A 55,660-nucleotide genomic window follows, 5' to 3' on the forward strand; every position below is an offset into this window, starting at 1 on the left:
GTCTGGTCCGGTCCTTGCGGGTCACTCCCCCCCTCCTATATGACGCTCATCGTCGCAATATCGCGAGCATTTGATCTGAGGGGGTTTTGGATGGGGGCGCCGTCAGGGCCCCACCCAACCTGCCGCAAAAAGAAGGATATGAGACCATGGGAAAGGTCATCGGGATCGATCTCGGCACCACGAATTCGTGCGTGGCCGTCATGGACGGCAAGACGTCGAAAGTCATCGAGAATGCCGAGGGCATGCGCACCACGCCGTCGATCGTCGCGTTCAGTGACGATGGCGAACGTCTGGTCGGCCAGCCCGCCAAGCGCCAGGCCGTCACGAACCCCGAGCGCACCTTCTTCGCAGTGAAGCGCCTGATCGGCCGCCGCTACGACGATCCGATGGTCGAGAAGGACAAGAAGCTCGTCCCCTACAAGATCGTCAAGGGCGGCAATGGCGACGCCTGGGTCGAGGCCGACGGCAAGTCCTATTCGCCCTCGCAGGTCTCCGCCTTCATCCTGCAGAAGATGAAGGAGACCGCGGAAGCCCATCTCGGCCAGAAGGTCGACCAGGCCGTCATCACGGTCCCTGCCTATTTTAACGACGCCCAGCGCCAGGCCACCAAGGACGCCGGCAAGATCGCCGGCCTCGAGGTGCTGCGCATCATCAACGAGCCGACCGCGGCGGCGCTCGCCTACGGCCTCGACAAGACCAAGGCCGGCACGATCGCCGTGTATGACCTCGGCGGCGGCACCTTCGACGTCTCGATCCTGGAGATCGGCGACGGCGTGTTCGAGGTGAAGTCGACCAACGGCGACACCTTCCTCGGCGGTGAAGACTTCGACATGCGTCTGGTCAGCTACCTCGCCGACGAATTCCAGAAGGAGCAGGGCATCAACCTGCGCAACGACAAGCTCGCTCTGCAGCGCCTCAAGGAAGCTGCCGAGAAGGCCAAGATCGAGCTGTCGTCAACCACGCAGACCGAAATCAACCTGCCCTTCATCACGGCGGACCAGTCCGGTCCGAAGCATCTGACGATGAAGCTGACCCGCGCCAAGTTCGAGGCGCTGGTGGCCGACCTCGTCGAGAAGACCATCGAGCCGTGCCGCAAGGCGCTGAAGGATGCCGGCCTGACCGCCGGCGAGATCGGCGAAGTGGTGCTGGTCGGCGGCATGACCCGCATGCCGAAGATCCAGGAGATGGTGAAGCAGTTCTTCGGCAAGGAGCCGCACAAGGGCGTCAACCCCGACGAGGTGGTGGCGATCGGTGCGGCGATTCAGGCCGGCGTGCTGCAGGGCGACGTCAAGGACGTGCTGCTGCTCGACGTGACCCCGCTGTCGCTGGGCATCGAGACCCTGGGCGGCGTGTTCACCCGCATCATCGACCGCAACACCACGATCCCGACCAAGAAGAGCCAGGTGTTCTCGACCGCCGAGGACAATCAGAACGCGGTCACCATCCGGGTCTTCCAGGGTGAGCGTGAGATGGCGGCCGACAACAAGATGCTCGGCCAATTCGACCTGATGGGGATTCCGCCGTCGCCGCGCGGCATGCCGCAGATCGAGGTGACGTTCGACATCGACGCCAACGGCATCGTCAACGTGTCCGCCAAGGACAAGGCGACCGGCAAGGAGCAGCAGATCCGCATCCAGGCCTCGGGTGGTCTGTCGGAGGCCGACATCGACAAGATGGTCAAGGACGCCGAGGCCAATGCCGCGGCGGACAAGAAGCGCCGCGAGGCGGTCGATGCCAAGAACCACGGCGATGCGCTGATCCACTCGACCGAGAAGGCGCTGACCGAGCATGGCTCGAAGGTCGCCGAGACCGAGCGCCGTGCCATCGAGGACGCGCTCAGCGACCTCAAGGAAGCTCTGAAGGGCGACGACGCCGAGGCGATCAAGACCAAGACGAATACCTTGGCGCAGGCGTCGATGAAGCTCGGCGAGGCGATGTACAAGCAGCAGGCCGAGAGCGATGCGGCCCGCGATGCAGCCAAGGATGACGTTGTCGACGCGGAGTTCACCGAGGTCGACGACGACAAGAAGAAATCTGCTTAATCGACGGTAGAGGCGACAGCCATGACCCCCATGCCAAAGAGCGCTGACAGCGTCTCGTTGGATGGGGGTCATTTTCATTGAACTGGCGCGCGGCAGTCGCGCGAGCCGTTGAGGTCTGACGATGTTCGGGCGGGTTTGATTGATGTCCACCAAGCGCTGCTACTACGAGACCCTGGAAGTCGAGCGCGACGCCGATGAGGGCAAGCTGAAGTCGGCTTTCCGCAAGCTGGCGATGAAATGGCATCCCGACAAGAATCCCGGCGATGCCTCCAGCGAGGTCAAGTTCAAGGAAATCAACGAGGCCTATGAGGTGCTGCGCGACGCCGACAAGCGCGCCGCCTATGACCGCTACGGCCATGCCGCGTTCGAGCAGGGCGCCGGCGGCGGTCCGCATGGCTTCGGCGCCGGCTTCGCCTCGTCGTTCTCCGACATCTTCGAGGACCTGTTCGGCATGGCCGGACAGCGGCGCGGCGGAACGGGACGCGAGCGAGGCGCCGACCTGCGCTACAACATGGAGATCACCCTGGAGGAAGCCTTCCAGGGCAAGACCGCGCAGATCGAGATTCCGGTCTCGGTGACCTGCGAGCCCTGCTCCGGCACCGGCGCCAAGGCCGGCACCAAGCCGAAGACCTGCGCGATGTGCGGCGGCGCTGGCCGGGTGCGCCAGGCGCAGGGCTTCTTCACCCTGGAGCGCACCTGCCCGGGCTGTCACGGCCGCGGCCAGATGATCGAGGATCCGTGCCCGTCCTGCTCCGGCTCGGGCCGCGTCACGCGCGACCGCACGCTGTCGGTGAACATTCCCCAGGGCGTCGAGGACGGCACCCGCATCCGTCTCGCGGGCGAAGGCGAGGCCGGCCTGCGCGGCGGCCCGCCGGGCGATCTCTACATCTTCCTGTCGTTGACCGCGCACGAGTTCTTCCAGCGCGACGGCGCCGACCTGCATTGCCGCGTGCCAATTTCGATGGTGACGGCCGCACTCGGCGGCGAGTTCGAGGTGCCGACGATCGACAAGGCCAAGACCAAGGTCAAGATTCCCGCCGGCGCGCAATCGGGCCGCAGGTTCAGGATCGCCGCCAAGGGCATGCCGGTGCTGCGCTCGCGCCAGACCGGCGACATGTATGTCCAGGTCGTGGTCGAGACGCCGCAGAACCTCACCAAGAAGCAGCAGGAGCTCTTGGCCGAGTTCGAGAAGCTGTCGTCGGGCGCCACCCAGCCTGAAGCCGCCGGCTTCTTCACCAAGGTCAAGGACTTCTTCGGCAAGGCGGCAAGCTGAACGCCGCTGCGCCCTTCGAAGGGTTTCTTATTGCGACCTGCAGTTGTGCCGAGCACGCGCTTTTGCTGCTCTGCACATGCAAAAAATTATCAAGTTCAACTGTAAGCACGCGGACCCGGCAGCCTTAATCGTGAGTTACGGTTCGGCTTGACCGTCCCGCCTGCGACCTATACGTCTTTGTGACTCTTTTCTGACATCGCCGTGAAAACGGTCCCGTCTGGTACTGAGATGCCCCTGCAAACGTCCGTGCGTGCGTCGAAAAAGCCTCTTCGTCTTGACGACGAGGTGCGCTTCCTCCGCTCATGGATCGAGAAGCCGCTGCATATGGGCGCCGTCATGCCGTCGGGACGGCTGCTGGCGCGCACCATGGCGCAGTATGTCGATCCTCACGGCACCGGCCCGGTGATCGAGCTTGGGCCCGGCACCGGCGCGATCACCGCCGCGCTCGTCGAGCACGGCATCGATCAGAAGCGGCTCGTTCTCGTCGAGTATAATCCGAGCTTCTGCGCGCTGCTGCGCGACCGCTATCCGCAGGCCAAGGTCGTGCAGGGCGATGCCTATCGCCTCCGTGACACGCTGTGGAACGTGCTGGGTGCGCCGGCCTCCGCCGTCGTCTCCGGTCTGCCGCTGGTGACAAAGCCGATGCTGACCCGCATGAAGCTGGTGCGCGATGCGTTCGCCGCCATGGCGCCCAACGCGCCGTTCGTGCAGTTCACCTATTCGGTCGTCCCGCCGATTCCGAAATCGCTACCCGGCGTCAAGACCGAAGCCTCCGAGCGGATCTGGATGAACCTTCCGCCGGCGCGCGTCTGGGTGTATCGCAAGCCCTGACCGGCAGCCGCGGCTCGTCGTGGCGGGTCGTTTCCCGGCCGCACGATGTCCGTCCTGAAGATCCTGATCATCCCCGGCTCGACGCGGGCCGGCTCCCACAACGTCAAGCTCGCCGCCGCCGCTGCCTATCAGTTCGTGCAGGCCGGCGCCGACATCACCCGCATCTCGCTCGCCGACTTCCCGCTGCCGATCTACGACGCCGACCTCGAGGCCCGCTCCGGCGTGCCGCGCGACGCGGTCAACCTGAAGCGGATGATGGCCGCGCATCACGGCGTCCTGCTGGTCACGCCCGAGTACAATGCCGCGGTGCCGCCGCTGCTCGGCAACGCGCTGGCCTGGTTGTCGCGCGTGGACGAGCCGCCGGAGGGGCGCGGCCATGTGTTTCGCAGCCGGCCCTTTGCGATCGCGTCAGCGTCCGAGAACCGCTTCGGCGGCGTCCGCGCGCTCGCCGCGCTGCGGCTGATGCTGACCGCGTGCAACGCCACGGTGATCCCGAGCCAGCTCGCGCTGGCCTTTGCCGACAAGGCGTATAACGACATGGATCGGCTCAGGCTGCCGGCCGACGCCGCCGCGCTCGATGCGCTGGTGCGGCAGCTGATCGATTTTGCGCAACACACAGTGTGAGGTGACATGCCGACCGAGATTGCTCCGCGCGACCGACTGATCGTGGCGCTCGACCTGCCCGGCGTGGCCGAGGCCGAGGCGATGATTGCAAGGCTCGGCGATGCCGTGACGTTCTACAAGATCGGCATGGAGCTGACCTATGCCGGCGGCCTCGGCCTCGCCGAGCGGCTCGCGGCTTCCGGCAAGCACGTGTTCATGGACCTCAAGCTGCACGACATCCCGACCACCGTCGAGCGCGCCACCCGCCAGATCGCCAAGCTCGGCGCCCGTTTCCTCACCGTGCACGGCTTCTCGCAGAGCATGAAAGCCGCGCTCGCCGGCGCCGCCGGCTCCAGCCTCGAGCTGCTCGCCGTCACCGTGATGACCTCCTATGACGACGCCGATCTCGCCGCCGCCGGCTACGCCATGGGCGTGAAGGATCTCGTGGCGAAGCGCGCCGTGCAGGCCAGGGAGATCGGCATCCACGGCCTGATCCTGTCGCCCGAGGAGACCCAGCTGGTCCGCCCGCTGGTCGGCCCTGAGATGCAGCTCGTCACCCCCGGGATCCGTCCGGCGGGATCGGACGTTGCCGACCAGAAGCGCATCATGACCCCGCGGCTGGCGATCGCCGGCGGCGCCGACCGCCTCGTCGTCGGCCGTCCCGTCACCGGCGCCGCGGATCCCGCCGCCGCCGCCGAGAGCATCGTCGCCGACATCGCCAGCGCCGTGGCGCTGGTCGGCAAGACCAACCGAGCTTGAGCAACAGCCACAACAAGGAGACCCCAGGGATGGCCAAGGCCTATTGGATCGCCCGCATCGACGTGCACAACATGGACGGCTACAAGGAATACGTCGCGCAGAACGGCGCCGTGTTCCATCAATACGGCGCCAAATTCCTGGTCCGCGGCGGCCAGTACCAGACCAAGGAAGGCTCATCGCGCTCGCGCAACGTCGTGATCGAGTTCAAGGACTACGAGACCGCGCTCGCCTGCTACAATTCCGCCGAATACCAGCGCCTGGTCGCGATGCGCTCGCCGCACTCGGAAGGCGACCTGGTCATCATCGAGGGCTATGACGGCCCGCAGCCCTGAGCTGGGCGGCGCCTTGCGCCGCAGCGGCCTTGGTTGCCGCCGCCGCCTGCCCCGGCTATAGCCCTTGACGGGGCGGAGGAACGCGACATGTCCAGGATGCGCTTGATCGTTGCAGGAGCCGGCGGCCGCATGGGCCGCGCGCTGGTGCGGGCCATCGCCGAAAGCGAGGGCGCGGTGCTGGCCGGGGCGCTGGAAGCGCCAACCTCGGAGCTGATCGGCAAGGATTCCGGCGTGCTCGCCGGGCTGCCGGCCAACGGCATCAAGCTGTCCGCCGATCTCTGGGCGATGTCGGCCGAGGCCGACGGCATCCTCGATTTCACCGTGCCGGCGGCGACCATCGCCAACGTCGCCATCGCCGCCGAGCGCGGCATCGTGCACGTCGTCGGCACCACCGGCCTGTCGTCGTCGGACGACGCCGTCATCAAGAGCGTCACCAAGCGCGCCATCGTCGTGCAGTCCGGCAACATGAGCCTCGGTGTCAACCTGCTGGCGGCGCTGGTCAGGCAGGTCGCGAAGTCGCTCGATGCGAATTTCGACATCGAGATCCTCGAGCTGCATCACAAGCACAAGGTCGACGCGCCCTCCGGCACCGCCTTGATGCTCGGACGCGCGGCGGCCGACGGCCGTGGCATCTCGCTCGATCAGCATTCCGCGCGCGGCCGCGACGGCATCACCGGCGCGCGCCGCTCCGGCGACATCGGCTTCGCCTCGCTGCGGGGCGGCACCGCGGCCGGCGATCACAGCGTCATCTTCGCCGGACCGTCGGAGCGGCTGGTGCTGTCGCATCAGGCCGAGGACCGCATGATCTTCGCCCATGGCGCGCTCAAGGCGGCGCTGTGGGCCCATGGCAAGCCGCCGGGCCACTACACGATGGACGACGTGCTCGGCCTCAAGGACCTGTTCTAATCAAACCAAGTGGATCAGTTAGCAATGAGCGAACGTCTCCTGGTGCTGGTGCGCCACGGCCAGAGCGAGTGGAACCTGAAGAACCTGTTCACCGGCTGGAAGGATCCTGACCTCACCGAGCAGGGCGTCAGCGAAGCCAAGGACGCCGGCCGCAAGCTGAAGGCGCAGGGCCTGACGTTCGACGTCGCCTTCACCTCGGATCTGACCCGCGCCCAGCACACGCTGAAGCTGATCCTCGACGAGCTCGGCCAGCCCGGCCTGCCGACGTCCAGGAACCTCGCGCTCAACGAGCGCGACTATGGCGACCTCTCCGGCCTCAACAAGGACGACGCCCGCGCCAAATGGGGCGAGGACCAGGTCCACGTCTGGCGCCGCTCCTACGACGTCCCGCCGCCCGGCGGCGAAAGCTTGAAGGATACCCTCGCCCGCGCGCTGCCCTACTACGTCCAAGAGATCCTCCCCGGCGTCCTCCGCGGCCAGCGCACCCTCGTCGCCGCCCACGGCAACTCGCTGCGCGCCCTGATCATGGTGCTGGAAAAGCTGACCCCCGAAGGCATCCTGAAGCGCGAACTCGCCACCGGCGTACCGATCATCTACCGCCTCAACGCGGATTCGACGGTGGAGTCGAAGCTGGATTTGGGTTCGTAGTTACAGGTTTTGAGGGATGCGTGTCCCCCACGCTTTGATCTCAGCTAAACTTGTTCATCGCCAGTCTAGCGAATCGCTTAACAAGAAGTCCGCGGCCTCGGTGTAGGAGAGCCGCGGATAGCTCTCAATCCTGATCGTCGGACTTTCTCAAAAGCCTGTCGAGCGTACCTAATCGGTGTATCGCTGCATTGAACTGGTCCTTTGTAGTCTGCAATCCATGAAAGATTGCGTCAAACAAGAACGTAACGACGCTTTCACGCTCTTCCAGAAGATCAGATTTCCTGGCCATAGCAGCCTCCTGATTCGAGCTAGCTCATCAAATTAGCACGAATCGCCGCACTCCATTGAATTGTCCCCTAGTAAGTTGAGGTAATCGGCTAGTCTCAACTACTTTCAATTCACGGGATTGTGGGTAGCGATTTGGTCGCCGGCTGCTTCTATCCGATTCACATCTCAAACAGCAGTAGACACAGTTCCGCGCGCTCGCGGCGGCACCGCCCGAGTCCTGGATCGATCATGTCCCTCCGAAATCGAGAGGGCGCAGGGAATGCCGGGTGAAGGCCTCACCCATGGCCCGCCTGCGAAAAAAATGCAGGCGGCAGGTACCACAGGTGCTGCCGATCAACCGGCATTCCCTGCGCGACGGTCTTAACGCTTATACGCAGTCTCCCTGGTGCGCCGGGCTTGTTGGCCACCATGCCGCGACAACGCGCTGACGCGCCTTGCGCGGGTGACACCAGCGTCGGGGTGTCAGGACCCTGCGACTTCACGTCCACGCTCCACCGTTCGTCCGCGCGCCCGAAGACACGCTGCGGCAGACCGCGGCCATCGCCTCCCCACCTCGCGTGTCGTGACGATCGCGCGCAACGCCCCTCTCGTCGAGGCGGGATGCCCGGATAAGATCATAAGTTCGGAAAAAACGCAAGTAAAATATCTGTATAGAAGTTATGATAGCGGATGCGCCCCGGGCAGGTATCCAAGAGATTGTGCCCGAGATCAAGCGCCACGGCCAAAGCGATCTGGATCAAGGCGCGAATTCTTGGCGGGTATTCCGGCGTAGCCATCGAATGGCATCGAGACAAGATTGACAGGCTTTTCTACGTGAACGCTAAGTAGCTTCTACTTGCTGTTCTTACATTGAGGAATGGCCTATGCAGCTGTCCAAAATGTGCGGCAATCTGGCTTTGTGCTAGATAAGTCTGAGAAATATGTTGTTGCCCTACTGACAGGGTTTGGTCCCAGATTTTCGATCGCAGGGCGCATGGGTCCAAAAATCGGATCAGGTACGAAAGGTGACTGGGCGTATGGCAAGCAAAGAGGTTGTTCCGGCGCTGGGCCTTAATCGGTTCACATGTCCCTATCCGGATTGCGGTGCAATTGCTCACCAGGACTGGTTCAGAGCCCGGGTTGAGAGTTACGGCGACGATGAAAAGCCTTCGCTAATCACGAAGGTTCAGTTGGACCAAATAAGGCAGGACCCGCATTCAAAAGGCATATTGCCGTTGATCGAAAAAATGTTCGCGAAGAGGATTTTCTTCGAGCCGGCGATCGAGCCGACTTGGCACAGGATAACTGAATTGATTAATTTGCACGTGAGCAGCTGCTTTAGTTGCAATGGCGTCGCTATTTGGCACGCGGACGAGCTAATTTATCCTGTCAGCAAAGTCTCTTTCGCGCCAAACGAAGGAATGCCTGACGACGTTAAGATGGTCTTCCTTGAGGCGAACGAGATCATCGACAAGTCGCCGAAAGGTGCGGCTGCTCTTCTTCGGCTTTGCGTGCAGAAACTTATGCCCCATCTCGGTGAGAAGGGCGATAACATCAACAACGATATTGCAAGTCTTGTAAAGAAGGGTCTCGATACCAGAATACAGAAGGCATTGGATGTAGTTCGCGTTGTAGGAAATAATGCGGTGCATCCGGGACAAATTGATCTTGATGACGACAAGACAATTGCAGCAAATCTATTTGGCTTGGTGAATCTAATCGTCGAGACGCAGATCACACAGAAGAAACACATTGATCAACTGTTCGACGTGGTGGTGCCGGACAGTGTTAAGGCCCAAATTGAGAAGCGCGATGCGCCCAGATAGATCGCTCAATTCAATTAGCCGGCTTGAAATCACTGCTATGCTGGTGCATCCGCGAGGTATGTTATTCCGCTAAAGCGGGCCACGGGAAAGTCGAGAGAGTTGCGAGAATCGAGATTTTGTCGAGGACGATAGCAGTGCTGTTTGTCGACTTCCTCTCACAGTGCGCAGCGGCTCACTCTCCGCACTACCCCATGCCCACCTGCCCAGCCTCCCATCCGATCATCGCCTGCTTGCGCGTCAGCCCCCAGTGATAGCCCGTCAGCGCGCCTGTCTTGCCCAGCGCGCGATGGCACGGGACTACGAACGAGATCGGGTTCTTCCCCACCGCTGCGCCAACCGCGCGCGAGGCCTTCGGCGACTCCAGCCTTGTCGCGATGTCCGAGTAGCAGACCGCTCGCCCCATGGGGATCTTGAGCAGGGTTTCCCAGACGCGGACTTCGAAGTCGGTGCCGATCAGGACGACGCGCAGCGGCTGGTCGGGGCGCCACAGGGTCTTGTCGAAGATGCGCTGGGCGAGGCCGGCGGTGCCGGGGACGTCCTCGACGTAAGTGGCGCGGGGCCAGCGGCTCTTCATGTCTGCCAGCGCGGAGGCCTCTTCGCCGGGGTCGGCGAAGGCGAGGCCGGCGAGGCCGCGCGGGGTGGCCATGACCAGAGCGAGGCCGAACGGGCAGGGGTGGAAGCCGTAGCGGAGCGTGGTGCCGGCGCCGCCGGTCTTCCATTCGCCGGGGGACATGGCCTCGTGGGTGACGAACAGGTCGTGCAGGCGGCCGGGGCCTGATAGCCCCGAGTCGAGCGCGGCGTCGAGCACGCTGGCCGAGCCTTTCAGCAGGCCCTTGGCATGATCGAGCGTCAGCGCCTGCATGAACGCCTTCGGCGTCAGCCCGGCCCAGCGGCGGAACAGATGGTGCAGTTCGTCCGGCGTCAGGCTGGCGGCGTCGGCCATGTCCTCGATGGCCGGCTGCCTGCGCCAGTGCTCCGAAATGAACGCGATCGCGCGGCGCACGGCGTCGTAGTCGCGCAGGTCGGCTGATTGTTGCGGGCCCGGCTTGGCCAGGGCGGAATCGTGAATGGCGAGGGTCATCATGGGTCCGGATGTAGGGCGGCCGGGGAGGGGACTCCACCCGATTTCTGATTGAGGGGCTAGGGGGCGTGCGATCGGTTTGGCCTGAACCGGGACTTTCCCGGCTTGCTCCGTCATTCCGGGGCATCGCGCAGCGATGAGCCCGGAATCCATAACCACGGACAGACGTGCGAGGCGAGATGCCCACGCCTCGCGTGCCGCACACCACGTCCTGCGGGTACGGGTTCCGGGCTCGCGCTACGCGCGCCCCGGAACGACGCTGGAGGTGATGGCGGGGGCTTCCGCCTGGATAACAGCTCGCCGAGCAGTCCAGCCGGCCCGCTGGGCCGCTGGGCCGCTGGGCCGCTACAGCGGATTATACACCGGCCCGCGCTTCGCGGCCTGCAGCCCTGCCGTCAGCGCCCTGGCAAAGCTCGCCTTCTCCTCCGGGCCCAAAAAACTCGCGATCGCCACGCGGTGGCCGCGGGCGACGAGGTAGAGGTTTTCGATGCCGAACTCCTCGTGGCTGACCATGTCGAGCTTCACCCAGAGCGGGTTGAAGCGCCACTCCATGACGTGGCCCTTGTGGCTGACGCGGCGCAGGCGCAGCTCGGTCAGGGTGACCGAGACCTCCTCATAGGCGTTGGCGCGGCGGAAGTTGACCTTGAAGGCCCAGTAGATCGCGAGCGCGTCGAGGCCGAAGAAGCCGAGCACCGGCCAGGCGCCCATCAGCAGCGAGGCGAGGCCGCCGATGAAACTGATGGCGCAGACCACGACCATCAGCACCACGAAGCCGGTGCGGTTCAGCGAGCGGTGCGGCGTCAACCGGGCTGCGAACAGCTCGGGATCAGCGGCGCCGTTGCCGGTCTCCTGATACGCAAAAGCATTGCCTGGCATCATGGGGCCTCAGTATACCCGGATCATGGCCAAAATCACCCGCCCCCAACGCGCCACGCCAATGCCGGTTCGCAAGGTCGCCAAAAAGCCTGCCAAGGCTGCGCCCAGCACGGCATCCAAGATCGCTGCGAAAAAGGCCGTCAAGGCGCCGAAGAAGCCGTCGGGCAAGGTGGCGAAGACCACTCCGGTCCGCCCGGTCAAGGCCGCGTTGAAGGCGACAAAACCCTGGACTCCGGCCGAGATCCGCGAGGCCTTCAGCCGGTTCGCCGCATCGAATCCGGAGCCGAAGGGCGAGCTCGAGCATCTCAACCCCTACACACTGCTGGTCGCCGTGGTGCTATCGGCGCAGGCGACCGACGCCGGCGTCAACAAGGCGACGCGTCCGCTGTTCAAAGTCGCCGACACGCCGCAGAAGATGCTCGCGCTCGGCGAGGACACCGTTCGCGACTACATCAAGACCGTCGGCCTCTACCGCACCAAGGCCAAGAACGTGATCGCGCTGTCGCAGAAGCTAATCGCCGAGTTCGGCGGCGAGGTGCCGCGCACGCGCGCGGAGCTGGAATCGCTGCCGGGCGCGGGACGCAAGACCGCGAATGTCGTGCTCAACATGGCGTTCGGCGAGCACACCATGGCGGTCGACACCCACGTGTTCCGCGTCGGCAACCGCACGGGATTGGCGCCGGGCAAGACGCCGCTTGAGGTCGAGCTCGGGCTCGAGAAGGTGATCCCGGCCGAGTTCATGCTGCACGCCCATCACTGGTTGATCCTGCACGGCCGCTACACCTGTCTCGCGCGCAAGCCACGCTGCGAGCTGTGCCTGATCAAGGATCTCTGCCGCTGGCCCGAGAAGACCGCCTGAGGCGGAGAAGGCCGCCTGAGTACGTTGAGCGCGACGTAAGGTTGCAAATTGAGAACGCGTTTGACAGTCACTTAAGCGTCACGCCGCGACGCCGTCTCACCATCGCCGGGCCACACCGCCGCCCGCTTTGGCCATAAGATGAAACAGGTAATCCGGGCGATGTGAGTGGCGCGTGAAATTTCCGCGTTCTCGGACTGTTTGCGCCGGGACGTGGAAGGATCGATCGCATGGACCATACCGCCGCCCTCGTGTCGCTCGCGACCGCTGTGCCCCCGCATCAGTTTCGCCAGAACGAGGTGATGGAAGCCGCGCGCGTGGTGCTGTCGCCGCGCTTTCCGCAGTTCGACACCATGGCCAGCCTGTTCGCCAACACCGGCATCCGGCAGCGCTACGGCGTCAAGCCAATCGAGTGGTACATGGAGCGCCGCGGCTGGCCCGAGCGCACCGAGGCCTATCTCGAAGGCGCCGAGGCGCTGTTCATCGATGCTGCCAACAAGGCGCTGGCGCAGGCCGATCTCACCGCTGCCGAGATCGACACCATCGTCACCGTGAGCTCGACCGGCATCGCGACGCCGACGCTCGAAGCGCGCGTCGCCGGCCGCATGGGCTTCCGCTCCGACGTCTCGCGCGTGCCGGTGTTCGGGCTCGGCTGCGCCGGTGGCGTCTCCGGGCTCTCGATCGCCGCACGGCTGGCGCAGGCGCGGCCCGGCACCAACGTGCTGATGGTGACATTCGAATTGTGCACGCTCGCCGTTCGCCATGACGAGCTGAGCAAGGCCAACATCGTCGCGCTCAGCCTGTTCGGCGACGGCGCGGCGGCGGCGATCCTGCGCGCCGGCGACGGTGGGACTACGCGCGTCGAGGCGACGGGCGAAAAGCTGTGGCCGGATACGCTCGATATCATGGGCTGGAGCGTCGATCCCGAGGGGTTTGGGGTGATCTTCCAGCGCACCATTCCCGACTTCGTCACCGAGAACATGGGGCCGGCGGTCAACGAGATTCTCGGCAACATGAAGCTGTCGGCCGCCGACGTCGACCGCTTCGTCTGCCATCCCGGCGGCGCCAAGGTGATCACGGCGCTGGAGCGCGCGCTGTCGCTCGGGCAGGGCACGCTCGATCATGAGCGCGAGATCATCGCCGACTACGGCAACATGTCGGCGCCGACCGTGCTGTTCGTGCTGGAGCGCGCCCGCGCGCGCGGCCTGCCGCCGCGCTCGGTGCTGACGGCGCTCGGCCCCGGTTTCACCGCAAGCTGCGTTTCATTGAGGCACGCCGCATGACCTTCGCCGCCTTCGTCCTCGCCCTCGTCACCATGCAACGGCTCGGCGAGCTCGTGCTCGCCCGCCACAACACCAAGCGCCTGCGCGCCATGGGCGCGGTCGAGATCGGGGCGGATCATTACCCCCTGATGATCTCGATGCATGCGGCCTGGCTGGTGTCGCTGTGGCTGCTCGGCACCGACCAGGAGGTCGATCCCTGGCTGCTGAGTGGCTTCGTACTGCTGCAGGGCCTGCGCTGGTGGGTGCTGCAGACGCTCGGGCCGCGCTGGACCACGCGCATCATCATCCTGCCGGGTGCGCCGCTGGTGACCGATGGTCCTTATCGCTACATCTCGCATCCGAACTACCTGGTGGTGACGGCGGAGATCGCGCTGCTGCCGCTGGCGCTGCATCTGCCGCTGATCGCGCTGATCTTCTCCGGCCTCAATGCCGCCGTGCTGTTCATCCGCATCCGCGCGGAATCCGAGGCGCTCTCCGGCATTGCTGGCGGCGGCGTCGGTGGCGGCCAGACGGCATGAGCGCACCCGTCGCGCGGGAGGACCGTCCGAGCATCGCGACCTGGCTCGGATTCATCCTGATGTGCGTCGGCATGTTCATGGCCATCCTGGACATCCAGGTGGTGGCGACGTCGCTGCCGACCATCCAGGAGGCGCTCGGCATCACGCCGGACGCGATGAGCTGGATCCAGACGGCGTATCTGATCGCCGAGATCATCGCGATTCCGCTGACCGGCCTGCTCACCCGCGTGTTCACGCTGCGCTGGCTGTTTGTCGGCGCGGTGAGCGTATTTACGGCAGCCTCGCTCGGCTGCGCGCTGAGCGGCAGCTTTCACATGCTGCTGGCGTTCCGCGTGCTGCAGGGCTTCTTCGGCGGCCTGCTGATCCCCGTGGTGTTCTCGGCCGTGTTCCTGCTGTTTCCGGCGCGGCTGCATGCTGTGGCGACGACGATCGGCGGCGTCGTGGCGGTGCTCGCGCCGACGATCGGCCCCGTGGTCGGCGGCTTCATCACCAACACCTGGTCGTGGCCGTGGCTGTTCCTGATCAACATCGCGCCGGGCATCCTCGCGGCGACGGTGACGCCGGCGCTGCTGCCGGACGAGCGTCCTGAACTCGGCGAGCTCGACAAGCTCGATCTGCTGGCGCTGCTGCTGCTCGCGGTGTCGCTGGCGAGCCTCGAGCTTGGATTGAAGGAAGCGCCGAAGGGCGGCTGGCTGTCGTCGAACTGCATCGCGCTGCTGGTGCTCAGCGCGTCGTGTCTCACGCTGCTGATCCAGCGGCTGCTGGCCGCAGCGCATCCGATCCTCAGGCTCGGCAGCTTTCAGCGCCGCTCGTTCACGCTCGGCTGCATCTCGAGCTTCTGCCTCGGCATCGGCCTGTTCGGCTCGGTCTATCTGATGCCGGTGTTCCTCGCCTTCGTGCGCGGCCACGATGCGTTCGAGATCGGCAAGATCATGCTGGTGACCGGCGTGGCGCAGCTGATCGCCGCCCCCATCGTGACCACGCTCGACGGCAAGGTCGATGCGCGGCTGCTGACCGCGTTCGGCTTCCTGCTGTTCAGCGCCGGCCTTGCCGCCAGCGCCTTCCAGCCGGGAACGGCTGACTACGACGAGATGTTCTGGCCGCAGGTGGTGCGCGGCATAGGCATCATGTTCTGCCTGCTGCCGCCGACGCGGATCGCGCTCGGCGACCTGCCGCAGGCCGAGGTCGCCGATGCCAGCGGACTGTTCAACCTGATGCGCAATCTCGGCGGCGCCATCGGCATCGCGCTGATCGACACCATCATCTACGGCCGCGTCACCCTGCATGCCCAGGCGTTCCGCGATCGCCTGATGGCCGGCGACAGCGCGGCGGCCAAGGCGATCGGGCTTGCGCCTGAGCTGCTGCGCAACCGGCCGCGCGGCGTGTCGGAGGAACAGGCCATCGCCTATGTGCGGCCGCTGGTCGAGAAGGCGTCGTTGGCGCTGTGCGTCAACGAGGCCTGGGCGCTGCTCGCCGCGGTCGCGCTGCTCGGCTTCGTGCTGATCCCGTTTGCGGGCAAGGCGGCGAACGCGTCGCCGCGCGCGATGGCGCTAGAGGCTGCGCAGCCGGCGCTCCGGCGACGGCTCGATCAGCTCGGGCCGCGGTCCGGATAGGCGCTTGTGCAGGTGGACCATGAAGGCCATGCCGAACAGCGGCGTCGCCAGGTTCACGATCGGAATCGTCACGAAGGCGGCGATGAACAGCCCCGCGGTGAACACTGTCACCGCGTTGTCGCGCCGCATCGCCTTGGCCTCCGCAGGCGGGCGGAAGCGCATCGCGGCGAGCTCGAAATATTCGCGGCCGAGCAGCCAGGCGGTGGCGATGAAGAAGATCACGAGGCCGGCGCCGGCCAGGAACACGAAGGGCAGGGCGACCAGATAGACCAGGATGGTGAGCCCGGCGGCCTTGAGGCCTTCGACCATGGCGATGCCGACCGGCAGCGCGGACCCGGGGCGCTCGGCCGGATAATGCTCACGCTCGACCAGATCGGCGACATCGTCGACGAACAGGCTTGCGATCAGCGAGGTGATCGCCGGCATCAGCATGATGCCGCCGAACACGACGCCGAAACCGGCGGCGATCGAGATGATCCAGGTCAGCACCTCCAGGGTGCCGTGCGAGTTCGGCCCGAGCATCGCCTCGGCCCAGCCCTCGCCGGCAGTCGCGAGCCAACTGAGCAGCCGCTGCAGCCCGATCGCCAGCACCGTGATCAGCACCAGCGACAACCCGATCGAGCGCCACAGGATCGAGCGCATCGGTGGCGACAACATCTGCGAAAGCGCCTTGATGGCGGCGTCGATCATGCGTGGGACCTTTCTCTCCTGACCAGCGTGGCAGGTAGCGATCGCCTCGCCCCTCGGCAAGGGGTTGTTCCGGAGCAGCTCGGATCAAGCGGGGACGGCAGGCGTGCGTCCCAGAACGCGCGCAACGAGGCAGGCGATGGCCCAACCCACTCCCGCCGCAAGGATCGGCAGTTTCAGGTGACGATAGGCGAAGAACGCCTCTACCGACCAGTCGATTGCGCTCGGCTCCATGATGAGTTGCGGCAACAATTCGAGCTGGTTTGCCGCAAATGGCATCAGCGCGAGCAGACCCAAGACGAGTCGGCGCTTCGCGAAGAAGCCGAGAACGGCAACGATCGCGGCTATTGCAATCAGCAGACCGTATTGAGTCGTCTGACTGTAGTAGGAGGGTACGTTGAGAAAGCTATACACGGGCAGGCTGCTGATCAGCACGGCCATGCGCAATGGAGCGTCCGGCGATGGTCCGAAGAACGGCACGTATCCGAGGGCGAAAAAGATGATCGCTCCCAGCGTAGGCCAGGCGGCAAAGAGGCTGCCATGGATCAGGCCCCACGAATGGAATGTCGGCAACTCCGCCCAGTCGTAGATGGCGACGAGTGGCCACATCAGCAGGAAGCCGAGCACGATCGAAAGGATGACGCGGAGAACCGTTCGCATGATCGTCAATCATGGAACCACCCTCCGCGAAAGTCTACTCCGGGTTCCGCTTACAGCCTCGTCGCCCGCAGCCGCAAGGCATTGCCGACCACGCTCACCGACGACAGCGACATCGCGGCCGCGGCGATGATCGGCGACAGCAGGATGCCGAACACCGGATAGAGGATGCCCGCCGCGATCGGGATTCCGGCGGCGTTGTAGATGAACGCGAAGAACAGGTTCTGGCGGATGTTGCGCATCACCGCGGCCGAGAGTTTGCGCGCCCGCGCGATGCCGCCGAGATCGCCTTGCAGGAGCGTGACGCCGGCGCTCTCCATCGCCACATCCGTGCCGGTGCCCATGGCGATGCCGACATCGGCGGCCGCCAGCGCCGGCGCGTCGTTGACGCCGTCGCCGGCCATCGCGACCACCTTGCCGCTGGCGCGGAGACGCGCGACGACGGCGCTCTTCTGCTCCGGCAGCACCTCGGCCTCGACCTCGGTGATGCCGATTTTGCGCGCGACCGCGGTCGCCGTGGTGCGGTTGTCGCCGGTCAGCATGATCACCTTGATGCCGTCGGCCGCGAGCGCCTTCAGCGCGTCCGGTGTCGAGGCCTTCACGGGATCGGCAATCGCGAACAGCGCCGCCGGCTTGCCGTCGACCGCCATCGTGATCACGGTCGCGCCTTCGCTGCGCAACCGCTTGCTCTCAACGCCGAGCGTATCGGTGATGATGCCGAGCGAGGCCAGATAGGTGGCATTGCCGAGCACGATCGTCTTGCCGTCGACCTCGCCGCGTGCGCCCTTGCCGGTCGGCGCGTCGAAGCCTTTCACGTCAGCCAGCTTGAGCTTGCGCTCGCTGGCGTGACGGACGATCGCCTCGGCCAGCGGATGCTCGCTGGCGCGCTCGACGCTGGCGGCGAGCCTGAGCGCCTCGGCCTCGTCGAAACCTTGCGCGGTGACGATGTTCGTTATTTTCGGCTTGCCCTCGGTCAGCGTGCCGGTCTTGTCGACCACCAGCGTGTCGACCTTCTCCATGCGCTCCAGCGCCTCGGCGCTCTTGATCAGCACGCCGGCCTGGGCGCCGCGGCCGACGCCGACCATGATCGACATCGGCGTCGCCAGTCCCAGCGCGCACGGGCAGGCGATGATCAGCACGCTCACCGCCGCGACCAGGCCGAAGGCGAAGCGCGGCTCGGGGCCGAAGGCGTACCATGCGACGAACGCGGTGATGGCGGCAGCGATCACCGTCGGCACGAACCAGCCCGCGACTTGGTCGGCGAGGCGCTGGATCGGCGCGCGCGAGCGCTGCGCGTCGGCCACCATCTGCACGATCTGCGACAGCAGCGTCTCGCGCCCGACCTTGTCGGCGCGCATCACGAAGCTGCCGGTCTGGTTCAAGGTGCCGGCGATGACGCGCTCGCCTTCGTCCTTGGTCACCGGCATCGACTCGCCCGTCACCAGCGATTCGTCGAGCGAGGAGCGGCCTTCGAGGATGGTACCGTCGACCGGCACCTTCTCGCCGGGCCGCACGCGCAGCTGATCGCCAACTGCAAGTTCGGCAATCTCCACCTCGTGATCGTTGCCGTCGGCATCGAGCCGGCGCGCCGTCTTCGGCGCCAGCTGCAACAGCGCCTTGATCGCGCCCGAGGTCGCCTCGCGCGCGCGCAGCTCCAGCACCTGGCCAAGCAGCACGAGGATGGTGATGACCGAGGCCGCCTCGAAATACACCGCCACCGCACCGCCGTGGCCGCGGAACGCCGGCGGAAACGCCTGCGGCGCCAGGGTCGCGATCACGCTGTAGACATAGGCGACCGTGGTGCCCATCGCGATCAAGGTGAACATGTTGAGATTGCGGGTCTGCACCGACTGCCAGCCGCGCACGAAGAACGGCCAGCCCGCCCACAGCACCACCGGCGTCGCCAGCGCGAACTGGATCCAGTTCGACAGCACCGGATCGATCAGGCCGTGCCCGCCGACGATGTGTCCGCCCATCTCCAGCACCACCACGGGTGCTGCGAGCACCGCACCGATCCAGAACCGCCGCGTCATGTCGGCGAGCTCGGGATTGGGCGCATCGTCGAGGCTGATGACATCGGGCTCCAGCGCCATGCCGCAGATCGGGCAGGTGCCCGGGCCTTCCTGACGGATCTCCGGATGCATCGGGCAGGTGTAGATCGTGCCGGCCGGCATCTCCGGCGGCGGCTCGCGCTCGCCGAGATATTTGGTGGGATCGGCGGCGAACTTGGTGCGGCAGCCGGCGGAGCAGAAATGGAAGGTCTCGCCTTGGTGCTCGAAGCGGTGCTTCGACGTCGTGGGATCGACGCTCATGCCGCAGACGGGATCGATGACCTTGGCGTGATCGTGCTGATGCGCAGGATGATCATGGCCGCCGCAGCATGAGTCCGCAGCGGCAGGCGCCAGGTACTTCGCGGGATCGGCCGCGAATTTGGTGCGGCACCCGGCGGAGCAGAAGTGGAAGGTCTGGCCGTCATGCTCGAGGCGGTGCTTCGATGTCGCGGGGTCGACCGACATGCCGCAGACGGGATCGATGACCTTGGCGTGATCGTGCTGATGCGCAGGGTGATCATGGCCGCCGCAGCATGAGTCTGCAGCTGCCGGCGCGAGATACTTCGCGGGATCGGCCGCGAATTTGGTGCGGCACCCGGCGGAGCAGAAGTGGAAGGTCTGGCCATTATGCTCGAAGCGGTGCTTCGAGGTCGCGGGGTCGACCGACATGCCGCAGACCGGGTCCTTCACCTTCACGGGCTCGGATGCCGCATGGTCGTGACCGCCGCAGCACGCGCCCGCCGCCGACGTCGCAGCTTCGGCACGATCGCTGCAACAGCTGTCTGACGTCGCTTCCTTGTGTCCGGTTTGCGCCGTATCGACGCGCGATCCGCAGCCACACCCGCCAGCGGTGCCTGCTGCGGCCCCATGCCCGTGTCCGGTTTCCGACATTGCCCAGCCTCGCCTCTTGAAACCTATACCCAGTAGGGGTATATAGGCCGCATGCGCGACGACATCAAGACATCCTGTCAGAAACGTTTGAGCCGGATCGAAGGGCAGGTCAGGGGCCTGTCCAAGATGGTCGAGGACAACCGCTACTGCATCGACATCGTGACCCAGATCTCCGCCGTCAGGGCGGCGCTCCGCCGCGTCGAGGAGGAGATCCTGCGCGACCACGTCGCGCACTGCGTCGAGCACGCGATCGCCGCCGGCGACAAGGCCGATCAGCGGCAGAAGATCGCGGAGTTGATGGATGTGATCAGCCGGTCGGATCGCTAATGTCGTAGTCGGCAAGCGAGCCCAGAGCCACGACCGCCGGGTGAGAGGGATGCTCGGCGGGGCCGGTGCGTACGGATGCCTCTCAGCCCAGCCCTCTCCCCGAGCAGCAGGCGGCGGCTGAACCAGTCACGCACTTAATCAACCCAATCAACCACCCCGCCATTGTGATTCAGCCAATCAATTCGGCGCACCCGCACCACAACAATTCTACTCTGGAGATTCTCTACACGAATAGATTCGTTCGCTCGTACTACCGGTTATCTTGATCGTTTCACTCATAATAAAAACCGTGACTTTTCCATCGCCAATCATTTCGACTTCCAAAGCGGGGGGAATTTCAAAATCCTCGTACTCAAAACGCAACTCCCCCTGAGTAGGCACTATCTCGAAGTCAGCCCACGGTTCGATAACGACGTGGATTTCCTTTTCTGACGAATTCCGCATGACGAGTTTTGGCATACACTTTAGCTCCTTGCTGCTAGGTACGCTGAGAGAACCCGACGCGCCTATGAATACTCCCGCAGACGGAAACCCACTAATTAAAATCTCAATCCTGAGCGTCATGTCCATCACCAGGACGCCGCTCGTCGACGCTCTGAAGCGGGCCGTTGCACCGCCGGTAGGCAACGTCGCGCGCGGCCTCGTCGCGCTTCCTCGGCGCGGTTGAGATGCTTCACGTAATAACGGGAAGAGTGGACGCAGCGTCAACAGCGCGCGGGCTTTGGTTCAACTTTCGTGGTGCCAGTGAGAGCTCAGACTGAAACCTTGTTGCGGCGGCGGGCGGCTGGGCGTGGCGGCAGTTTTCGGACTGGCTCGGCGATGAGGAAATGCTCGCTGACGACGAGCTGCTCGCCGAGCTCGACGACTACTTCCGCAGCCGCAGCCGGCTGCGCCGCTTCTTCGTCAGCCGCTTCAGGAACGAGCGGCGGCGAAACGATAGTCCCTGGAAACACACTGAACTGGCCCGCTACCTCCGCGAGCGGCTTCTGCTTGTCGGCCCAGTGCAGCGTGGTGTAGTCGAAGCCGTTGACGATGGTCGGCTTGACGATCTCGAAATAGGGCGAGATGTCGAAGTCGCGCGGCATGTACAAGGATGAATCGCGGATGTGCAGGATCTCGCGTTTGGCGCGCCGCGACGGTGCCCGCGTTATCTTGGGCAGGATCGGATAGCGCACCGCATCGAACGCCTGCGCGATCAGCGCCGAGCAGATCATCTTGGTCGGGTCGCCGGAGCCGAGCGCGATCATGCGCCGCCGCCAACGCTGCGGGACCGGCAGCGGAACCAGGAAGCGCATCAGGTCGATGATGTTCTTGGTGTCGTAGCCGAAGCCGATGCGGTTGATGGCGTAGCGGCAGACAGTGTGGCGGTCCTCGAAGGTGAGGCCGACGGGACGGCACACGCGTGTGTGATAGGCGAAGTATTTCGACAACGGCGCCGAGATCACGCCATCGCCGACATAGGCCTCGACCAGCACATGCGGCTCGCCGTCGGGCTCGACTGCGCCGTCGATCGGGCCGACATAGAGCGCCGCATGCGACCAGGTCGACTGCGTGAGGTACTTGATGATGCCGGAGATCCGGCTGTTGCCTTCGACCAGCAGGACGTCGCCGGGCTGGATGTCCTTGCGCAGGTAATCGGGATCGCTGGGCGTGAATGGTTCATACCCCGGTATCTCCTTCTGGAGATAGGCGGCAAGCAGCTTGCCGATCTGATCGAGCACGATACCCATAACGCTCCCCGGACGACCTTTGCCGGCCGCCTGCGTGTTCCCTGCTTCCATGATGGTCGATTGCGGTTGCAATTTGGTTCATAGTCGAAGCGTCCCAGATGGTAGCATGTTTACCATCCCGGTTGCCGCAGGGCGGCAGATGCGCCAAAACTTGTCGTGAACGCGTCTCTTTCAAAGCTTTCGGAAACCATGTCATGAGCTTCACGCGCCGCGGCTTCCTCTCCGCGTCAGCGGCGCTGGCCGCACTGCCCGCGCTTAGTCGCACCGCACAAGCGGCCGTTCCACGCGAGGCCGACATCGTCGTGATCGGGGCGGGGGCTGCCGGGATCGCCGCCGCCCGCCGCATCATCGCAGCCAATCGCAAGGTGATCCTGCTCGAGACGGCGCCGCAAATTGGTGGGCGCTGCATTACGGACGCCACCACTTTCGGCGTGCCGTTCGACCGCGGCGCCCGCTGGTTGCTCAATGCCGACAGCAATCCGATCAGCAAACTCGCCCGCGGCGCCGGCCTCGATGTGCTGGCCGCGCCGGTCGGCCAGAAGGTCCGCGTCGGCCGTCGCAATGCACGCCCAGGGGAAACCGAGCAATTCCTGGCCGGGCTCGTCCGTGCCAACCGCGCCATTGACGAGGCGTCGCGCGGCAAGCTCGATACGTCCTGCGCGGCCGCCTTGCCGAAGGATCTCGGCGATTGGACCAGCACGGCCACCTTCGTGCTCGGCGCCAGTGCGACGAGCAAGGATCTCGCCGACCTGTCGGTCATGGACAAGGCACGCGCCCAGGATCGCAGCGCGCCGCTGGCGTGCCGCCAGGGCCTCGGCACGCTCGTCAGCAAGCTCGGCGAGTCGCTGCCGCTCGCGCTGTCGACACCGGCGACACGCATCGTGTGGAGCAACCGCGACGTCGCGGTCGAGACGCCGGCGGGCCGGATCGCGACCCGCGCCGTGATCCTCACGGTGTCCACCAACGTGCTGACCTCGGGCGCCATCAAGTTCACGCCCGAGCTGCCGAAGCGGCAGCTCGACGCCGCGGCCAAGCTGAGCCTCGGCAGCATGGATCGCATCGCGCTGATGTTGACGGGCAATCCGCTCGGCCTGTCACGCGACGAGGTCATCATCGAGCAGAGCAACTCGAACCGGACGGGTCTTCTGCTCGCCAATATCGGCGGATCGTCGCTGTGCACCGTCGACGTGTCAGGCAGCTTCGGGCGCGAATTGTCGGCCCAGGGCGAGGCGGCGATGGCCGCGTTCGCGAAGGAATGGATCGCCAAGCTGTTCGGCAGCGAAGCCGCTGCGGCCATAAAGTCGTCAGCGGCGACGCGCTGGAACCAGGTGCCGGGCGTGCTCGGCGCGATGTCTGCCGCCGCGCCGGGCAACCAGGGCGCCCGGAAGATTCTCGGCGAGCCGCTCGGGCCGTTGTTCCTCGCCGGCGAAGCCACCCATGAAACGCTGTGGGGCACGGTCGACGGCGCCTGGGAGTCCGGCGAGCGCACCGCCGAAGCCGCGCTGCGCCGGATCGGCGCGTTGAAGGATCCCGAGCCGGAGCAGAGCGAAAAGCGTCCGCGGCGTCGGGGCAAGGTGCGGTCGGCCTCGCCGGAGGATTGAGGTCGAGCGGTAGGCAAAAGAGCTGCCGGGCTGTCTCCATAGACCAGACCGTTGTGGCGCCGTGCCCACCACCTTGCTGATGACTTCGCCGATGGACGGTGGGCGCGCCGCCGCGTTGCGGCAGCGGCTTTGCCGATCCTACGGACTGTATGCTCACTGCATTTTGAGGCAGTGAGAACGACTCCGGTGCGCGTGAATGCGCCCTCTCCCCTTGTGGGAGAGGGCATGTAGGACAGTGCGGCAAACTCGGTTGGGTGAGGGGTATCTCTCCACGAGCATGGTATGCGGAGAGATACCCCTCACCCAACCGCATGTGTCGATAAGCCGGCGATGCCCTCTCCCACAAGGGGAGAGGGCGCATTCATGTGCACCGGGCTCGCCTCCGATAGAAGAAAGCGTTTCAACAAATCGCTGCTATGTCGACTACACCGGCAGTTTCAACTCCATCAGATCCTTCGCCACGACGATGCGGCCGGTGTAGTTCTTCTTGACGTCGCGGGTCCAATCCTCGTCGGTCACTTCGGGATCATCGCCCGGCACGAAATGGCTCAGCACCAGCGTCTTGACGCCGGCCGCTGCGGCAATGCGTCCGACATCCTCCGTGGTGGTGTGGCTTTCGAGCAGGTGCTTCTTGAGCGTCGAGCCGTTCTTGGTCTTGATCACCAGACGGTCGACCGCGGGTACATACAGGCATTCGTGCACCAGCACGTCGGCGCCTTTGGCAAACTCGGCGAGCTTTGGATTGTAGGCGGTATCGCTGGAGAACACGATCGTGCCCTCGGCGGTCTCGAACTTGTAGGCGAAATTGTCGGTGATCGGCGGGTGCGGCGTGCGGAACGCGGTGACCGTCACATCGGCGGTCTTCAGCACGACGCCATCGGCGTCGATGTCCTTCGCGATCAGCAGCGGCCGGGGGTCGGGACGGCCCTCGTCCTCGATGCGCGTGTTGACGTCGTACTTGTTGGTGGCCCAGAAGTTGCGGGTCATCTCCTCCAGTCCCCTCGGTCCGAACGACTGGATCGGCGTTGACAACCCTGCCGCCCAGGCATTGTAGACGAGGTTGCCGTATTCGAGATTGTGATCCGAATGGTGATGGCTGATCAGGATGTACTTCACCGACGGGATCGGCACGCCGGCACTGACGAGCTGGCGGCTGACGCCCATGCCGCAATCGATCACGAACGGCGTGCCGTTGACGACGACGAGGTTGGCCGGGTTCGAGGCGCCGACACCGACGCGCGGACCACCCTTGGTGCCGAGAAAGACGATGCGCGTGCCGGTCTTCGCGCCTTGCGCGAACACAGCTGGCGCTGCGATGACTCCGGCCGAGCCCAATGCCAGCGAGAGCATCGTGCGGCGATTGATCATGGTGTCCTCCCGGTCGGTCTCGTTGGCGCGAGGCTAGCCCCGCCCGAGCACCCCGTCGAGAGCCGGCAGACCAGCGATCACGGCAATCGCGATCAGCGCATAGCAGATGGCGCGGAACATCTGCTCGCTGGCGCGGCCGAACAGCGAAGCGCCAAAGGCCACGCCCAGCGCGTAGACCGGGCCGATCAGCAGCGACAGCTTCAGTGAGTCCCAGCTGATCAGGCCGCTCGTCGCATAGCTGACCATCGCGAAAAAATCCGAGGCGCCGAAGAACAGCACGATGTTGGCCCGCGCGATCTTCGATGGGATCGGACGTCCGAGCCAGTAGCCGACGATCGGCGGCCCGCCGGTCTGCGCGAGCCCGCTGCAGAAGCCGGAGACGGCGCCGACCGCAACGGACAGAGCGGTGTACTCCTTGCCGCGATAGCGCCAGCCGGAGACGAGCAATGCGAGCAGCGCGGTCACGAAGCCGGTGATGATCCAGCGCACCGTGATGGGGTCGAGGCGACTGAGAAACCAGGTGCCCACGGGCACGCCGACCAGCGCGCCGGCCACGATCACCGCGGTGGCCTTGCGATCGGCCTCGCGCCAGGCCGGCGCCACCATCGGCGCCATTGATACGAAGTCGATCACCAGCAGCAGGGGCGCCACGAGCTGCGGCGTCGCGAAGCTGCTGGCCAGCGGCATGAAGATCAGTGCCGCGCCGAAGCCGGAGAAGCCGCGCGCGGTCGCCGCGATAAAGGCGACGATTGCCAGTGCAATCGTCGCGAGCAGGCTGAGATCGGCAGGGATGAGCTCTGTTCGGACGAGCTCTTGCAGGCTCATCCGCGCAACGTGCCGCCGGTCTTCTTGGCGACGTCGGCCGTGATCTTCGCCGCGACCGCGTCGATCTCCTCGTCGGTCATCGTCTTGTCGCGCGGCTGCAGGGTCACGGCGATCGCGATCGACTTCTTGCCGTCCTCGATGCCCTTGCCCTCGTAGACGTCGAACACGGTGACGTCGGTGATCAGCTTCTTGTCGACACCCTGCGCCGCCTTGACGATATCGCCAGCCTTGACCTTGCGGTCGACGATGAAGGCGAAGTCGCGCGACACCGGCTGGAAGGCCGAGAGCTCCAGCACCGGTTTGGCACGGGTCGGCTTCGCCTTGGCCGCAGGAATGCGATCGAGGATGACCTCGAAGGCGACCAGCGGGCCGTCCGCCTTCAGCGCTTCCAGCGCGCGCGGATGCAGCTCGCCGAAATGTCCGAGCACGTTCTGCGGTCCCATCTGGATGGTGCCGGAGCGTCCCGGGTGCATCCAGGCCGGACCACCGGGCACGATCTGCAACGACGCCATCGGCGCGCCCGCTGCGGCGAGCACGGCGAACGCATCGGCCTTGGCGTCATACGCGTTGGCCGGCTGCGATCCGGTCCAGTGCCGGCCGAGACCCTTCGACGATGCGATACCGCGCCGGATGCCGCTCGCGGCCATGAACTGGTCCTCAGGACGGTCGCCCTTGAACACCTGCCCGACCTCGAAGATCGCGACATCGCCGAAGCCGCGATCGGCATTGGCCTGTACCGTGGCGATCAGCCCCGGCAGCAGGCTCGGCCGCATGTCGGAGAGATCGGCCGCGATCGGATTGGCGAGTGCCAGTTCGGGCTTGCCGCCGCCGAACTGCTCGGCGGTCGGCTTGGAGATGAACGACCAGGTGACGGCTTCCACCATGCCGCGGGCCGCCAGCGCGCGCTTGGCGCGGCGGGTGCGCAGCTGCAGTGCCGTCAGCACCGGTTTGCGCGGCGCGTCGCCACGCTCGAACGGCGTCATCGGCACCTTGTCGACGCCAACGATGCGGACGATTTCCTCGACGATGTCGGCCTTGCCATGGACATCGCTGCGCCAGGAGGGCACCGCGACTTTCATCACCGGGCCGTTGCCGGCGAGCGTGAAGCCAAGCTGGGTCAGGATCCGCCGCACCTCGGGGAACGGCACTTCGATGCCGGCGAGACGCTTCACTTCGGTGAGCGGGAACTCGATGATGCGGTCATCGCCGAACGACCTGCCGACGACCACATTGTCCGACGCCGTGCCGCCGCACAATTCGAGCACAAGCTTCGTCGCCATCTCCAGGCCCGGCACCATGAACGCCGGATCGACGCCGCGCTCGAAGCGGTAGCGCGCGTCCGAGTTGATGCCGAGCTTGCGGCCGGTCTGGGCGATGTTGATCTCGTTCCACAGCGCCGATTCGATCAGCACGTCGGTGGTGGTCTCGTCGCAGCCCGAGGCCTCGCCGCCCATGATGCCGGCCAGCGATTCGACGCCGGCATCATCGGCGATGATGCACATCGAATTGTCGAGCGTGTAGGTGCGGCCGTCCAGCGCCAGCAAGGTCTCGCCGTCGCGGGCGCGGCGGACGACGAGATTGCCCTTGACCTTCTTGGCGTCGAATACGTGCAGCGGCCGCGCCCGGTCGAAGGTCATGTAGTTGGTGATGTCGACCAGCGCGTTGATCGGGCGCAGGCCGATCGAGGTCAGCCGCTGCTGCAGCCATTTCGGTGACGGGCCGTTCTTGACGCCACGCACCAGCCGCAGCGCGAAGCCGGGACACAGCTTCTCGTCCTCGACCACGACCTTGACGGGGCAGGGGAACTCGCCCTTGACCGGCTTGATGCCGGGCTCCTTGAGCTTACCCATGTCGGCCGCGGCGAGGTCGCGCGCGATGCCGTGCACGCCGGTGCAGTCCTGGCGGTTCGGTGTCAGGTTGATCTCGAACTGCGGATCGCCGAGCCCGGCCCACTCGGCATAGGGCTTGCCGAGCGGCGCATCCGCCGGCAGCTCCATGATGCCGTCGTGGTTCTCTGAGAGTTCGAGCTCCGCCTCCGAGCACAGCATGCCGCGGCTCTCGACGCCTCGGATGGTGCCGACCGACAGCGTGATGTTCTTGCCGGGAATGTAGGTGCCGGGCGGTGAGAACACCGAGACGAGACCCGCGCGGGCATTCGGCGCGCCGCAGACCACCTGCACTGGCGCGCCACCGTCGCCGGTGTCAACCATGCAGACGCGCAGCCGGTCCGCGTTGGGATGCTGCTCGGCGGAAACGACGCGCGCGATCTTGTACGGCGCGAGCAGCTTCGCCTTGTCCTCGAGATGCTCGACCTCGAGACCGATCATGGTGAGCTTCTCGGCGATCTTTTCCACCGACTCGTCGGTGTCGAGATGATCCTTCAGCCAGGACAGTGTGAATTTCATGATGCAACCCTGCGATCGGCAAAGACCTCGACAAGACGGAAGCGCTCACACATCAACGTCATGGTGTCGCTGAACCTGCCCAGTCGGGTGAAATAGGTTCGGTGCGCTTCGCGCCAGTCATTCAAGCTCCGGTCGCCTTCGCCCTCTTCGAAGGCGAAGGCCGCGTCGACTTCGTCGAAGCGGCGATAGCTGACCTCGGTGGTTTCGATCACGCAGCGCGGGCGGCCCTGCCCGTCGAGAACGATCCAGCGCTCGCCGGGTGTCGACGTATTGGGCTCGTCCTCGGTGCTGCAGGTCGCCGTCTTGAGGCCGTTGACGACGAGGTCGAGCAACTTGTCGGCAAGCTCCGGGCCGTCGCCGAACGCGAACGTCCGCAAGCCGCGATAGGCCTCGGGGACCATCTCGAGGGTCACGTGCTCAATCCTCCGGCCAGTGTCGGCAGGTCGAGCGGCTTGAAGCCGTAATGCGACAGCCAGCGCACGTCGCCCTCGAACAGCTGGCGCAGATCGCTCATGCCGTATTTCAGCATCGCGATGCGGTCGATGCCCATGCCCCAGGCGAAGCCTTGATACTCGTCAGGATCGATGCCGCAGGCGCGGAGCACGTTCGGATGCACCATGCCGCAGCCGAGAATCTCCAGCCAGTCCTCGCCTTCGCCGAAGCGGATCTCGCCCTTGTCGCGGCGGCACTGGATGTCGACCTCGAGCGATGGCTCGGTGAACGGGAAGAACGACGGCCGGAATTTCATGTTGATGTGGTCGACCTCGAAGAACGCCTTGCAGAACTCGTGCAGGATCCATTTGAGGTGGCCGAGATGCGAGCCCTTGTCGATGACGAGGCCTTCGACCTGATGGAATTGCGGCGTGTGGGTCGCGTCCGAATCGATGCGGTAGGTGCGGCCCGGGCAGATCACGCGGATCGGCGGCTTCTGGCTCAGCATCGTCCGCACCTGCACCGGCGAGGTGTGGGTCCGCAGCAGCATGCGCGAGCCGTCCGGCTTCGGATTGAAGAAGAACGTGTCGTGCATCTCGCGTGCGGGGTGGCCTTCCGGGAAGTTCAGCTTGGTGAAGTTGTAGTCGTCGGTCTCGACGTCGGGTCCCTCCGCGATCGAGAAGCCCATGTCGGCGAAGATCGTGGTCAGCTCGTCCATCACCTGGCTGAGCGGATGGATGCGCCCGGTCTCGGCCGGCGTGTCCTGCAGCGGCAAGGTGACGTCGATGGTCTCGGCGGCGAGGCGCGCGTCGAGCGCGGCGGCCTTGAGCACGTCGCGGCGCGCGGTCAGCGCCTGCGTGACCTTGTCCTTGGCAAGATTGATCGCCGCTCCTTGAGTCTTGCGCTCGTCCGGCGACATCTTGCCGAGCGTGGCGAGCAGCGCCGAGATCGAGCCCTTCTTGCCGAGCGCGGCGACGCGCACAGCTTCCAGCGCGGCTTCGTCGCCGGCAGCGGCGATCTGGTCGAGGATCGAGGTTTCGAGCGAGGCGAGGTCGGACACGGTTAAAATCTCCGCGGAACAAAGGCGGCTGGGTTGTCGCCGCGCGGGCGACAGGGGTCAAGCGAAAGGATCGGTGGTACCGGACAGCAAAAAGCGGCCGAGAGCGTCGGCCGCTTTTGAAGTCCTCACGATGCGCAAGGCGATCAGGCGGCGAGCGCCGCCTTGGCCTTCTCAACGATCGCCTGGAACGCGGCGGGCTCGTTGATCGCGAGATCCGACAGCACCTTGCGGTCGACGGTGATGCCGGACTTGGACAGGCCGTCGATAAATCGGCTGTAGGTCAGCTCGAACGGACGCACGGCGGCGTTCAGGCGCTGGATCCAGAGCGCGCGGAAGGTGCGCTTCTTGCGCTTGCGATCGCGGAACGCATACTGGCCGGCCTTCTCGACGGCCTGCTTGGCGGTGCGGATCGTGTTCTTGCGGCGGCCGTAATAGCCCTTGGCGGCCTTGAAGACTTTCTTGTGCTTGGCGTGGGCGGTCACACCGCGTTTGACGCGAGACATGACGGAAATCCTTGATCAGAGATGACGGAAAAGCCGCGCCGGGCGCGGCGGGTTTCGGAAGCGAGAGGCCGGTCAGGCGTTCGGCAAGAAGTACTTCTTGACGTTGTCGCCGTCGGTCTTGAACAGCACGCGGGTACCGCGCAGCTGACGGATCTGCTTCTTCGTCCGCTTGATCATGCCGTGGCGCTTGCCGCGCTGGGCGTGCATCACTTTGCCGGTGGCAGTCACCTTGAAGCGCTTTTTGGCGCCGGATTTGGTCTTCAGCTTGGGCATTTGGCTCTCCTTGATGCCAACGGCAAGCCGCCCGCGAAAGCGGCGCCATCCGGCGAAAATGCTCGTTAGAGCGTTGGTTGTGCTCAGGTTTCGGGGCCTAACATGGACCCACCCGCACAGGGTCATCGCCACGGCAGCCCTTGATCAGCCGGGCGACGAAGGCCGCGCTTATGCCAGAGAAGTTCAAACATGGCAATGACTGGAAGCGCTTCTCCGGATTCCGGAGCGAATGCCGCGCATGTGCCCGTCCCGTCCGGTACTGGGGAACCCGCGTTCAGAAGCAATCAAGGACGTTCGTAAGAAAGTTCCCGCGCCCGCGGCTGCTCGTCAATCCAAGCTTTACCCCGCGGACCCTAGCGTCCTTTTCAACTATCGCTAGAATTCCTGAAACCTGCAGCGTCCAAGAGATGAACAGCAGCAGTCCAGCAGTCAACTCCGCCAGCGCAACGCCGCAGCTGGACCCAAGCCATGAGACGGCGGTTGCCAAGTCCGGACCGGCCGGCTCGTCCACCAACCGGCGCATGCTGCTCAATGCGATTGCCCGCGCCACACCGCTGTCGATCGTCAGCAGCCTGATCAACACGACGGTCGTCCTGGCCTCGTTCCACGCGGTGGTCGACTGGAATCTTCTTCTCCTGTGGTCAGCCTTCTCCTATGGGCTCGGCCTGTGGCTGCTCGCCCGCTGGTTCAGCAAGCAGCGTCGTGCGAAGCGCACAGCGGCTGAGCCGAGACGGCCGCGAAAGCCGCAGTCGCTGCACAAGAACATCGTCATGGGGGCCATCATGGCAGCCCCGTGGGGTATCCTCGGCTTCTGGTTGTTCGGGGATCTTCCCCAGGATCAGGAGATGGTGCTAATCGCCCTCGCGGTGGGAATGTCGGCCGGCGGCAGCGTGCTTCTCTCGGCGGCTTACCCCGCCGCCATCACCTACATGGCCGTGGTTCTAGGCCCCATCGTCATCAAATGTTTCACGATCGCCGGCGGCAGCTATGTGATCCTGGGATTCCTGGCGCTGAGCTACGCGTTCTTCCTGCTGGTCAATGTCGGAACCTACGCGAAACTGTTCGCCGAGCGAGGCGAAGCCATGAATCGCCTCGGCAACAGCCTTGCCGCTGCAGAAGAGGCGAGCCGGGCCAAGTCGGACTTTCTGGCGATGATGAGCCACGAGATCCGCACGCCATTGGCCGGCATGATGGGCATGATCGACCTGCTCGTCGGTACCGAACTGAACGAAGAGCAGTGCGGACTGGCCCACGTCGCGCATGAATCGGCGCGCAATCTGCTGACCGTCGTCAACAACATCCTGGATTTCTCGAAGCTCGAGGCCGGGCAGTTCGAGCCGGAGTCGATCCCGTTCAGTGTGCGGCATTCGATCGATGCCGTCCGGCTGCTGCTCGCTCCGAAAGCGCGGAGCAAGGGACTGCAGTTCGAGACCAGCATCAGCAAGGATATTCCGGACCAGTTGGCCGGCGATCCGAGCCGGCTCGGCCAGATCCTGCTCAACCTGGTCGGCAATTCGATCAAGTTCACCGAGACCGGCTCGATCCGGATCACGGCGCAGCCGCGCGTGCTGACGCCCGAATCGATCGAGCTGCGGATCGAGGTCATCGACACTGGAACGGGCATTCCTGCCGATGTGCAGAAGGGCCTGTTCAATGCATTCGTGCAGGCGGATTCGTCGATTTCCCGCAAATATGGCGGCAGCGGGCTCGGCCTCGCCATCTGCAAGCGCCTGTGCCAGGCGATGGGAGGCGACATCGGCGTCGAGAGCGAGCCGGGACAGGGCAGCAAGTTCTGGTTCACGATGGTTTGCCGCCCCTGCGAAACCCCGGTCAAGGTGCAGTCGCCGCCGATTGTCCCGGCGATTCCGCGTGAGACGTCCGACCTGAAAATCCTGGTGGCCGAGGACAACGACATCATCCGGTCGCTGGTGTCGAAGCTGCTGGCCCGGGACGGCTATCGGGCCGACCTCGTCTGCAACGGCAGGGAGGCGGTCGAAGCGGTGCAGCGCAAGGCTTACGATCTCGTCCTGATGGACATGCAGATGCCGGAAATGGACGGCATCACCGCCAGCCGAAACATCCGCGCCCTCGACGGACCTGCCCGCAACGTCCCGATCATCGCACTGACCGCGAACGCGCTGGTCGGACAGCGCGAGATATGTCTCGCCGCAGGCATGAATGATTTCGTCACCAAGCCGATCCGCCCGGAAGCGCTCCAGGCCGCGATCGCCCAACACCGGCCGGCCGCCTCTGGCGGATCTGGCAAGACAGCGGTGGTGGCCGGAGCCTGACCAGGATCGCTGCGGGAAGGCCGGCGGCTTCCTCCGGGAGCCGGGCAGGAAAAAGCCCGCCAATCGCGTGGCGGGCCCGGTTTGGCGCGTCGGTATCCGGCTGCTAGCGCGGCGCCAGCACCATGACCACCTGCCGCCCTTCGAACTTGGCGTCCTGTTCGACCTTGGCGAACGCCGCCACGTCGGACTTGACCTTGTCGAGCAGCTTGGTGCCGATCTCCTGGTGCGCCATCTCGCGGCCGCGGTAGCGGAGCGTGATCTTGACCTTGTCGCCTTCCTCGAAGAAGCGCTGCATGGCGCGCATCTTCACGTCGTAGTCGTGATCATCGATCATCGGACGGAGCTTGATCTCCTTGATCTCGACGACCTTCTGCTTCTTGCGGGCCTCGGCGGCCTTCTTCTGCGCCGAATATTTGTACTTCCCGTAGTCCATGATCTTACAGACGGGAGGCGAGTTGTTCGGCGAAATCTCGACCAGATCCATGCCGGCCTCGGCCGCCATCCTGATGGCGACGACGGTCTCGACGACACCACGGTTGGTGCCTTCGGCGTCGATCAGCTGGATCTGAGCATTGCGAATCTCGTCATTGGTACGCGGCCCGTCTTTGATGGCTGCGGGCGGGGCTCGATTGGGGCGGCGAATGGGTGGTTCTCCAAGGTTGTGGAAGAGGGGCACTAGTGTGAAGGAAGATGCCGTGGCGGGCAAGACAGCCAGCCCCCGGTCCGTCAATTTTCCGACCGGGCCGTGGCGGCGCCTGCGTCGATTGAGCGGGACGGCGGTTGCTGCTGCAATCGTCAGCCCCGGCATCTTCCCCGGATGTCCATGCAGCCGGCCCTCAATGTGGCCGGTCCGTCACGGTCCTGCAGGCGACATAGAGCGGGCGGACCCGTTTCGCAAGCTCCAGCCGCCGGTCGACGCGATTGACGCGCCGCCACGGTTCGCCCACACAACAGCCGATATCGGGTAACGATCCATGAACCAAGCTGCACAATCCGCCGACCAGCCTGCCTTCATCGCCGTCGGCACGGGCGATATGTCGCGCCAGATCGCGGTCCGCGCCCGCCCCGGCGCCGCGCCGGGCCTGTTCTGGCTTGGCGGCTTCAATTCCGACATGAAGGGCACCAAGGCACTGGCGCTCGACGCCTGGGCCGCGGAGCGCGGCCGCGCCTGCGTCCGCTTCGACTATTCCGGCCATGGCGAATCCGGCGGCCGCTTCGCCGACGGCACCATCGGGCGCTGGCTGGAGGAGAGCGTCGCGGTGTTCCGGCAGGTCTGCCGGGGGCCGCAGGTGGTGATCGGCTCCTCGATGGGCGGCTGGATGGCGCTGCTGCTGGCGCGCGAGCTTCTGAACCAGCCCGGCGCGGCCACGCTGGCCGGCCTCGTCCTGATCGCCCCCGCGCCCGATTTCACCGAGGAGCTGATGTGGAAGGGCTTCTCGCCTGAGATCCGGAACGAGATCGAGACCAAGGGCGTCTGGATGCGGCCCTCCGAGTATGGCGAGCCCTATCCGATCACCAGGGCGTTGATCGAGGACGGGCGTAATCACCTGCTGCTCGGCGGCGCGATCAATGTCGGCTGCCCCGTCCGCATCCTGCAGGGCGCGCAGGATCCTGACGTGCCCTGGCAGCATGCCTTCGCTCTGGCGCACCGGCTGCCGGCCGAGGACGTGGTGCTGACCATGATCCAGGATGGCGACCACCGGCTGTCGCGGCCGCAGGACATCGCGCGGATGCTGGCCGCCGTCGGCGAGATCGGCTGATCTGGCCGCGCTCATCGCGCCGTTTGCCACTCCGCGCGGACGCTGTCGTCCGTCTCCGAGATCAGCGCAGCCTCGGCACGTCGCGCGAAGGCGGCCTCGTCGAGCAATTGCCCCAGCGCCCATGCTGCCGCGCCCCGCACCAGCGGATCGGGATCGGCCGCGAGCCGCTCCCCCGCCGGCACCAGTGCCGCATCGCCGGAGTTGCCGATCGCGATCAGCACGTTGCGCAGGAAGCGATTGCGGCCGATGCGCTTGATCGGCGACTTCGTGAACAGCGCGCGGAACGCGGCATCGTCGAGCGCCGCCAGTTCCGCCAGGTCCGGCGCGCGCAGCACCTCGCGCGCGGCCAGCTTCGACTCCCTGCCCGCTTGCGCGAACTTGTTCCACGGGCAGGCGGCGAGGCAGTCGTCGCAGCCATAGATGCGGTTGCCCATGGCCGTGCGGAACTCACGCGGGATCGGGCCCTTGTTCTCGATCGTCAGATACGAGATGCAGCGCCGCGCATCGAGCTGGTACGGGGCCGGGAACGCCGCAGTGGGACAGCTGTCGAGGCACGCCCGGCACGAGCCGCAATGATCCCGCTCCGGCGCATCCGCCGGCAGCTCCAGCGTGGTGTAGATGGCGCCGAGGAACAGCCAGGAGCCGAAGCCGCGGGATACCAGGTTGGTGTGCTTGCCCTGCCAGCCCAATCCTGCCGCCTCGGCCAGCGGCTTCTCCATGACTGCCGCGGTGTCGACGAACACCTTCACGTCGCCGCCGGTGGCCGCGACCAGCCAGCGCGCCAGCGTCTTGAGGTTCTTCTTGATGACGTCGTGATAGTCGTCGCCGCGGGCGTAGACGGATATCGCGGCGCGGCTGCGCTGTGCGAGGATCGCGCGCGGATCGTCGTCGGGGCCATAATTGACGCCGAGCATGATGACGCTGCGGACCTCGTTCCACAGCGTCTGCGGATCGGTGCGCCGCGCGGGTTCGCGGGCGAGCCAGTCCATGTCGCCGTGCTGGCCCGACGCGATGAAGCGCTCGAAGGCCGCGGCGCGCTCGGCATTCACGACCGGCGCTGTGATGCCGACGGCATCGAAGCCCAGCCGTTGCGCCTCGGCGGCCAGTGCGGCCCTCAGGGCCTCTGGCGCGTCAGCGCTCAGAAGTCGAGATCCACATAGGTTCGCGACGCCGGCACGCCCGCGAGCCAGTCGCTGAGCAGCGGGCGGAACGACGGCCGCGACTTGACCCGCGCGTACCACGCCTTCGCGGCGTCGTCCTCGATCCACGGCACGTCGCCGAGATAATCGATCGCCGACAGATGCGCGGCGGCGGCGAGGTCGGCATAGGTCAGGCGATCACCGGCGAGGAAATTGCGCCGCTGCGCCAGCCAGCCGATATAGGCGAGGTGATAGCGCACATTGGTCTTGGCGGCGCGAATCACGTCGGTCGACGGCGGCCCGCCGCCATCCTCCTCGCTCATGAAGCGCTTGTAGATGCGCTCGGTGACCAGCAGGTTCGAGGCCTCCTCGAAGAACTTGTCGTTGAACCACGCCATCAGCCGGCGCACTTCGATGCGCTCCGCCGGCGATGCCGGCATCAGCCGGCGGTCGCCCATAGCGGGCCCGCAGGCCTCGTCGAGATATTCGGCGATGACGCCGACGCCGGGCACCGACGGCAGGCCTTCGACCGACAGCACCGGCGTGGTCGCCGCCGGATTGAGCGCGAGGAACGCCTCGCGGCGCTCCCAGGCGCGTTCCTCCACCAGGCGCAGATCGAGCCCGTATTCGCCGAGCACGAGCCGGACGAAGCGCGAATGCGGGCAGAAGGGATGGTGGAAGAGCGTGTACATGGAGCCTTTCGACGATTCCGCGGCCGCTGCGCCCGACGCTGGATCAACCTTCGCATCGCGCGGGCGGATGGTCTTGATACCGGCGCACCGCGGCGCGGTTGCGATTCGGACCATTAGCGCATGGTCGGCGAAAGTGTAAGCAGTAGGGCGACGGGGCGACAGGCGGAAAACGCCGTTCCCGGATCCGTGACTGGCGACGCGCGATCCGTGCTCCGGCACCGTCAAGTGCCTTTTCATCAAGCGCCTGTTCGTCTCGCCGGTCGCGCTCCGGTTCATTCATTGGATGTGGCTGCGCGCAGCGCTTTTTGCAATTGCGGGCGCGGGCCGAATAGGCGAGAAGGGCGGCGCTTTGCCGGCAATCATGGATCCGATCAATGATGTCAGATACGCTGCGGGCGGTGCTTCTCGGCATTGTCGAGGGCGTCACCGAGTTTCTTCCGGTCTCCTCGACCGGCCATTTGCTGCTGGCGGAGCGCTTCTTCGGCCTCGGTGAGGACGGCTTCTGGAAGAGCTTTGCGATCCTGATCCAGCTCGGCGCCATCCTCGCCATCGTCGCGCTGTACTTCTTCAAGCTGTCGCGCGTCGCGATCGGCGCGCTGTCGAATGCGGAGGACCGGCGCTTCATCATCGGCGTGCTGATCGCCTTCCTGCCCGCCGTGATCATCGGCCTCATCGCCGGCAAATACATCAAGGCGCTCCTGTTCGATCCCTGGGTCGTCTGCTTCTCGCTGATCGTCGGCGGCGCCATCCTGCTGTGGGTCGACCAGATCGATCTCAAGCCCAAAGAGCACGACGCCACGCGCTATCCGCTGATGATGTATCTGTGGATCGGCGTCGCGCAGTGCCTGGCCATGATTCCCGGCGTGTCGCGCTCCGGCTCGACCATCGTGGCGGCGATGCTGCTCGGCGGCGACAAGCGTTCGGCCGCGGAGTTCTCCTTCTTCCTGGCGATCCCGACCATGGTCGGCGCCTTCGTCTACGATTTCTACAAGAGCCGCGCCGAGATGACGGCCGATCACCTCGGCCTGATCGCGATCGGCTTCGTCGTCTCCTTCATCACCGCGATGATCGTGGTGAAGGTCTTTCTCGACTACGTCACCCGCCACGGCTTCATGCTGTTCGCCTGGTGGCGCGTGATCGTCGGCACCCTCGGCCTGATCGCGCTGGCGCTGGGCAGGTAGTTATCGCGTAGGGTGGGCAAAGGCGCGCAGCGCCGTGCCCACCGTCTTCACTCAGAGTGTCGTCGCAGGATGGTGGGCACGCTTCGCTTTGCCCACCCTACGGACCTCTCACGCATTCTTGCGCTGGAACTGCCCGGCGGGGCGGAAGCGCCAGAGATATTGCGGGCCGATCGCCTCGAGCGAATCCGGCGTGATGCCGAGGCCCTGCAAGGTCAGGCCAGCGGCCTTTGCGGCTTCCGACACCACGTTGTCATGACGCAGCAGCTCGACCTGGTCCGGCGTCAGCTTCAGCGGCCCCGGCGCGAACTGCAGCAACGTCGCCTGCAGCTTCGCCAGCCCGAACGGCAGCGGCAGCAGCGCGCGGTTGCGGTCGGTGATGTCGAGGATGATCTTGAGGATCTCGCGGAAGCTCAGCACCTCCGGCCCGCCGAGCTCGTAGGTCGCGCCGGCCTGCGCCTTGCCATCGACGGCATCGGCAACGGCGGTCGCGACATCGCCGACATAGACCGGCTGCATTTTCGTTTCGCCGCCGCCGACCAGCGGCAGGAACGGCGCGATGCGGGCGAGACCGGCGAAGCGGTTGGTGAATTGGTCCTCGGGGCCGAACACGACCGACGGCCGCATGATTACCGCCTCGGGCACCGCGGCCAATACGGCGGCCTCGCCGGCCGCCTTGGCGCGGGCGTAGGACGAAGCCGATTCGGCATCGGCGCCGATCGCCGAGACGTGGACCATCCGCGCGCCGGCGGCCGCTGCGGCCTTGGCGACGGTGGCGGCGCCTTCGCCCTGCACGGCGTCAAACGTCTGCGCGCCGCTCTCGGTCAGGATGCCGACGAGGTTGATCGCGACATGGCTGTCGCGCAGCGCGGCCGCGACCGAATCGGGATAGCGCAGGTTGGCCTGCACGGTGTGGATCTGGCCGACCCGGCCGAGCGGCTGCAGGTGGCCCGCCAGCTCCGGTCGGCGCACCGCGACGCGGATGCGATAATCGCGCTTGGCCAGCGCCCGAACCACGTTGCGTCCGACGAAGCCGGAGCCGCCGAACACGGTGACGAGGGTGTCCAGATTCGATGCCATTGGGATCATTCCTGGGATAGGAGGGCGGTCCGTCCGCCCCGAAGGAGAGGGCTGTTCTCGCGGCGATTCGCACCCGCGGCCGCCATCTTGCGCCGCTGTATAGCCCATCGTCCGCACCGCGGAAAAGGGAGCCGTGTTTTTGCGTATCGGGTGAGAAAAATTGTCATCTTGGGCCTTCAGCGGTTTGACAAGCCGCCGTTCGATCCGTACACACCGCCCCCACATGCCCAGGTGGCGGAATTGGTAGACGCGCTGGCTTCAGGTGCCAGTGGCTTAACGGCCGTGAAGGTTCGAGTCCTTTCCTGGGCACCACGCTATGCCTTTCAGGCTCCGCGTGGCGCCGCCGAGCTGAGACTCGGTTTTCATTTTTCCTGACATCCCTGTCACTGCTGAAGACGCCGGACACACGTTTCGTGTGTCGCGGACGATGGTCTTGCATTGGCGGCTCCCGCAGCGAGCTCCGTTGCGAGCCATGACGACACCTCGTGGAATTCTCGATCGCGCCGCGCTGACGGTCGGCTCCCCTCCCCCTTGCGGGGAGGGGTCGGGGGTGGGGGTCCACGAGTCCCGCTGCAAGTGATACGCCCTCGCTTTGCCTTCCTTAAAGGTGACGGCGCTCGCCATCGGCGTCGGCGCCCGGAGACCCCACCCCCGACCCCTCCCCGCAAGGGGGAGGGGAGCGCACCGTCACCTGCGCGAGAGCATGGCTCAATTGCGTAGAGACCGAGCGCCACGCGTCTGTGGTCGCGATCGGCGTCTTGCATGCAGATCATTCTCATCATCGCGAACGATGCCCTGTCATTGAAAAATCTTGGACAAACATCCTCATCCTCGCGGCGCATCCCGCGCCCGAGCTCTGCTGATCGTCTCGCCCCCGAAATCATGAGGGCGCAGGGAAGGCCGGGTGCCGGTCGCACCCATGGCCCGCCAGCGAAAGAAATGCTGGCGGCAGGAACCACAGGTACGCGCCGGATCATCCGGCCCTCCCTGCGCAACGGTTTTAACGGCTGCTTCGCGTTCTCCCTGGTGCGCCGGGCTTTCTGGCCACCATCACCTGCGCGTCGCGTCAGCGACGTCGCAAGTTTGACATCAGCGTCGGGATGTCAGGACCGCGCGACTTGACCGTGCGTGCATCGATCGTTCGTCGGCGCGGACTGAACCGCGCTGCGTCGACACACGCCCATCGCATCCCACTGCCTACGATCCGTGACGGTCGCGAAACGCCCCTCATGCGGCAGCAGGGACGGGCGGAAATGTGCAAGTGATTTGCCCGACGGCACAAGAGAAAATGCTGCGACAAACTAACACGACGGGCAATTCTAGCATGGGAGGCATGATGACAACTCCACTGGCTTTGCTTCGTTGCTCCGCTCCTCACGATGACGGTGGCGGACGGTGCACCTGGAGCCGCCGGAGCGATGCCTGCAAGCTGCCGATGCGCATCGGTCCAGAAGATCAGGGCGTGGAAACACGGTATATGTAGGTCGAGCCGGCTGTAGGTCGATCGCCACGAGCTGACCGGTGACGGCAACATCGAACAGGCCTCGTATTAGTACGGGCGAGACGATTCGAGGTCATTAACCATTCCGTTGGAAGGTTCCCGCAGTGTGTGACTGCAATTCGCGCAGGTCACGTGTCGTCAAGCCCAGGGAATTCCGCGCTGCCATGAGAATGATCGAGAACATCCGGATCGGCACCAAGCTCATCGTCACATCGGTCATCAGCATTCTTCTCGTCACAGCGATGATCTACATCCAGATGACCGGCGCCGAACAGGTCAAGGCTGCTGCCGACGCGGCGGATCGCCAGCAGGTCATCGCGCGCGATGGCATCGACGCCAAGGCATCTGTCCGCGGGATGCAGATCGGTATGCGGGACATCCTGCTTGCAGCCGACGGCAACGCGTTGAGATCGGCGCTGGACTCTATCGCGGCACGCAAGAAGTCTCTGGCCGGCTCCACTGAGGCGATGTTGAAGCTCTCCACCAATCCGGAGAACCGCGACCGCATTTCGAAGATGGCCACGCTTGGAGCCGACTATGCGGCGCAGGCCGGCGAGGCCGCCAAGCTGCGCGCCGACGCGCTTGCGATCGAGGCCAAGCGGGCCGCAGGAGGCGAGGTTCCGGCCGAAGCCGCCAAGCTCGAGGCCGAAGCGAAGCGGATCGTCCGCGAGGACGCCGCACGTGACGCGAAGGAGCTCGATGAGCTCTCCAACAAGATCGTCGAGTTCGCCGAGCACAGCGTCGAGCAGCAGCTCGCACGGATGGCGGACACCGTTGCCAGCTCGGAAAAGTCCTTCACCATCGTCGCCGCTGCGGTGATCCTGGTCCTGATCGCCGCGGCCGCGCTGGTGATCCTGACCGTGGCGCGGCCGGTCCGCGCGCTGGCCGCCGCGATGGGAGAATTGGCGTCCGGAAACTTCTCCGTGGTCCTGCCGGGACTCGGCCGCCAGGACGAGGTCGGCGATGTCGCCGGCGCGGTCGAGCGCTTCAAGGTGCTGTCCGAGCAGAAGGCGCGCGAGGAGGCCGAGGCCAAGACCGAGCAGGATCGGATCGCCGCGGGCCAGCGACGGACCGCGATGCTGAAGCTGGCCAACGAATTCGAGGCGGCCGTGGGCGGCATCGTCAACACCGTCTCGACGGCGTCGACCCAGCTCGAAGCCGCCGCATCGACGCTGACCGGCACGGCGAGCCGGGCCCAGCAGCAGGCCACCGTCGTTGCTGCGGCGTCGGAGGAGGCTTCGACGAACGTGCAGTCGGTCGCGTCGGCGACGGAGGAGCTGTCGTCGTCCGTCAACGAGATCAGCCGGCAGGTCCAGGAGTCCGCACGGATGGCTGGCGATGCCGTCGGCCAGGCCCGCGCGACGAATGATCGCGTCAGCGAATTGTCGCGCGCTGCGGGGCGCATCGGCGACGTCGTCGAGCTGATCAACAGCATTGCGGGGCAGACCAACCTGCTCGCCCTCAACGCCACCATCGAGGCGGCCCGCGCCGGCGAGGCTGGACGCGGTTTTGCCGTGGTCGCTTCCGAGGTGAAGGCGCTGGCCGAGCAGACGTCGAAGGCGACCGGCGAGATCGGCCAGCAGATCGCCGGCATTCAAGGGGCAACCGAGGAGTCGGTGTCCGCCATCCGGGGGATCAGCGGCACCATCGAGCGGCTGTCGGAGATTTCCTCGACCATCGCAGCTGCCGTGGAAGAGCAGGGCGCCGCGACGCAGGAGATCTCCCGCAACGTGCAGCAGGCTGCGCAGGGCACACATCAGGTGTCGTCGAACATCAACGGCGTCCAGCGCGACGTTGCCGAAACCGGACTGGCGTCGTCCCAGGTGCTGTCGGCCGCGCAATCGCTGTCGCAGGAAAGCGGCCGCCTCAAGCGCGAGGTCGGACGCTTCCTGGACACGGTTCGCGCCGCGTAGACCCCGGCGCGATCGACCGGGCTCGGAGATCGCGCCGTAGCAAAGCCGAGCCGCCGCGCCGCGGCGGCTCGTTGGCCATTGCTTCGCTCCACGCGAATGACAGCGATCGGCATCACGCCAGTGTTGCGCAAGTCTTTCGCCTCACCACGGCTGTCGTCCCCGCCCAGCGCGCAATTGCGCGCGCGGCGCGGGGACCCAAACCGCGTGATGTTTGAAATGGGCAGGCGGCACGTTCCGCGCCTCGCGACAGCCGGTGACGATGTGTCCCGGGTCGGCGCCCGCCGACGCGCGGGGTCAGCGAGCTTATCGGCGACAACGGAGGATGCCGTTGTCAGCTGGCCCTCACCGGATGCAGTTCGCCCGTCCACGGCTGGCGAACAATGGTCACTCCGTGCGTGACGCTGCGATCACGCGCGCCAGCACCGGCCAATACAGATCGCCGTAGCCCGCCTCGATCGCCTCTCCGAGCCGTCGGTCGGCGAGTTCGGCGCCCGGCAGGTCGATCTGTACGGACCTGGCGAGATCGAGCGCGTAGCTGATGTCCTTGCGCGCATATTCGGTCGAGAACGCGCGCTCGGGAAATGTGTCCGGCAGCATCGCCTTCATGCCGTGGTTGCGCAGCGCGAAGCTGTCGGCGGAGCCCTTGGCGAGGGTCTCGAACAGCAGCTTGGGATCGAGGCCGGCACGCTTGGCGGTCTCCAACGCCTCGCCGAGCGCGACCACGGTCTGCATCAGCACCATGTTGTTGAGGATCTTCACGACTTGGCCGGCGCCCACGCCGCCGCAATGGGTGATGTCGGTGGCGAACATCGCGATCAGCGGTCGCAGCCGTTCGAACGTCGCCACGTCGGCGCCCACCATCACGCTCAGCGTGCCGTCCTCGGCCGCCTGCCGGGTGCGGGCGATCGGCGCATCGGCGAAGGCGGCGCCGTTGGCTGCAAAACGCGCGGCGAGCTCCCGGCTGGCCTGCACCGGCGAGGTGCCGAGGTCGACGATGGTGTGGCGCGGCTCGACGTGGCGGAGCAGGCCGTCATCGCCATCGCACACGGCCTGGACATGCTTGCCGCTCGGCAACGCCATGAAGATCACATCGGCCTCGCGCGCCAGCTCCGCCAGCGACGCGGCCCTGATGACGCCGACCGCGGCGAGCCGCTGCAGCGGCGCATCCACACGATCGAAGCCCAGCACCGTGGCGCCGGACTTCCGCGCCAGATTGCGGCACATCGGCTCGCCCATGACACCCAGACCGATGAATCCGATCGCCACCATTTCGAGCTCCTCTTCAATGGACGTCCAAGAATGCATGCCGGGCGACGGCAGAAGCAATCAAGAGCTCCGATCGTCGCGCTGGATGGCTTCGTCGCGGAGCCTGTCATCGGGCCGCGCTTTGCGCGGACCCGTTGGGTCCTCGCAATGACGGCGGTGGGCATCGCGCCAGTGTTGCGCGAGTGCTTTAACTCCCCACCGCCGTCGTCGCCACCTAGCGCGCAATTGCGCGCGCGGCGCGGGGATCCATACCGCGTGATGTCTGGAAGGGGCAGGTGGCACGTTCCGCGCGGCTCACGGCATCCTGTGGTTATGGGTCCCGGATCTGCGCCGGCCGACGCGTTGCGTCGGCCAGCTTGTCCGGGACGACAGTTGAGGATGTGGTTCGAGCCTCTCGTCTCACCATCCATGACCGGCTCGTGCGCTTGCGCGCGTGGCGGATGACACGTGGCGGCGCCCGCATTGCACCTCCTCGCCGCGTCGCACTCACCGAGATCGAATCCGGAGCCGGCCGGAGTTGCGGTTTGACGTAGAGTCTCATTTTGTCTTCCGCACATGCGATGAGTCAGCACGGCTGACAAAGAGCGGTTGCGGACCCGACATCGTCGACAAGGCCGCGGGCATGTGGAGCAAATCGCGGAGATCGCACGCGGGTCATCTGCGTCGCATCGCGCAGCGTGGCGCTCATCGGCCTTTGCTGGCGCGATCTGGCTTGCTGCACTGCCGATTGCTGCGGGACGTCTGCGCGTCGTGCGTGGCAGGGCCTCAGCTCCGGCGCATTCACAGCGGTACGATTAAACGTTAGGTTGACACGTCACTCGTCCCGTCGACACACGGCGCATCACACGAGCTCGGCGTAGCGGCAGACGATCTGGCGAAGGCAGCTCGCGGCAATCGCAGTGCCCATCAACCAAGAACGTAGCGGAGGAAGTGCCATGATAAAGCAACGGAAACGTCTTGCTGGGCCGATTGCGCTCGCCGTCACGACGATGCTCGCCGCCACGGCGGCGTCGGCGCAGACGGTGGACTCGGCGCGCATCGAAGCCGGTGGCCAGAACGACTGGCTGACCTACCACGGCTCGTACAAGTCCTATCACTACAGCCCGCTGTCGCAGATCAACACGAACAACATCAGCAATCTCGGCGTCGCCTGGATCCACATCCCGGGACGATCGACCCGCGGCCTGCAGTCGATGCCGCTCGCGGCCGACGGCGTGCTCTACTACACGGGCTCCTACAGCCGCGTGTTCGCGCTGAACGGCGCCACCGGCGAGGTGATCTGGTCCTACTTCCCGGAGCTGGACGAAGCGCTGGTCGCGCGCCAGACCCACTCGCCGTATAACCGCGGCGTCGCGATCGGCGACGGCAAAGTGTATGTCGGCACCATGGACGGGCGGCTGATTGCGCTCGACATGAAGACCGGCAAGGTCGCCTGGGACACCAAGCTGATCGACTCGCAGAAGCTGACCGTCGGCTTCACCGGCGCGCCGCTCTATGCCAAGGGCACCATCGTGATCGGCTCGCAGGGCGGTGAATGGCCGGGCCGCGGCCCGATCTTCGGCGTCGATGCCGCGACCGGAAAGAAGAAGTGGGAATTCCTCACCGTCGCCGGCACCGAAGAGGCGATGAAGACCTGGGGCAATGATTCCTGGCGCACCGGCGGCGGCGGCGGCTGGATGCCCGGCACCTACGACTCCGAGACCAACACGGTGCTCTGGGGCACCGCCAACCCGGCCCCGCTGTATGATTGGTCGGGCGCGGACTGGAAGACCCAGGGCGCCCGTCCGGGCGACAACCTCTATACGACGTCGGTGATCGGTCTCGACCTCGACAGCGGCAAGCTCAAATTCTATCACCAGGAGCTGCCGCACGACGCCTGGGATTTCGACAGCGCGGTCGGCGAATTCCTGATGCTCGAACGGGACGGCAAGAAGCTGGTGGTGCACCCCAACAAGGGCGGCTTCGTCTTCGTCTATGACCGCGATCTGAAGGTCAACAACGTCTGGCGGCTGGTGGAGAACATCAACTTCGTCAAGACGATCGATCCGAAGACCGGCGAGCTGATCGGGCGCCGCGACTTCACCGCCGGCAAGGTCACCGAGCCACTCTGCCCCTATATCGGCGGCGGCATGAGCTGGAACGGCGGCTCCTACAATCCGAAGACCGGCCTGTACTACAAGATCGGCCAGGAATGGTGCATGACGCTCGACGTCGTCAAGACGACGCCGGTGGTGGCGCCGCAGGCCCAGCTCAACATCGGCGCCGACTTCAAGATCGCACCGCCCCCCGGCGGCGAGATCTACGGTCATCTCGATGCGCGCGACCCGATCACCGGCGCGAAGAAGTGGGAGGTCCGCTATCCCGAGCCGCCGATCGCGAGCGTGCTGTCGACGGGCGGCAATCTCGTGTTCGTGCCGGATTCGCGCGGCACCGTGCACGCGTATGACGCCGAGAGCGGCTCCGAGCTGTGGAGCCGCAACAACGGCACCGGCCATCAGGGTGGCATCATCAGCTACTCGGTGGGCGGCAAGCAGTACATCGCGATGACCGCCGGCTTCGGCGGCATGCTCTCGGACGACTACGCGGCCACGTTCGGCGGCGTCTACAAGAGCATGCCCAGGGATGACGGCGCGCTCATCGTCTACAGCTTGAAGTAGATCGTGGGAGATCGCGGGAACCGGTCCGCTGTTTCCCGCGATCTGGGGTTACCGCGTGTGGAGAGACGAGACTGTCGCCACGAACCATTCGGGTAGTTCGTGATTCCGTCATGCCCGGGCTCGACCCGGGCATCCACGCGGTTCTCAGCGTGCTGGACGACGTGCATGGCCGGGGACAGCCCGGCCATGACGACGAGCGTACAACTCCGACCGTCAATGCGATAAACTTGGCGCTCCGCGCCACTCGCGATGGGACGCAACTGAATCGGTCATGCTTGATGAGATGCGGCTTGATGACGTTTGAATCCACTAGATCTGTGTTGAAGAAACTGGCGTGGACGACACTCGGATTGGTAAAGCGATCCGGCGTGACCCAGGCGCTGCCGCCGGCGATCACCGCCGCCTTGCTCGCCTGCGCCGCACCGGCGTGGGCGCAGTCCGCCGCGCCCGAGCCGCCGGCCGAGCAGTTCGACGTCCAGCAATTGTTCGCGACCACCTGCGGCTGGTGTCACTCCAGCGCCGGCCGTGTCGCCGGTAAGGGCCCGCAGCTGATGGACTCGCCCCGCAGCGACGATTTCCTGCGCAACCGGATCAAGGTCGGCAAGCCCGGCGCGATGCCGGCGTTCGGCGAGACCTTCAGCGATGCGCAGATCGACGCGATCATCGTCTACATCCGGGCCTTGAAGCCGGATTAGTTGAGAGCCATCGGGTGAGGACGACGACATGACACGATTGTTCGCGCTGCTTGCCACCGTGATCGGCACGCTCCTTGTCCTGATCGGCCAGGCCGAGGCGCGGTCGCTCGACGCCATCCGTTCGCAGGGCCAGATCGGGCTGTGCGCCCATCCCAATTCGCTGCCGTTCGCCAGCAAGGCCGGCGACCCGCCGGGTTTTCAGGTCGAGATGGGCCAGGCGCTGGCCCGCGAGCTCGGCGTCTCGCTGCGGCTCGACTGGATCATCACCATGTTCCAGATGCGCGCTGCCGGCTGCGACATCGTCATGGACGTCATTGCCGATCCGGAGGCGCTGGAGCAGACCCGGCTGAAGACGACCAAGCCCTATTATCACACGGGCGTGGCACTGGCGGTGCCGCAGGCGAGCAAGCTCACCTCCATCGCCGGACTCGACCAGACGACCAAGGTCGGGGTGCAGGTCGGGTCGGTCGCGGCGATGCTGATCAGCCAGCGTCACGTGCCGACATCGACCTTCGGCTTCGAGATCGACAGCCTCGACGCGCTGGCCAATCACGAGATCGCGGCCGCCGCGGTGACGCCGGCCAACGCCGCCTATTACAACCAGACCCATCCGGACAAGGCGCTCCGCATCATCGCCCTCGACGACACCGAGCCGAACCTGAACTGGAACGTGGCCATCGGCATGATCCGCCCCGACGATGCGCTGCGCGAGGCGGTGGACGCCGCCCTGGCCCGCCTGCGCGCCGACGGCACCGTCCAGCGCATCTACAGCCGCTACGGCGTGACGCTGCAGGAGCCGAAGTAGGGAGCGTAGCTGGGGCTGCGCGTGCTGAGCGCCCAGCCTCGGACGTCATGGCGGCTATCTCTGCTGCAGCGTTCGCCAGCAGCCGGCACCGACCAGCTTGCGGGTCAGCGCACCGCCGGCGAAGCCGCGATAGATCTCGATCCCGGAGTCGTGCGACAGCAGGATCAGTTGGCGCTTCGGCTTGGCGGCCACGATGGCGTCCCAGCCGAGCGTGAGGCCATGCGCGATCGCCTGGGCGAACAGCGCCGCTTCGCCGCCATCGAACAGGTGTCCCGGGGCGTCGTACAGCCGCCGCTGCTCCTGGTGCGACGATCGCCAAATCCGGTAGCGCCTCCAATCCGGGTCGGACAGCGCCGGCTCCTCGCATCCGTCCCCGCGCAGCGCCCATTGGAACAGGACGATGGCTTCGGCAAAGCGGCCCGCAGCAGCGGCAATGGCCTCCGCATCGCGGGCATGGTCCCGCGCCGTCACGCTGTGCTCGTAGAGGACGGCCCTGGGCGTCGCGCATGCCGCGATCTCACGCTGCAATCGCTGCCCGAGCAGTTTTGCGTCCTCGCGTGCCACGAATTTCATCCGTCACTCCGGCGTCGTCGTCGCCGAGTGCAATCGCGCGCGGCACGGGAACATATACCGTGTGGTCTCGGGAAGCGGCAGGCGGTACGTTCCGCCTCATGAAAGATGGTGGTCGGGGTCCCGGATCTGCGTCCGCCGACGCGTGGCGTCGGCGGGATCGTCCGGGGACGACAGCGGAGGATACGGCTGTCGAAGTAGGCCGTTTCAGGTGCAGTCCGCCGGCCGAGGTTACGAACCAGGGCCGGCGAACAGGCTTCCGTTATCCCTTGTATCCCATCAGCAGCCGCGGCAGCCACAGCGAGAAGGCGGGGACGTAGGTCACGAACATCAGCGCGGCGATCAGCGCGGCGTAGAACGGCAGGATGGTGCGCATGACCGCGCCGACCGAGATGCCGCCGATGGCGCAGCCGACGAACTGGGTGGTGCCGACCGGCGGGGTGTTGAGGCCGAGCGCGCAGTTGATCAGCATCAGCATGCCGAACTGCACCGGATCCATGCCCGCCTTCATCGCGATCGGCAGGAAGATGGGCGTGCAGATCAGGATGGTGGCCGCCATGTCCATGAAGGTGCCGAGCAGGAACAGGATGACGTTGATTAGCAGGAAGATCATCCAGGGCTGCGACGACACCTTGTTCATCAGGTCGCCGGCGAAGTCGGCCACCTCGTACAGTCCCATCAGGTACTGGAACATGGTGGAAACGCCGATCAGCAGCAGCACCACGCCCGTGGTCTTCACCGCCTTGGCGGCGGCGCGCAGGAAGTTCTGCAGGGTCATGGTGCGGTAGATGAAGAACGTCAGCACGATCGTGTAGGTGACCGCGACGGCCGCGGATTCGGTGGCCGTGAAGACGCCGGACAGGATGCCCGCCAGGATGATGCCGACGATCAGGAGGCCCGGCAGCGCCGCTGCGAACGAGCGGAAGACCTCCGGCCAGCCCGGGAACTTGCCGGCGGGATAGCCGCGCTTCACTGCGACGCCGTAGGCGGCGACCAGCATGCAGATCATCAGCACCAGCGCCGGAAGCAGGCCCGCGGCGATCAGCGCGCCGATCGACACCTTGCCGCCGGCGGAAAGCGCATAGATGATCATGTTGTGGCTGGTCGGCATCAGGGCGCCGACCAGCGAGGCGTGGGTGGTGACGTTGACGGCGTAGTCGGTGTCGAACCCTTCCTTCTTCATCATCGGGATCATCACCGCGCCCATCGCCGAGACGTCGGCGACCGGCGAGCCGGAGACGCCGCCGAACAGCGTGCAGGCGACGACGTTGGACATGCCGAGGCCGCCGCGGATGTGGCCGACGAGGTTCTTGGCGAGCTGCACGATCTTGTCGGCGACGCCGCCATGCAGCATCAGCTCACCGCTGAAGACGAAGAACGGGATGGCCAGGAACGAGAAGATGTTCATCCCCGACATCATCTGCTGGAAGATCACCGCGACGGGCAGGCCTTCATACAGGATGGTGCAGATTGCCGAGAGACCGATGGCGAAGGCGACGGGGACGCCGAGAACCAGGAAGCCGAAGAACGTGGCGCCGAGAATGATTAGTTCCATGAGGGGACGACCTCTTCGCCGCGCAGCAGAGCAATGATGTGCTCGATTGAGAAGGAGACGATCAGCACGCCGGAGGTGACCAGCGGCACGTAGCGGACGACTTCGGGCAGGCCGAGATTGGGAATCTTCACGGTGCCGACGGAGGCGCCGAGGATCCAGCCGTTATAGGCCATCGCGAGACCGAACAGCGCGACCAGCACGTGGATCACGAGCTCGATCTTCTCACGCGTCGAGTCCGGCAGCATCACCAGCAGACTGTCCATGCCGATGTGGCCGGCGTCGCGGACGCCGACGGCGGCGCCGATCAGGGTGACGTAGAGGATCAGGACCAGCGCCAGATTCTCGGTCCAGGTCGGGCTGGAGTTGAGAACGTAGCGTCCGAACACCTGGTAGAAGACGATCGTGACGATGACGAGCAGGCCGGTGACGGACAGATACATGCCCAGGCGTGCGATGACGGCGTTGATCCGCGACAGCGGGCCGGTCGATGGGCGCCCCTCCTGCTGCTCGTGGTCTCCAACATGTGGATCTGTCATTCCCTCCCCCTCCCGTGCAGTGTCCGGCGCCGCCGCGTGGCGACGCCGGGGCCTGTCACTGTTGTCTTACTTGGTGTCCTGGATGCGCTTGACGAGCTTCGAGAGCTTCTCGTCGCCGGCGAACTTCTGGTAGACCGGCTTCATCGCGTCGACGAATTCCTGCTTGTTGGCAATCGTCACGACCTGGGCGCCCGCGGCCTCGACGATCTTGCGGGAGTTCTGCTCGCGCTCATCCCAGAGCTTGCGCATGACCGGAACGGAGTCCTTGGCAGCCTTGCGGACCAGCGCCTGGTCCTCCTTGCTCAGCGTGTCCCAGACCTTCTTGGACATCACGAGGACTTCGGGTGCCAGCGAGTGCTCGGTGATGTTGTAGTACTTGGCGGCCTCGAAATGACGCGAGGATTCGTAGGACGGCCAGTTGTTCTCGGCGGCGTCGACCAGGCCGGTCTTGAGCGCGGTGTAGACCTCGCCATAGGGCATCGGGGTCGCGTTGGCGCCGAGACTCTGGATCATGCCGACCCAGAGGTCGGACTGCTGGACGCGGATCTTCAGGCCCTTGAGGTCGGCGAGCGACTTGACCGGCGCCTTGACGGTGTAGATCGAGCGCGCGCCGCTGTCGTAGTAGGCGAGGCCGATCAGGCCGGCAGGCTCCATGGCGGCCAGGATCTCGTCGCCGATCGGTCCGTCCAGGACGTTGCGCATGTGCTGGGTGTCGCGGAACACGAAGGGCAGGCAGAGCGCGACAGTCTCGGGCACGAAATTGTTCAGCGGCGACGAGTTGATCCGCATCATGTCGAGCGCGCCGATCTTGAGCTGCTCGATGGTGTCCTTCTCGGAGCCGAGGGCGCCGTTCGGGAACACCTTGACGCCGAGCTTGCCGCCGCTCGCCTCGGAGAGCTGCTTGCCCATGAACTTGACGGCTTCGACGGTCGGATAGTCGGCGGGATGCACGTCGGCCGAGCGGAAATCGCGCGCCATCGCCAGGGGCGATGAGACCGCCAGAACGGCGGCTGCAACAATAGCGGAAAGTGTCTTCATCTGGGCTTTCTCCTCCTGTGAATTTTGTCGTCGTTGGGCAATTCTGCGGGCCGACTTGGGTCGCTCCACTGCAGATGCTAGATCAAGCGCCAGTCTCGTGCCTAGGGCGAGGGGCATTTTCTGTCAAAGCCAAAGGCGGCATCGATCAATGCAAGACTTGCATCGATCGGTCGGGCGCGATCCGCCGCAGCGCAAAACATGCGGGTCGGCTCGTCCGCCGTCTCATCCCTACGAAAGGATTAGTCGGCCAGCTGCTCGCCTTTGACGCCGAGCCTGCGCAGCAGCACCGTGAGCGCGATCGCCGGCAGCATGATTCCGACCGTGAAATCGTCCGGCCGGCGCAGGAAGCCGAGCGTGGCGTAGCGCTCGGCGAAGCTGCCGAGCTTCGTCCGGCGCGACAGCACGCTGCGCAGGATCAAGAGGGGGCCCAGCACGAGCAGCACCGCGACGGCGAGCGCCGCCACGGGCCACGGCATCGGCAGTCTCTCGATCCCGCGCGTCGTGAAGCCGTAGAGCAGCAGCAGCCCGATCGGCGTCAGGATCACCCCGCATAGACCGCAGGCGACGCGCACCAGGAGGTCGTCCTGCATCAACTCCTCGGCAAACTGCTCCAGCAGCTGCTTCATGGTGGTGTCCTCGTCGCTCTGCCTGGCGGGTGCCGGCCGTCGCTTGCGATTTGTAATTGCCGTCGGTAGCATCCTCCCGTTCCGGCGCGAACCGATGTTAGTCGGCGACACCGCGCCGGGCCAAGCTTTCTCGTCGCTTGCCGCGCGCCATGCGCCGTCCATCGAACATCTCCGATCAATTGCGCCGGCAGCGATCGATGGCAGTCCGGTGCTGCACGCTCTGGCTGCTGCGGAGACGCCGGGGCGGGTGGCGCGATCACATCGGCCAGCCCTTGCATCCGGGCGGCCGGGCTGGCAATCCCTCGGCTGATTCTTGAGGGCCGGCCCGGCGCGTTTGCCGGATCGTTACCAGCGCCGGGCTACAGCCGGTTTCCGAGCGCTTCCTGCGGCGTCGCCCCGGCCCGTCGCGTCCGACATCTGGTTCGACTGAGGGTTTGACAGCCATGACCGTACGCCTGCACCGCGGCGACCTGCCCGATCTCTCCCGCTACACCTCATCGGTCGCGATCGACACCGAGACGATGGGGCTCAATCCGCACCGCGACCGGCTGTGCGTGGTGCAGCTGTCGCCCGGCGACGGCTCGGCCGACGTGGTGCAGATCCCCAAGGGACACACCGACGCGCCGAACCTGAAGGCGCTGCTCGGCAACCCCGCCATCACCAAGATCTTCCACTTCGCGCGCTTCGACGTCGCGACGCTGTTTCATACCTTCGGCGTGATGCCGCAGCCGGTCTACTGCACCAAGATCGCCTCGCGGCTGGCGCGCACCTACACCGACCGCCACGGCCTCAAGGACCTCGTCCGCGAACTGCTCAACGTCGATCTCTCCAAGCAGCAGCAGTCGAGCGACTGGGGCGCCGACGCGCTCAGCGAGCCGCAGCTCGCCTATGCCGCCTCCGACGTGCTGCACCTGCATGCGCTGCGCGAGAAGCTCGATGTGATGCTGGCGCGGGAAGGGCGGATGGCGGTGGCGCAGGCCTGTTTCGCGTTCCTGCCGCACCGCGCGATCCTCGATCTGGGCGGATTCGAGGCCGAGGACATCTTTGCGCATTCGTAAGGGCGCGGCGCCGTTCACGATCATTAATCTCTCTTAATGATTGCGGTCGCCCCTGCGTCGCGATTTCGCGACAGTTCCGGGCTGCAATGGCCGGCATGGCCATGATAGGATGAGCGCTGTTTCGCGCGCGTCCCGCGCCCGTCGGAGCTCCGGTGAACTCGGTCCAGAACCCCGCCTATGATCCCACCCTGCAGGCGCGCTTCGCGGTGGCGGCGCGCCACAGCCGCATCGTGCGGCTGTTGCGGATCGCGGTGCCGGCAGCGGTCGGACTGGCGATGGCGGTGGTGATCGGCATTGCGCTGTTGAATCCGTTTCACATGCCGATCGACACCGGTAATTTGACCGGCAACCTCGTCATCTCCGGCCGCAAGATCACGATGGAGACGCCGCATCTGACCGGCTTCACCCCGGACCAGCGGCCCTATGATCTCGTTGCCAAGAGCGCGGTGCAGGACCTTGCCGATACCGATCACGTCGAGCTCAACATCCTCCGCGCCAAGGTGCTGATGGAGGATCAGTCCGTCGTGACCCTGAAGGCCAACACCGGCGTGTTCGATACCAAGCAGCAGCAGCTCGAGCTGAGGAAGGACATCCTGCTGACGACCTCGACCGGCTACGAGGCGCGGCTGAGCCGAGCCTTCGTCGACATGGCCAAGGGCAGCGTCACCTCGGACGAGCGGGTCGACGTCAAGCTGACCAACGGCACGCTCTCTGCGGATCGCTTGCGCATCACCGACAATGGCGAGGTCATCCGCTTTGAGGGCAACGTCGTGATGAATCTCGAGAACATGAATGCCGCTCCGGCGACGGCGAGCGCCGATCAGGCTCGTCCCGCCCGCAACCCAAAGTGATCCCATGACGACGACGTGCCGCTTCATTTCCACAACGATTCGCGCCGCCGGTGTCGTCGCGCTGACGACGGCCGTGCTGGCCTGCGCCGGCGGAGCGCTGTGGGCCCAGGGCACCGGCGTGCCGAATGCCATGCAGGGCTTTTCGCAGAACCGCGACCAGCCGATCCAGATCGAGGCCGCCGCGCTGGAGATGCGCGACAAGAAGAAGGAGGCGACCTTCTCCGGCAACGTCAAGGTGGTGCAGGGCGACACCACCATGACCTCGAAGACGCTGGTCGTGTTCTATGATGGCGGGCAGAACGGTGCCGGCGCCAAGCCCGCCAAGGCCGCGCCGGCGGCGACGCCAGGGCCCGACGGCAGCTCGGCGATCCGCCGCATGGAGGCGCGCGGCGACGTCAAGGTGACGCAGAAGGACCAGGTCGTGACCGGCGAGACCGCCGTCTACGACACCAAGACCAACATGATCACGATGCAGGGCGGCGTGGTGCTGACCCAGTGCAAGAACGTCATGCGCGGCGACCGCCTGACCGTGGACATGACCACCGGCGTGTCGCGGGTCGAATCCGATGGCGGCCGCGGTGTGCAGGTGTTGCTGCCTCAGGCGGGCGCGGGAACGAATGGCGGCGGCGGCTGCGGTCCGTCGACCGCCGCAGCTCCGGCCAGCGCCGGGCCACTGCAGCTCGCTCCCAGCAAACAGAAGTGATCTCAGTTATTTAGCGAAACGCTTGCGGCTCCTGTTGAACGATGCCGCGGCTGCCTCTATCTAGCGAACGGGCGGTTCTGTCGCAGGGCCGCAGCAACGGGGCGCCGGGACCCGGCTGCAGGCCTGCGAGACAGTGATGCCGGACGCCGATGCGCTTCTCGCGATCGGTCGCCTCTTCCGAGGGGCGACCGTGACCTCGCCGTCAGACGATAAACTCCGGAGCGCGGGTCTCTCTCCCCCGCGCTTTGGCCGCCCTCGTGTGTCCTAGTGATCCGCGAGGCACGTGAGATGCGTTCGCTCGCGGTGAGCGGGCGAGCCAGCGCTGCGGCCGGTGACGGGCAGCCTCGAAGGGCGTAAGCGAAACGGGGATGGTGGATCTACTCGGCATGTTTCGTGGGCGTCCCGCCAAGCGCGGCCAGCGCGGCTCGGCGCGGCGGCGCGACGACATCACGGCCATGGACGATCCCTTCAGCTCGTCGATGAGTGACGATCCGCTCTCGGCGCTCGCCGACTCCGTGCGCAACGAGTCGACGCGGAACGAGCAGCAGCCCGCGATGCGCATCAATCCGCGCTCGCCGCAGAACACCGAGCAGATCCAGCGCAAGCGGCCGTCCTCGCAGCCGGTGCCGGCCAAGCCGCGCAACAATGGCGCCGTCGCCAGCCCGCAGCTGCTGCGCCGGCCGGGCTTCCTCGCGGTGCATTCGATCGAGAAGAGCTTTGGCAGCCGCCAGGTGGTGCGCGGCGTGTCGATCTATGTCCGCCGTGGCGAGGCAGTCGGCCTGCTCGGGCCGAACGGCGCCGGCAAGACCACCGTGTTCTACATGATCACCGGGCTGATCAAGGCTGATCGCGGGGCCATCGAGCTCGACGGCCACGACGTCACGCGGCTGCCGATGTATCAGCGCGCGCGACTGGGAATCGGCTACCTGCCGCAGGAGGCCTCGATCTTCCGCGGCCTCACTGTGGAGCAGAACATCCGCGCCGTGCTCGAGGTCGTCGAGCCCTCGCGCAAGAAGCGCGAGCGCGAGCTCGACGCGTTGCTCGAGGAGTTCACCATCACGCGGCTGCGCAAGTCGCCGTCGATCGCGCTGTCTGGCGGTGAGCGCCGCCGCGTCGAGATCGCGCGCGCGCTGGCGACACGGCCGAACTACATGCTGCTCGACGAGCCGTTCGCCGGCATCGATCCGATCGCCGTCGGCGACATCCAGCAGCTGGTGCGCCA

Annotated in this window: 52 protein-coding genes and 1 tRNA gene (1 of these 53 running past the window's edge); 28 read left to right on the forward strand and 25 right to left on the reverse strand. The window is 65.7% G+C overall.

The features are described from left to right. Positions 1–146: 146 nt before the first annotated feature. The 8 genes from dnaK (at position 147) to ACQR1I_RS29600 (ending at position 7,394) form a co-directional block, all read left to right on the forward strand. Complete coding sequence (gene dnaK / locus ACQR1I_RS29565) at positions 147–2,042, forward strand: molecular chaperone DnaK (RefSeq protein ID WP_434869611.1); 1,896 nt, start codon at positions 147–149, stop codon at positions 2,040–2,042. A gap of 142 nt (positions 2,043–2,184) precedes the next feature. Beyond that, positions 2,185–3,315 carry a molecular chaperone DnaJ gene (dnaJ, locus tag ACQR1I_RS29570; protein ID WP_434869612.1) on the forward strand — a complete coding sequence of 377 codons (1,131 nt, stop codon included), beginning with the start codon at positions 2,185–2,187 and terminating at the stop codon, positions 3,313–3,315. A gap of 228 nt (positions 3,316–3,543) precedes the next feature. Continuing rightward, positions 3,544–4,146 (forward strand): class I SAM-dependent methyltransferase, encoded by a 603-nt coding sequence (locus ACQR1I_RS29575; protein ID WP_434869613.1) that lies wholly within the window; start codon positions 3,544–3,546, stop codon positions 4,144–4,146. A gap of 45 nt (positions 4,147–4,191) precedes the next feature. Then, complete coding sequence (locus ACQR1I_RS29580) at positions 4,192–4,770, forward strand: NADPH-dependent FMN reductase (RefSeq protein ID WP_434869614.1); 579 nt, start codon at positions 4,192–4,194, stop codon at positions 4,768–4,770. A gap of 6 nt (positions 4,771–4,776) precedes the next feature. Next, the gene (pyrF, locus tag ACQR1I_RS29585) at positions 4,777–5,508 is read left to right on the forward strand and encodes an orotidine-5'-phosphate decarboxylase (protein WP_434869615.1); all 732 of its coding nucleotides are present in this window, start codon (positions 4,777–4,779) and stop codon (positions 5,506–5,508) included. Between the two features lie 29 nt (positions 5,509–5,537). Then, positions 5,538–5,840, forward strand: coding sequence for a DUF1330 domain-containing protein (locus ACQR1I_RS29590; RefSeq protein ID WP_434869616.1), 303 nt, complete (start codon positions 5,538–5,540; stop codon positions 5,838–5,840). A gap of 87 nt (positions 5,841–5,927) precedes the next feature. Then, positions 5,928–6,746: a 4-hydroxy-tetrahydrodipicolinate reductase gene (dapB, locus tag ACQR1I_RS29595; protein ID WP_434869617.1), complete on the forward strand. Its 819-nt coding sequence runs from the start codon at positions 5,928–5,930 to the stop codon at positions 6,744–6,746. Positions 6,747–6,770: 24 nt separating this feature from the next. Continuing rightward, positions 6,771–7,394: a 2,3-bisphosphoglycerate-dependent phosphoglycerate mutase gene (locus ACQR1I_RS29600; RefSeq protein WP_434869618.1), complete on the forward strand. Its 624-nt coding sequence runs from the start codon at positions 6,771–6,773 to the stop codon at positions 7,392–7,394. Between the two features lie 902 nt (positions 7,395–8,296). On the opposite strand, the gene ACQR1I_RS29605 is transcribed toward ACQR1I_RS29600, so the two are convergent. Further along, complete coding sequence (locus ACQR1I_RS29605) at positions 8,297–8,458, reverse strand: hypothetical protein (RefSeq protein ID WP_434869619.1); 162 nt, start codon at positions 8,456–8,458, stop codon at positions 8,297–8,299. 240 nt (positions 8,459–8,698) lie between these two features. Between ACQR1I_RS29605 and ACQR1I_RS29610 the strand changes: the two genes are divergently transcribed. Beyond that, on the forward strand, positions 8,699–9,487 hold the full coding sequence (locus ACQR1I_RS29610) for a DUF4145 domain-containing protein (RefSeq protein ID WP_434869620.1): 789 nt from the start codon (positions 8,699–8,701) through the stop codon (positions 9,485–9,487). Positions 9,488–9,671: 184 nt separating this feature from the next. Here the strand turns inward: ACQR1I_RS29610 and ACQR1I_RS29615 are convergent, their stop codons facing one another. Next, complete coding sequence (locus ACQR1I_RS29615) at positions 9,672–10,571, reverse strand: methylated-DNA--[protein]-cysteine S-methyltransferase (RefSeq protein WP_434869621.1); 900 nt, start codon at positions 10,569–10,571, stop codon at positions 9,672–9,674. Between the two features lie 342 nt (positions 10,572–10,913). Next, positions 10,914–11,447 (reverse strand): DUF2244 domain-containing protein, encoded by a 534-nt coding sequence (locus ACQR1I_RS29620; protein WP_434869622.1) that lies wholly within the window; start codon positions 11,445–11,447, stop codon positions 10,914–10,916. A gap of 22 nt (positions 11,448–11,469) precedes the next feature. Here ACQR1I_RS29620 and nth point away from each other — a divergent pair, with 22 nt between their 5' ends. The 4 genes from nth to ACQR1I_RS29640 all read left to right on the forward strand — a co-directional run bounded on the left by nth (position 11,470) and on the right by ACQR1I_RS29640 (position 15,714). Continuing rightward, on the forward strand, positions 11,470–12,303 hold the full coding sequence (gene nth / locus ACQR1I_RS29625; protein ID WP_434869623.1) for an endonuclease III: 834 nt from the start codon (positions 11,470–11,472) through the stop codon (positions 12,301–12,303). Positions 12,304–12,530: 227 nt separating this feature from the next. Then, positions 12,531–13,583 (forward strand): type III polyketide synthase, encoded by a 1,053-nt coding sequence (locus ACQR1I_RS29630; protein WP_434869624.1) that lies wholly within the window; start codon positions 12,531–12,533, stop codon positions 13,581–13,583. Next, on the forward strand, positions 13,580–14,101 hold the full coding sequence (locus ACQR1I_RS29635; protein WP_434869625.1) for an isoprenylcysteine carboxyl methyltransferase family protein: 522 nt from the start codon (positions 13,580–13,582) through the stop codon (positions 14,099–14,101). Before ACQR1I_RS29630 ends, ACQR1I_RS29635 begins: the two co-directional genes overlap by 4 nt. After that, complete coding sequence (locus tag ACQR1I_RS29640) at positions 14,098–15,714, forward strand: DHA2 family efflux MFS transporter permease subunit (protein WP_434869626.1); 1,617 nt, start codon at positions 14,098–14,100, stop codon at positions 15,712–15,714. Before ACQR1I_RS29635 ends, ACQR1I_RS29640 begins: the two co-directional genes overlap by 4 nt. Here ACQR1I_RS29640 and ACQR1I_RS29645 read toward each other — a convergent pair. The 3 genes from ACQR1I_RS29645 to ACQR1I_RS29655 form a co-directional block, all read right to left on the reverse strand. After that, positions 15,652–16,404, reverse strand: coding sequence for a sulfate transporter family protein (locus tag ACQR1I_RS29645; RefSeq protein WP_434869627.1), 753 nt, complete (start codon positions 16,402–16,404; stop codon positions 15,652–15,654). The two genes, ACQR1I_RS29640 and ACQR1I_RS29645, sit on opposite strands and share 63 nt — an antisense overlap. Positions 16,405–16,488: 84 nt before the next feature. Continuing rightward, positions 16,489–17,061, reverse strand: coding sequence for a hypothetical protein (locus tag ACQR1I_RS29650; RefSeq protein ID WP_434869628.1), 573 nt, complete (start codon positions 17,059–17,061; stop codon positions 16,489–16,491). Between the two features lie 50 nt (positions 17,062–17,111). After that, entirely contained in the window at positions 17,112–19,805 is a 2,694-nt protein-coding gene (locus ACQR1I_RS29655) for a heavy metal translocating P-type ATPase (protein ID WP_434869629.1), read from the reverse strand. A gap of 246 nt (positions 19,806–20,051) precedes the next feature. Here ACQR1I_RS29655 and ACQR1I_RS29660 point away from each other — a divergent pair, with 246 nt between their 5' ends. Next, positions 20,052–20,327, forward strand: coding sequence for a metal-sensitive transcriptional regulator (locus ACQR1I_RS29660; RefSeq protein WP_434869630.1), 276 nt, complete (start codon positions 20,052–20,054; stop codon positions 20,325–20,327). A gap of 207 nt (positions 20,328–20,534) precedes the next feature. Here ACQR1I_RS29660 and ACQR1I_RS29665 read toward each other — a convergent pair whose 3' ends face one another. Then, positions 20,535–20,786, reverse strand: coding sequence for a hypothetical protein (locus ACQR1I_RS29665; RefSeq protein WP_434869631.1), 252 nt, complete (start codon positions 20,784–20,786; stop codon positions 20,535–20,537). Positions 20,787–21,079: 293 nt separating this feature from the next. Beyond that, entirely contained in the window at positions 21,080–22,057 is a 978-nt protein-coding gene (locus ACQR1I_RS29670; RefSeq protein ID WP_434869632.1) for a YiiX/YebB-like N1pC/P60 family cysteine hydrolase, read from the reverse strand. 194 nt (positions 22,058–22,251) lie between these two features. On the opposite strand from ACQR1I_RS29670, the gene ACQR1I_RS29675 reads away from it, so the two are divergent. Further along, a complete protein-coding gene (locus ACQR1I_RS29675) occupies positions 22,252–23,658 on the forward strand; it encodes a flavin monoamine oxidase family protein (RefSeq protein WP_434869633.1) in 1,407 nt (468 codons plus the stop codon). 423 nt (positions 23,659–24,081) lie between these two features. Here ACQR1I_RS29675 and ACQR1I_RS29680 read toward each other — a convergent pair whose 3' ends face one another. The 7 genes from ACQR1I_RS29680 to rpmI form a co-directional block, all read right to left on the reverse strand. Continuing rightward, on the reverse strand, positions 24,082–25,026 hold the full coding sequence (locus ACQR1I_RS29680; RefSeq protein ID WP_434869634.1) for an MBL fold metallo-hydrolase: 945 nt from the start codon (positions 25,024–25,026) through the stop codon (positions 24,082–24,084). Positions 25,027–25,059: 33 nt separating this feature from the next. Then, positions 25,060–25,851, reverse strand: coding sequence for a sulfite exporter TauE/SafE family protein (locus ACQR1I_RS29685; protein ID WP_434869635.1), 792 nt, complete (start codon positions 25,849–25,851; stop codon positions 25,060–25,062). Then, complete coding sequence (gene pheT, locus ACQR1I_RS29690) at positions 25,848–28,256, reverse strand: phenylalanine--tRNA ligase subunit beta (RefSeq protein WP_434869636.1); 2,409 nt, start codon at positions 28,254–28,256, stop codon at positions 25,848–25,850. The genes ACQR1I_RS29685 and pheT overlap by 4 nt, the downstream gene beginning before the upstream one ends. Beyond that, entirely contained in the window at positions 28,253–28,669 is a 417-nt protein-coding gene (locus tag ACQR1I_RS29695) for an ASCH domain-containing protein (RefSeq protein WP_434869637.1), read from the reverse strand. The genes pheT and ACQR1I_RS29695 overlap by 4 nt, the downstream gene beginning before the upstream one ends. Beyond that, positions 28,666–29,748, reverse strand: a complete 1,083-nt coding sequence (gene pheS, locus ACQR1I_RS29700) for a phenylalanine--tRNA ligase subunit alpha (protein ID WP_434869638.1) — start codon at positions 29,746–29,748, stop codon at positions 28,666–28,668. Before pheS ends, ACQR1I_RS29695 begins: the two co-directional genes overlap by 4 nt. 143 nt (positions 29,749–29,891) lie before the next feature. After that, positions 29,892–30,251, reverse strand: coding sequence for a 50S ribosomal protein L20 (gene rplT / locus ACQR1I_RS29705; protein WP_012040570.1), 360 nt, complete (start codon positions 30,249–30,251; stop codon positions 29,892–29,894). A 72-nt stretch (positions 30,252–30,323) separates the two neighbouring features. Next, positions 30,324–30,524, reverse strand: a complete 201-nt coding sequence (gene rpmI / locus ACQR1I_RS29710; RefSeq protein ID WP_008539890.1) for a 50S ribosomal protein L35 — start codon at positions 30,522–30,524, stop codon at positions 30,324–30,326. A gap of 170 nt (positions 30,525–30,694) precedes the next feature. On the opposite strand from rpmI, the gene ACQR1I_RS29715 reads away from it, so the two are divergent. Continuing rightward, a complete protein-coding gene (locus ACQR1I_RS29715) occupies positions 30,695–32,815 on the forward strand; it encodes an ATP-binding protein (protein ID WP_434869639.1) in 2,121 nt (706 codons plus the stop codon). 103 nt (positions 32,816–32,918) lie between these two features. Here the strand turns inward: ACQR1I_RS29715 and infC are convergent, their stop codons facing one another. After that, positions 32,919–33,458, reverse strand: coding sequence for a translation initiation factor IF-3 (infC, locus tag ACQR1I_RS29720; protein ID WP_434869773.1), 540 nt, complete (start codon positions 33,456–33,458; stop codon positions 32,919–32,921). A gap of 331 nt (positions 33,459–33,789) precedes the next feature. Between infC and ACQR1I_RS29725 the strand changes: the two genes are divergently transcribed. Next, on the forward strand, positions 33,790–34,575 hold the full coding sequence (locus tag ACQR1I_RS29725) for an alpha/beta hydrolase (protein ID WP_434869640.1): 786 nt from the start codon (positions 33,790–33,792) through the stop codon (positions 34,573–34,575). An 11-nt stretch (positions 34,576–34,586) separates the two neighbouring features. On the opposite strand, the gene queG is transcribed toward ACQR1I_RS29725, so the two are convergent. Together queG and ACQR1I_RS29735 are read right to left on the reverse strand one after the other, a co-directional pair. Next, complete coding sequence (queG, locus tag ACQR1I_RS29730; RefSeq protein ID WP_434869774.1) at positions 34,587–35,765, reverse strand: tRNA epoxyqueuosine(34) reductase QueG; 1,179 nt, start codon at positions 35,763–35,765, stop codon at positions 34,587–34,589. Next, positions 35,714–36,406: a glutathione S-transferase family protein gene (locus ACQR1I_RS29735; protein ID WP_434869641.1), complete on the reverse strand. Its 693-nt coding sequence runs from the start codon at positions 36,404–36,406 to the stop codon at positions 35,714–35,716. Before ACQR1I_RS29735 ends, queG begins: the two co-directional genes overlap by 52 nt. A gap of 374 nt (positions 36,407–36,780) precedes the next feature. Between ACQR1I_RS29735 and ACQR1I_RS29740 the strand changes: the two genes are divergently transcribed. After that, positions 36,781–37,587 carry an undecaprenyl-diphosphate phosphatase gene (locus tag ACQR1I_RS29740; RefSeq protein ID WP_434869642.1) on the forward strand — a complete coding sequence of 269 codons (807 nt, stop codon included), beginning with the start codon at positions 36,781–36,783 and terminating at the stop codon, positions 37,585–37,587. Positions 37,588–37,695: 108 nt separating this feature from the next. Here the strand turns inward: ACQR1I_RS29740 and ACQR1I_RS29745 are convergent, their stop codons facing one another. Next, positions 37,696–38,664 (reverse strand): complex I NDUFA9 subunit family protein, encoded by a 969-nt coding sequence (locus tag ACQR1I_RS29745; RefSeq protein ID WP_434869643.1) that lies wholly within the window; start codon positions 38,662–38,664, stop codon positions 37,696–37,698. Positions 38,665–38,889: 225 nt separating this feature from the next. Between ACQR1I_RS29745 and ACQR1I_RS29750 the strand changes: the two genes are divergently transcribed. From ACQR1I_RS29750 to ACQR1I_RS29760, 3 genes are all read left to right on the forward strand, one after another. Continuing rightward, positions 38,890–38,976, forward strand: a tRNA-Leu gene (locus ACQR1I_RS29750). A 450-nt stretch (positions 38,977–39,426) separates the two neighbouring features. After that, positions 39,427–39,786, forward strand: coding sequence for a hypothetical protein (locus ACQR1I_RS29755; RefSeq protein WP_434869644.1), 360 nt, complete (start codon positions 39,427–39,429; stop codon positions 39,784–39,786). Positions 39,787–40,329: 543 nt separating this feature from the next. Continuing rightward, positions 40,330–42,078, forward strand: coding sequence for a methyl-accepting chemotaxis protein (locus tag ACQR1I_RS29760; protein ID WP_434869645.1), 1,749 nt, complete (start codon positions 40,330–40,332; stop codon positions 42,076–42,078). Positions 42,079–42,462: 384 nt separating this feature from the next. Here ACQR1I_RS29760 and ACQR1I_RS29765 read toward each other — a convergent pair whose 3' ends face one another. Continuing rightward, entirely contained in the window at positions 42,463–43,383 is a 921-nt protein-coding gene (locus ACQR1I_RS29765; RefSeq protein WP_434869646.1) for an NAD(P)-dependent oxidoreductase, read from the reverse strand. An 896-nt stretch (positions 43,384–44,279) separates the two neighbouring features. Between ACQR1I_RS29765 and ACQR1I_RS29770 the strand changes: the two genes are divergently transcribed. The 3 genes from ACQR1I_RS29770 to ACQR1I_RS29780 all read left to right on the forward strand — a co-directional run bounded on the left by ACQR1I_RS29770 (position 44,280) and on the right by ACQR1I_RS29780 (position 47,501). After that, positions 44,280–46,001: a pyrroloquinoline quinone-dependent dehydrogenase gene (locus ACQR1I_RS29770; RefSeq protein ID WP_434869647.1), complete on the forward strand. Its 1,722-nt coding sequence runs from the start codon at positions 44,280–44,282 to the stop codon at positions 45,999–46,001. A 350-nt stretch (positions 46,002–46,351) separates the two neighbouring features. Then, positions 46,352–46,696, forward strand: coding sequence for a c-type cytochrome (locus tag ACQR1I_RS29775; RefSeq protein ID WP_434869648.1), 345 nt, complete (start codon positions 46,352–46,354; stop codon positions 46,694–46,696). 28 nt (positions 46,697–46,724) lie between these two features. Then, entirely contained in the window at positions 46,725–47,501 is a 777-nt protein-coding gene (locus tag ACQR1I_RS29780; protein WP_434869649.1) for a substrate-binding periplasmic protein, read from the forward strand. Positions 47,502–47,555: 54 nt separating this feature from the next. Here ACQR1I_RS29780 and ACQR1I_RS29785 read toward each other — a convergent pair whose 3' ends face one another. The 5 genes from ACQR1I_RS29785 to ACQR1I_RS29805 all read right to left on the reverse strand — a co-directional run bounded on the left by ACQR1I_RS29785 (position 47,556) and on the right by ACQR1I_RS29805 (position 51,826). Beyond that, entirely contained in the window at positions 47,556–48,074 is a 519-nt protein-coding gene (locus ACQR1I_RS29785) for a hypothetical protein (protein WP_434869650.1), read from the reverse strand. 259 nt (positions 48,075–48,333) lie between these two features. Next, the gene (locus ACQR1I_RS29790) at positions 48,334–49,626 is read right to left on the reverse strand and encodes a TRAP transporter large permease (RefSeq protein WP_434869651.1); all 1,293 of its coding nucleotides are present in this window, start codon (positions 49,624–49,626) and stop codon (positions 48,334–48,336) included. Next, the gene (locus ACQR1I_RS29795; RefSeq protein WP_434869652.1) at positions 49,617–50,162 is read right to left on the reverse strand and encodes a TRAP transporter small permease; all 546 of its coding nucleotides are present in this window, start codon (positions 50,160–50,162) and stop codon (positions 49,617–49,619) included. The genes ACQR1I_RS29790 and ACQR1I_RS29795 overlap by 10 nt, the downstream gene beginning before the upstream one ends. A gap of 66 nt (positions 50,163–50,228) precedes the next feature. After that, positions 50,229–51,200, reverse strand: coding sequence for a TRAP transporter substrate-binding protein (locus ACQR1I_RS29800; protein WP_434869653.1), 972 nt, complete (start codon positions 51,198–51,200; stop codon positions 50,229–50,231). A 239-nt stretch (positions 51,201–51,439) separates the two neighbouring features. Continuing rightward, positions 51,440–51,826 carry a hypothetical protein gene (locus tag ACQR1I_RS29805; protein ID WP_434869654.1) on the reverse strand — a complete coding sequence of 129 codons (387 nt, stop codon included), beginning with the start codon at positions 51,824–51,826 and terminating at the stop codon, positions 51,440–51,442. Positions 51,827–52,269: 443 nt separating this feature from the next. On the opposite strand from ACQR1I_RS29805, the gene ACQR1I_RS29810 reads away from it, so the two are divergent. From ACQR1I_RS29810 to lptB, 4 genes are all read left to right on the forward strand, one after another. Further along, positions 52,270–52,884, forward strand: coding sequence for a ribonuclease D (locus ACQR1I_RS29810; protein ID WP_434869655.1), 615 nt, complete (start codon positions 52,270–52,272; stop codon positions 52,882–52,884). 152 nt (positions 52,885–53,036) lie between these two features. Continuing rightward, entirely contained in the window at positions 53,037–53,735 is a 699-nt protein-coding gene (lptC, locus tag ACQR1I_RS29815) for an LPS export ABC transporter periplasmic protein LptC (protein WP_434869656.1), read from the forward strand. 4 nt (positions 53,736–53,739) lie between these two features. Further along, positions 53,740–54,438, forward strand: coding sequence for an LptA/OstA family protein (locus tag ACQR1I_RS29820; protein WP_434869657.1), 699 nt, complete (start codon positions 53,740–53,742; stop codon positions 54,436–54,438). Between the two features lie 368 nt (positions 54,439–54,806). Then, on the forward strand, positions 54,807–55,660 hold the 5' portion of the coding sequence (lptB, locus tag ACQR1I_RS29825; protein WP_434869658.1) for an LPS export ABC transporter ATP-binding protein. The gene runs 181 nt beyond the window's last position; the window shows 854 of its 1,035 coding nt (coding positions 1–854); the start codon lies at positions 54,807–54,809; its stop codon lies off the right edge, out of view.

The organism is Bradyrhizobium sp. HKCCYLS2038 (genome assembly GCF_051167655.1).
GTDB lineage: Bacteria > Pseudomonadota > Alphaproteobacteria > Rhizobiales > Xanthobacteraceae > Bradyrhizobium.

What these genes read in the sequence shown, in the direction of transcription:
- dnaK (WP_434869611.1), top strand. Translation starts at nt 147, where the DNA reads ATGGGAAAGGTCATCGGGATCGATCTCGGCACCACGAATTCGTGCGTG.
- dnaJ (WP_434869612.1), top strand. Translation starts at nt 2,185, where the DNA reads ATGTCCACCAAGCGCTGCTACTACGAGACCCTGGAAGTCGAGCGCGAC.
- ACQR1I_RS29575 (WP_434869613.1), top strand. Translation starts at nt 3,544, where the DNA reads ATGCCCCTGCAAACGTCCGTGCGTGCGTCGAAAAAGCCTCTTCGTCTT.
- ACQR1I_RS29580 (WP_434869614.1), top strand. Translation starts at nt 4,192, where the DNA reads ATGTCCGTCCTGAAGATCCTGATCATCCCCGGCTCGACGCGGGCCGGC.
- pyrF (WP_434869615.1), top strand. Translation starts at nt 4,777, where the DNA reads ATGCCGACCGAGATTGCTCCGCGCGACCGACTGATCGTGGCGCTCGAC.
- ACQR1I_RS29590 (WP_434869616.1), top strand. Translation starts at nt 5,538, where the DNA reads ATGGCCAAGGCCTATTGGATCGCCCGCATCGACGTGCACAACATGGAC.
- dapB (WP_434869617.1), top strand. Translation starts at nt 5,928, where the DNA reads ATGTCCAGGATGCGCTTGATCGTTGCAGGAGCCGGCGGCCGCATGGGC.
- ACQR1I_RS29600 (WP_434869618.1), top strand. Translation starts at nt 6,771, where the DNA reads ATGAGCGAACGTCTCCTGGTGCTGGTGCGCCACGGCCAGAGCGAGTGG.
- ACQR1I_RS29605 (WP_434869619.1), bottom strand. Translation starts at nt 8,458, where the DNA reads ATGGCTACGCCGGAATACCCGCCAAGAATTCGCGCCTTGATCCAGATC.
- ACQR1I_RS29610 (WP_434869620.1), top strand. Translation starts at nt 8,699, where the DNA reads ATGGCAAGCAAAGAGGTTGTTCCGGCGCTGGGCCTTAATCGGTTCACA.
- ACQR1I_RS29615 (WP_434869621.1), bottom strand. Translation starts at nt 10,571, where the DNA reads ATGATGACCCTCGCCATTCACGATTCCGCCCTGGCCAAGCCGGGCCCG.
- ACQR1I_RS29620 (WP_434869622.1), bottom strand. Translation starts at nt 11,447, where the DNA reads ATGATGCCAGGCAATGCTTTTGCGTATCAGGAGACCGGCAACGGCGCC.
- nth (WP_434869623.1), top strand. Translation starts at nt 11,470, where the DNA reads ATGGCCAAAATCACCCGCCCCCAACGCGCCACGCCAATGCCGGTTCGC.
- ACQR1I_RS29630 (WP_434869624.1), top strand. Translation starts at nt 12,531, where the DNA reads ATGGACCATACCGCCGCCCTCGTGTCGCTCGCGACCGCTGTGCCCCCG.
- ACQR1I_RS29635 (WP_434869625.1), top strand. Translation starts at nt 13,580, where the DNA reads ATGACCTTCGCCGCCTTCGTCCTCGCCCTCGTCACCATGCAACGGCTC.
- ACQR1I_RS29640 (WP_434869626.1), top strand. Translation starts at nt 14,098, where the DNA reads ATGAGCGCACCCGTCGCGCGGGAGGACCGTCCGAGCATCGCGACCTGG.
- ACQR1I_RS29645 (WP_434869627.1), bottom strand. Translation starts at nt 16,404, where the DNA reads ATGATCGACGCCGCCATCAAGGCGCTTTCGCAGATGTTGTCGCCACCG.
- ACQR1I_RS29650 (WP_434869628.1), bottom strand. Translation starts at nt 17,061, where the DNA reads ATGCGAACGGTTCTCCGCGTCATCCTTTCGATCGTGCTCGGCTTCCTG.
- ACQR1I_RS29660 (WP_434869630.1), top strand. Translation starts at nt 20,052, where the DNA reads ATGCGCGACGACATCAAGACATCCTGTCAGAAACGTTTGAGCCGGATC.
- ACQR1I_RS29665 (WP_434869631.1), bottom strand. Translation starts at nt 20,786, where the DNA reads ATGCCAAAACTCGTCATGCGGAATTCGTCAGAAAAGGAAATCCACGTC.
- ACQR1I_RS29670 (WP_434869632.1), bottom strand. Translation starts at nt 22,057, where the DNA reads ATGGGTATCGTGCTCGATCAGATCGGCAAGCTGCTTGCCGCCTATCTC.
- ACQR1I_RS29675 (WP_434869633.1), top strand. Translation starts at nt 22,252, where the DNA reads ATGAGCTTCACGCGCCGCGGCTTCCTCTCCGCGTCAGCGGCGCTGGCC.
- ACQR1I_RS29680 (WP_434869634.1), bottom strand. Translation starts at nt 25,026, where the DNA reads ATGATCAATCGCCGCACGATGCTCTCGCTGGCATTGGGCTCGGCCGGA.
- ACQR1I_RS29685 (WP_434869635.1), bottom strand. Translation starts at nt 25,851, where the DNA reads ATGAGCCTGCAAGAGCTCGTCCGAACAGAGCTCATCCCTGCCGATCTC.
- pheT (WP_434869636.1), bottom strand. Translation starts at nt 28,256, where the DNA reads ATGAAATTCACACTGTCCTGGCTGAAGGATCATCTCGACACCGACGAG.
- rplT (WP_012040570.1), bottom strand. Translation starts at nt 30,251, where the DNA reads ATGTCTCGCGTCAAACGCGGTGTGACCGCCCACGCCAAGCACAAGAAA.
- rpmI (WP_008539890.1), bottom strand. Translation starts at nt 30,524, where the DNA reads ATGCCCAAGCTGAAGACCAAATCCGGCGCCAAAAAGCGCTTCAAGGTG.
- ACQR1I_RS29715 (WP_434869639.1), top strand. Translation starts at nt 30,695, where the DNA reads ATGCCAGAGAAGTTCAAACATGGCAATGACTGGAAGCGCTTCTCCGGA.
- ACQR1I_RS29725 (WP_434869640.1), top strand. Translation starts at nt 33,790, where the DNA reads ATGAACCAAGCTGCACAATCCGCCGACCAGCCTGCCTTCATCGCCGTC.
- ACQR1I_RS29735 (WP_434869641.1), bottom strand. Translation starts at nt 36,406, where the DNA reads ATGTACACGCTCTTCCACCATCCCTTCTGCCCGCATTCGCGCTTCGTC.
- ACQR1I_RS29740 (WP_434869642.1), top strand. Translation starts at nt 36,781, where the DNA reads ATGATGTCAGATACGCTGCGGGCGGTGCTTCTCGGCATTGTCGAGGGC.
- ACQR1I_RS29745 (WP_434869643.1), bottom strand. Translation starts at nt 38,664, where the DNA reads ATGGCATCGAATCTGGACACCCTCGTCACCGTGTTCGGCGGCTCCGGC.
- ACQR1I_RS29755 (WP_434869644.1), top strand. Translation starts at nt 39,427, where the DNA reads ATGCAGATCATTCTCATCATCGCGAACGATGCCCTGTCATTGAAAAAT.
- ACQR1I_RS29760 (WP_434869645.1), top strand. Translation starts at nt 40,330, where the DNA reads ATGAGAATGATCGAGAACATCCGGATCGGCACCAAGCTCATCGTCACA.
- ACQR1I_RS29765 (WP_434869646.1), bottom strand. Translation starts at nt 43,383, where the DNA reads ATGCATTCTTGGACGTCCATTGAAGAGGAGCTCGAAATGGTGGCGATC.
- ACQR1I_RS29770 (WP_434869647.1), top strand. Translation starts at nt 44,280, where the DNA reads ATGATAAAGCAACGGAAACGTCTTGCTGGGCCGATTGCGCTCGCCGTC.
- ACQR1I_RS29780 (WP_434869649.1), top strand. Translation starts at nt 46,725, where the DNA reads ATGACACGATTGTTCGCGCTGCTTGCCACCGTGATCGGCACGCTCCTT.
- ACQR1I_RS29785 (WP_434869650.1), bottom strand. Translation starts at nt 48,074, where the DNA reads ATGAAATTCGTGGCACGCGAGGACGCAAAACTGCTCGGGCAGCGATTG.
- ACQR1I_RS29790 (WP_434869651.1), bottom strand. Translation starts at nt 49,626, where the DNA reads ATGGAACTAATCATTCTCGGCGCCACGTTCTTCGGCTTCCTGGTTCTC.
- ACQR1I_RS29795 (WP_434869652.1), bottom strand. Translation starts at nt 50,162, where the DNA reads ATGACAGATCCACATGTTGGAGACCACGAGCAGCAGGAGGGGCGCCCA.
- ACQR1I_RS29800 (WP_434869653.1), bottom strand. Translation starts at nt 51,200, where the DNA reads ATGAAGACACTTTCCGCTATTGTTGCAGCCGCCGTTCTGGCGGTCTCA.
- ACQR1I_RS29805 (WP_434869654.1), bottom strand. Translation starts at nt 51,826, where the DNA reads ATGAAGCAGCTGCTGGAGCAGTTTGCCGAGGAGTTGATGCAGGACGAC.
- ACQR1I_RS29810 (WP_434869655.1), top strand. Translation starts at nt 52,270, where the DNA reads ATGACCGTACGCCTGCACCGCGGCGACCTGCCCGATCTCTCCCGCTAC.
- ACQR1I_RS29820 (WP_434869657.1), top strand. Translation starts at nt 53,740, where the DNA reads ATGACGACGACGTGCCGCTTCATTTCCACAACGATTCGCGCCGCCGGT.